The 56918-nt window shown below is 71.3% G+C and carries 49 protein-coding genes (1 of these 49 running past the window's edge); 15 read left to right on the forward strand and 34 right to left on the reverse strand.

Going from position 1 to position 56918, the window contains the following annotated elements; all coding sequences use genetic code 11:
- Positions 1–402 precede the first annotated feature (402 nt).
- The 3 genes from ACYVOO_RS10420 to ACYVOO_RS10430 form a co-directional block, all read right to left on the reverse strand.
- The gene (locus ACYVOO_RS10420) at positions 403–1011 is read right to left on the reverse strand and encodes a MarC family protein (RefSeq protein WP_461015361.1); all 609 of its coding nucleotides are present in this window, start codon (positions 1009–1011) and stop codon (positions 403–405) included.
- A 118-nt stretch (positions 1012–1129) separates the two neighbouring features.
- The gene (locus ACYVOO_RS10425; RefSeq protein ID WP_461015362.1) at positions 1130–1975 is read right to left on the reverse strand and encodes a PHP domain-containing protein; all 846 of its coding nucleotides are present in this window, start codon (positions 1973–1975) and stop codon (positions 1130–1132) included.
- 149 nt (positions 1976–2124) lie between these two features.
- Entirely contained in the window at positions 2125–2763 is a 639-nt protein-coding gene (locus ACYVOO_RS10430; RefSeq protein WP_461015363.1) for a DUF6758 family protein, read from the reverse strand.
- 238 nt (positions 2764–3001) lie between these two features.
- Here ACYVOO_RS10430 and ACYVOO_RS10435 point away from each other — a divergent pair, with 238 nt between their 5' ends.
- Positions 3002–4279 carry an MFS transporter gene (locus ACYVOO_RS10435; RefSeq protein ID WP_461015364.1) on the forward strand — a complete coding sequence of 426 codons (1278 nt, stop codon included), beginning with the start codon at positions 3002–3004 and terminating at the stop codon, positions 4277–4279.
- A 15-nt stretch (positions 4280–4294) separates the two neighbouring features.
- Here ACYVOO_RS10435 and ACYVOO_RS10440 read toward each other — a convergent pair whose 3' ends face one another.
- Positions 4295–4882, reverse strand: coding sequence for a suppressor of fused domain protein (locus tag ACYVOO_RS10440; protein WP_461015365.1), 588 nt, complete (start codon positions 4880–4882; stop codon positions 4295–4297).
- Between the two features lie 615 nt (positions 4883–5497).
- On the opposite strand from ACYVOO_RS10440, the gene ACYVOO_RS10445 reads away from it, so the two are divergent.
- Positions 5498–6616, forward strand: a complete 1119-nt coding sequence (locus tag ACYVOO_RS10445; RefSeq protein WP_461015366.1) for a magnesium and cobalt transport protein CorA — start codon at positions 5498–5500, stop codon at positions 6614–6616.
- A gap of 68 nt (positions 6617–6684) precedes the next feature.
- The gene (locus ACYVOO_RS10450; RefSeq protein ID WP_461015367.1) at positions 6685–7221 is read left to right on the forward strand and encodes a hypothetical protein; all 537 of its coding nucleotides are present in this window, start codon (positions 6685–6687) and stop codon (positions 7219–7221) included.
- Between the two features lie 47 nt (positions 7222–7268).
- On the opposite strand, the gene ACYVOO_RS10455 is transcribed toward ACYVOO_RS10450, so the two are convergent.
- Positions 7269–7994, reverse strand: a complete 726-nt coding sequence (locus ACYVOO_RS10455) for a hypothetical protein (protein WP_461015368.1) — start codon at positions 7992–7994, stop codon at positions 7269–7271.
- Positions 7995–8253: 259 nt separating this feature from the next.
- On the opposite strand from ACYVOO_RS10455, the gene ACYVOO_RS10460 reads away from it, so the two are divergent.
- From ACYVOO_RS10460 to ACYVOO_RS10470, 3 genes are read left to right on the forward strand one after another with little or no spacing between them, the layout of a single operon-like run.
- On the forward strand, positions 8254–9567 hold the full coding sequence (locus tag ACYVOO_RS10460) for a magnesium transporter MgtE N-terminal domain-containing protein (RefSeq protein WP_461015369.1): 1314 nt from the start codon (positions 8254–8256) through the stop codon (positions 9565–9567).
- Positions 9560–10174, forward strand: coding sequence for a DUF1003 domain-containing protein (locus tag ACYVOO_RS10465; protein ID WP_461015370.1), 615 nt, complete (start codon positions 9560–9562; stop codon positions 10172–10174). The genes ACYVOO_RS10460 and ACYVOO_RS10465 overlap by 8 nt, the downstream gene beginning before the upstream one ends.
- Before the next feature lie 45 nt (positions 10175–10219).
- On the forward strand, positions 10220–11377 hold the full coding sequence (locus ACYVOO_RS10470; protein ID WP_461015371.1) for an Mrp/NBP35 family ATP-binding protein: 1158 nt from the start codon (positions 10220–10222) through the stop codon (positions 11375–11377).
- Between the two features lie 129 nt (positions 11378–11506).
- On the opposite strand, the gene ACYVOO_RS10475 is transcribed toward ACYVOO_RS10470, so the two are convergent.
- The 5 genes from ACYVOO_RS10475 to sigE all read right to left on the reverse strand — a co-directional run bounded on the left by ACYVOO_RS10475 (position 11507) and on the right by sigE (position 17065).
- Positions 11507–12247, reverse strand: coding sequence for a hypothetical protein (locus ACYVOO_RS10475; RefSeq protein WP_461015372.1), 741 nt, complete (start codon positions 12245–12247; stop codon positions 11507–11509).
- 198 nt (positions 12248–12445) lie between these two features.
- Complete coding sequence (locus ACYVOO_RS10480; protein ID WP_461015373.1) at positions 12446–12961, reverse strand: sec-independent translocase; 516 nt, start codon at positions 12959–12961, stop codon at positions 12446–12448.
- 131 nt (positions 12962–13092) lie between these two features.
- Positions 13093–15129: a S1C family serine protease gene (locus tag ACYVOO_RS10485; protein WP_461015374.1), complete on the reverse strand. Its 2037-nt coding sequence runs from the start codon at positions 15127–15129 to the stop codon at positions 13093–13095.
- Positions 15130–15233: 104 nt separating this feature from the next.
- A complete protein-coding gene (locus tag ACYVOO_RS10490; RefSeq protein WP_461015375.1) occupies positions 15234–16295 on the reverse strand; it encodes an anti-sigma factor family protein in 1062 nt (353 codons plus the stop codon).
- Complete coding sequence (gene sigE, locus ACYVOO_RS10495; protein WP_453350254.1) at positions 16292–17065, reverse strand: RNA polymerase sigma factor SigE; 774 nt, start codon at positions 17063–17065, stop codon at positions 16292–16294. Before sigE ends, ACYVOO_RS10490 begins: the two co-directional genes overlap by 4 nt.
- Before the next feature lie 173 nt (positions 17066–17238).
- Between sigE and ACYVOO_RS10500 the strand changes: the two genes are divergently transcribed.
- Positions 17239–17925, forward strand: a complete 687-nt coding sequence (locus ACYVOO_RS10500) for an O-methyltransferase (protein ID WP_461015376.1) — start codon at positions 17239–17241, stop codon at positions 17923–17925.
- Between the two features lie 148 nt (positions 17926–18073).
- Here ACYVOO_RS10500 and ACYVOO_RS10505 read toward each other — a convergent pair whose 3' ends face one another.
- Positions 18074–18241: a DUF3117 domain-containing protein gene (locus ACYVOO_RS10505; RefSeq protein WP_016469583.1), complete on the reverse strand. Its 168-nt coding sequence runs from the start codon at positions 18239–18241 to the stop codon at positions 18074–18076.
- A 296-nt stretch (positions 18242–18537) separates the two neighbouring features.
- Between ACYVOO_RS10505 and chcB the strand changes: the two genes are divergently transcribed.
- Positions 18538–19326 carry a 2-cyclohexenylcarbonyl CoA isomerase gene (gene chcB / locus ACYVOO_RS10510; protein ID WP_461015377.1) on the forward strand — a complete coding sequence of 263 codons (789 nt, stop codon included), beginning with the start codon at positions 18538–18540 and terminating at the stop codon, positions 19324–19326.
- 45 nt (positions 19327–19371) lie between these two features.
- Here chcB and ACYVOO_RS10515 read toward each other — a convergent pair whose 3' ends face one another.
- Both ACYVOO_RS10515 and ACYVOO_RS10520 read right to left on the reverse strand, forming a co-directional pair.
- Positions 19372–19983, reverse strand: a complete 612-nt coding sequence (locus ACYVOO_RS10515) for a DNA-3-methyladenine glycosylase I (protein ID WP_461015378.1) — start codon at positions 19981–19983, stop codon at positions 19372–19374.
- Positions 19973–20422 (reverse strand): cell division protein DivIVA, encoded by a 450-nt coding sequence (locus tag ACYVOO_RS10520; RefSeq protein ID WP_461015379.1) that lies wholly within the window; start codon positions 20420–20422, stop codon positions 19973–19975. The genes ACYVOO_RS10515 and ACYVOO_RS10520 overlap by 11 nt, the downstream gene beginning before the upstream one ends.
- An 88-nt stretch (positions 20423–20510) precedes the next feature.
- On the opposite strand from ACYVOO_RS10520, the gene folP reads away from it, so the two are divergent.
- Complete coding sequence (gene folP / locus ACYVOO_RS10525; protein ID WP_461015380.1) at positions 20511–21380, forward strand: dihydropteroate synthase; 870 nt, start codon at positions 20511–20513, stop codon at positions 21378–21380.
- A gap of 84 nt (positions 21381–21464) precedes the next feature.
- Here the strand turns inward: folP and ACYVOO_RS10530 are convergent, their stop codons facing one another.
- Together ACYVOO_RS10530 and dapE are read right to left on the reverse strand one after the other, a co-directional pair.
- Positions 21465–22214: an LOG family protein gene (locus tag ACYVOO_RS10530; RefSeq protein WP_461015381.1), complete on the reverse strand. Its 750-nt coding sequence runs from the start codon at positions 22212–22214 to the stop codon at positions 21465–21467.
- A gap of 180 nt (positions 22215–22394) precedes the next feature.
- The gene (gene dapE, locus ACYVOO_RS10535; RefSeq protein WP_461015382.1) at positions 22395–23474 is read right to left on the reverse strand and encodes a succinyl-diaminopimelate desuccinylase; all 1080 of its coding nucleotides are present in this window, start codon (positions 23472–23474) and stop codon (positions 22395–22397) included.
- A gap of 112 nt (positions 23475–23586) precedes the next feature.
- Between dapE and ACYVOO_RS10540 the strand changes: the two genes are divergently transcribed.
- Positions 23587–24534 carry a hypothetical protein gene (locus tag ACYVOO_RS10540; RefSeq protein WP_461015383.1) on the forward strand — a complete coding sequence of 316 codons (948 nt, stop codon included), beginning with the start codon at positions 23587–23589 and terminating at the stop codon, positions 24532–24534.
- 371 nt (positions 24535–24905) lie between these two features.
- Entirely contained in the window at positions 24906–25373 is a 468-nt protein-coding gene (locus tag ACYVOO_RS10545; RefSeq protein ID WP_461015384.1) for an ATP-binding protein, read from the forward strand.
- Positions 25374–25607: 234 nt separating this feature from the next.
- Here the strand turns inward: ACYVOO_RS10545 and dapC are convergent, their stop codons facing one another.
- Together dapC and fdxA are read right to left on the reverse strand one after the other, a co-directional pair.
- Positions 25608–26711: a succinyldiaminopimelate transaminase gene (dapC, locus tag ACYVOO_RS10550; protein WP_461015385.1), complete on the reverse strand. Its 1104-nt coding sequence runs from the start codon at positions 26709–26711 to the stop codon at positions 25608–25610.
- 221 nt (positions 26712–26932) lie between these two features.
- The gene (fdxA, locus tag ACYVOO_RS10555) at positions 26933–27259 is read right to left on the reverse strand and encodes a ferredoxin (protein WP_169441715.1); all 327 of its coding nucleotides are present in this window, start codon (positions 27257–27259) and stop codon (positions 26933–26935) included.
- Between the two features lie 139 nt (positions 27260–27398).
- On the opposite strand from fdxA, the gene ACYVOO_RS10560 reads away from it, so the two are divergent.
- Both ACYVOO_RS10560 and ACYVOO_RS10565 read left to right on the forward strand, forming a co-directional pair.
- Positions 27399–28421, forward strand: coding sequence for a GNAT family N-acetyltransferase (locus tag ACYVOO_RS10560; protein ID WP_461015386.1), 1023 nt, complete (start codon positions 27399–27401; stop codon positions 28419–28421).
- A 3-nt stretch (positions 28422–28424) separates the two neighbouring features.
- The gene (locus ACYVOO_RS10565) at positions 28425–29351 is read left to right on the forward strand and encodes a transglutaminase-like domain-containing protein (protein WP_461015387.1); all 927 of its coding nucleotides are present in this window, start codon (positions 28425–28427) and stop codon (positions 29349–29351) included.
- 92 nt (positions 29352–29443) lie between these two features.
- Here the strand turns inward: ACYVOO_RS10565 and ACYVOO_RS10570 are convergent, their stop codons facing one another.
- From ACYVOO_RS10570 to ACYVOO_RS10585, 4 genes are all read right to left on the reverse strand, one after another.
- Complete coding sequence (locus ACYVOO_RS10570; protein WP_461015388.1) at positions 29444–31933, reverse strand: peptidoglycan binding domain-containing protein; 2490 nt, start codon at positions 31931–31933, stop codon at positions 29444–29446.
- 129 nt (positions 31934–32062) lie between these two features.
- Complete coding sequence (locus ACYVOO_RS10575) at positions 32063–32461, reverse strand: DUF6113 family protein (RefSeq protein WP_461015438.1); 399 nt, start codon at positions 32459–32461, stop codon at positions 32063–32065.
- 41 nt (positions 32462–32502) lie between these two features.
- The gene (mshB, locus tag ACYVOO_RS10580; RefSeq protein ID WP_461015389.1) at positions 32503–33444 is read right to left on the reverse strand and encodes an N-acetyl-1-D-myo-inositol-2-amino-2-deoxy-alpha-D-glucopyranoside deacetylase; all 942 of its coding nucleotides are present in this window, start codon (positions 33442–33444) and stop codon (positions 32503–32505) included.
- 36 nt (positions 33445–33480) lie between these two features.
- Positions 33481–33675, reverse strand: a complete 195-nt coding sequence (locus ACYVOO_RS10585; RefSeq protein WP_453350269.1) for a hypothetical protein — start codon at positions 33673–33675, stop codon at positions 33481–33483.
- A gap of 217 nt (positions 33676–33892) precedes the next feature.
- Here ACYVOO_RS10585 and ACYVOO_RS10590 point away from each other — a divergent pair, with 217 nt between their 5' ends.
- Positions 33893–36106 (forward strand): S9 family peptidase, encoded by a 2214-nt coding sequence (locus ACYVOO_RS10590; protein WP_461015390.1) that lies wholly within the window; start codon positions 33893–33895, stop codon positions 36104–36106.
- 1149 nt (positions 36107–37255) lie between these two features.
- Here the strand turns inward: ACYVOO_RS10590 and ACYVOO_RS10595 are convergent.
- The 5 genes from ACYVOO_RS10595 to ACYVOO_RS10615 all read right to left on the reverse strand — a co-directional run bounded on the left by ACYVOO_RS10595 (position 37256) and on the right by ACYVOO_RS10615 (position 43500).
- Complete coding sequence (locus ACYVOO_RS10595) at positions 37256–38383, reverse strand: ABC transporter ATP-binding protein (protein ID WP_461015391.1); 1128 nt, start codon at positions 38381–38383, stop codon at positions 37256–37258.
- Between the two features lie 15 nt (positions 38384–38398).
- Positions 38399–39472, reverse strand: coding sequence for an ABC transporter ATP-binding protein (locus ACYVOO_RS10600; RefSeq protein ID WP_461015392.1), 1074 nt, complete (start codon positions 39470–39472; stop codon positions 38399–38401).
- Positions 39473–39482: 10 nt separating this feature from the next.
- Positions 39483–40460 carry an ABC transporter permease gene (locus ACYVOO_RS10605; RefSeq protein WP_461015393.1) on the reverse strand — a complete coding sequence of 326 codons (978 nt, stop codon included), beginning with the start codon at positions 40458–40460 and terminating at the stop codon, positions 39483–39485.
- Between the two features lie 114 nt (positions 40461–40574).
- Entirely contained in the window at positions 40575–42368 is a 1794-nt protein-coding gene (locus ACYVOO_RS10610; RefSeq protein WP_461015394.1) for an ABC transporter substrate-binding protein, read from the reverse strand.
- 88 nt (positions 42369–42456) lie between these two features.
- Positions 42457–43500: an ABC transporter permease gene (locus tag ACYVOO_RS10615; protein WP_461015395.1), complete on the reverse strand. Its 1044-nt coding sequence runs from the start codon at positions 43498–43500 to the stop codon at positions 42457–42459.
- A 493-nt stretch (positions 43501–43993) separates the two neighbouring features.
- Between ACYVOO_RS10615 and ACYVOO_RS10620 the strand changes: the two genes are divergently transcribed.
- Positions 43994–45028 carry a hypothetical protein gene (locus ACYVOO_RS10620; protein ID WP_461015396.1) on the forward strand — a complete coding sequence of 345 codons (1035 nt, stop codon included), beginning with the start codon at positions 43994–43996 and terminating at the stop codon, positions 45026–45028.
- Positions 45029–46176: 1148 nt separating this feature from the next.
- Here the strand turns inward: ACYVOO_RS10620 and ACYVOO_RS10625 are convergent.
- The 8 genes from ACYVOO_RS10625 to ACYVOO_RS10660 all read right to left on the reverse strand — a co-directional run.
- The gene (locus tag ACYVOO_RS10625) at positions 46177–47295 is read right to left on the reverse strand and encodes an ABC transporter ATP-binding protein (RefSeq protein WP_461015397.1); all 1119 of its coding nucleotides are present in this window, start codon (positions 47293–47295) and stop codon (positions 46177–46179) included.
- Positions 47285–48265 carry an ABC transporter ATP-binding protein gene (locus ACYVOO_RS10630; RefSeq protein WP_461015398.1) on the reverse strand — a complete coding sequence of 327 codons (981 nt, stop codon included), beginning with the start codon at positions 48263–48265 and terminating at the stop codon, positions 47285–47287. The genes ACYVOO_RS10625 and ACYVOO_RS10630 overlap by 11 nt, the downstream gene beginning before the upstream one ends.
- Positions 48266–48276: 11 nt before the next feature.
- The gene (locus ACYVOO_RS10635; RefSeq protein WP_461015399.1) at positions 48277–49281 is read right to left on the reverse strand and encodes an ABC transporter permease; all 1005 of its coding nucleotides are present in this window, start codon (positions 49279–49281) and stop codon (positions 48277–48279) included.
- 47 nt (positions 49282–49328) lie between these two features.
- A complete protein-coding gene (locus ACYVOO_RS10640; RefSeq protein ID WP_461015400.1) occupies positions 49329–50252 on the reverse strand; it encodes an ABC transporter permease in 924 nt (307 codons plus the stop codon).
- 6 nt (positions 50253–50258) lie between these two features.
- On the reverse strand, positions 50259–51890 hold the full coding sequence (locus ACYVOO_RS10645; RefSeq protein WP_461015401.1) for a peptide ABC transporter substrate-binding protein: 1632 nt from the start codon (positions 51888–51890) through the stop codon (positions 50259–50261).
- 197 nt (positions 51891–52087) lie between these two features.
- Positions 52088–53959, reverse strand: coding sequence for a translational GTPase TypA (gene typA / locus ACYVOO_RS10650; RefSeq protein ID WP_461015402.1), 1872 nt, complete (start codon positions 53957–53959; stop codon positions 52088–52090).
- Between the two features lie 165 nt (positions 53960–54124).
- On the reverse strand, positions 54125–56677 hold the full coding sequence (locus ACYVOO_RS10655) for an ABC transporter family substrate-binding protein (RefSeq protein WP_461015403.1): 2553 nt from the start codon (positions 56675–56677) through the stop codon (positions 54125–54127).
- A 193-nt stretch (positions 56678–56870) separates the two neighbouring features.
- Positions 56871–56918, reverse strand: partial view of an ATP-binding protein gene (locus ACYVOO_RS10660; protein WP_461015404.1) — the 3' portion only. It continues 522 nt past the right edge of the window; 48 of the gene's 570 nt are visible here — the last part of the coding sequence; its start codon lies off the right edge, out of view; the stop codon is at positions 56871–56873.

Genomic DNA, 56918 nt, shown 5'->3' on the forward strand with positions numbered 1-56918 from the left:
CGCACTTGTCGCCGCCCGAGGAGACACCCCGGCACGGCACCGACCCCCACCACACACCAACCCCACACGGCCACCGGCACAAACCAAGAACCACGCGGCGCCAGCCGCGTACTACGGGTCCACACGCCGCGCCGAAGCCACCGGCCAGGCAGCCGAACACGGCGCCAAGCCACACGACGGCACCCCACCGGGCGACGGCGCCAAAACTGTTGTGGGCAAGCGTCCCGCTCGGCGGGACGGGTGGGCACAACCCGTGCCACCGGCCCGCAGCCGCGAACGAGAGCCCAAGGGGCACCCACACCAGGCGCACCCCCACAAGAAACAGGCACCCCGTGTGACCATCACCCCGCACCCCGCGAAGGGGCACACCACGGTGAAGGGGCAACCCCCCGTTTCCACCCCCTACCCGTGGCCGTCGAGGAAGCGGGTGATGCCGTTGGCGATTTGTTGGACCGCGATGGCCGACAGGAGCATGCCCGAGAGGCGGGTGACGAGGACGACGCCGCCGTCCTTGATGACCCGGATGATCAGCAACGAATACCGCATCGCCAGCCACAGCACCACGTGAATGGCCACGATCGCGGCCCACACGGAGAGCTGCCCGCCGAACCCGTGCGCGTGCTGGACGGCCAGGATGACGGAGACGATCGCGCCGGGCCCCGCCAGCAGCGGCATGCCCAGGGGGACGAGCGCGGCGTTGACGTCCTTCGTCTGGGTGGGCTCGTCGGTCTTGCCGGTCAGCAGGTCGAGCGCGACGAGCAGGAGCAGCAGTCCGCCAGCGACCATCAGCGCGGGGACGGAGACGTGCAGGTAGTCGAGGATCTGCTGGCCGCAGATGCCGAAGACGGTGATGACGCCGAAGGCCACGGCCGTCGCCTGCAACGCCATCTTGCGCTGCACTTTCGCGGGCCGGCCCGAGGTGAGGGCCAGGAAGATCGGCGTGATGCCGGGCGGGTCCATGATCACGAAAAGGGTGACGAAGACGGACCCGAAAAGGGCGAACTCGAACACGGTGCGGTGCCTCGCTGAACGGTGCTGAACGGTCCGGCGCCGGTGGTGACCGGGGCAACGCCGGAGAAACGGTGCGGGTGAAGGGGGACGGGGCCGAGCGACGGACGTCCCCGTCGCGTCAGCCCGTGACGGGCGAGGCGCCTGACCCGCGCGCCGCGATCTCGGCATAGACGTCCGGGTCCGTGGTGTGCTCGCCGAGCACACAGGTCTTCCGGCTGCCGTGGTAATCGCTGGACCCCGTGGCGAGGATCCCGAGGTCGGCCGCGAGGCCGTGCAGCCGCTGCCGGGTCTCCGGGTCGTGGTCCATGTGGTCGGCCTCGACGCCGTCGAGCCCGGCGGCGGCCATGTCGGCTATCGCGCGCTCGGGCACGATCTGGCCGCGCTTGGCCGCGAGGGGGTGTGCGAAGACGGCGACGCCGCCCGCGCCCTTGATCAGACGCAGCGCGTCGAAGGGGTCCAGTTCGTGCTTGTCCACGTAGGCGCGTCCGTCATTGGCGATCCACTCCTCCGTGAAGGCGTCGGAGACCGTCGCGATGACGCCCGCCTCGACCATGGCGGTCGCGATGTGCGGCCGTCCGACCGCGCCGTCGCCCGCGATCTCGGCCACCCGCTCCCAGGTCACCGGGACGCCCAGCCCGCGCAGCTTCTCGACCATGCCCTGCGCGCGGGGCACCCGGTCGTCGCGGACCAGTTCCCGTTCGCGGGCCAGCTCGGGTTCCTCTGGGTCGAAGAGGTAGGCGAGCATGTGGAGGCTGATGCCGTCGAGGCGGCAGGAGAGTTCGGCGCCGGTGACCAGCGTCAGCCCGGTGGGCAGTGCCGCCTTGGCCTCGGCGTGTCCGGCCACCGTGTCGTGGTCGGTCAGCGCGACGACGTCGAGCCCGGCGGCCCTGGCGTTGCGGACCAGTTCGGCGGGTGAGTCGGTGCCGTCCGACGCGGTGGAGTGGGTGTGCAGGTCGATGCGCACGGGGCGGGACTCCAACTTACGGGCGGAAGCGGCGGGCGGACCCCAGGATAGCCGCAGCTCGCCGTGCCCCTGTCAGCCGCACCGCCGCCCACCTGGGCCCACGGGCGCAACCCCCTCAGCGCCGACGCTCGACGCCGGGCAGGACGCGCTCAGGACATGATGCGCGGCGAGAGCGCCCCGCAGGGCAGCAGATCGACCTCGGCACCGGCGTCGCGCAGGTCGGTGAGGACGAGTTCGTCGTACATCAGCAGCCCGGACTGCTCCGGCCAGACGATCGCCCACAGCCACAGCCCCCGCGCCTCGCCCGCGAAGACGGCGCGGTCGTCGGCCGCTCCGGAGACGTTCCAGAGGGGGGTGGGGCGTCCGGCGGCCAGTACCTTCACGTCAGGGGCCTGGTCGACGCTCATCCAGGGGCCGGGGTCGGGGCCGTCTATCCCGGCGTAGCGCGCGCCGAGGCCGACGCCCAGTTCCTCGGCGATGAGCAGGAGTTCACCGGGGCCGCCGAGCGGGCTGGGCCCGGAGCAGGCGACCGCCGTCGCGCGTCCGCCGCTTCTGTCGTCGCCCGCGCAGGCGACGCCCGTGAACAGCCAGCCGACGGGCAGCGGCCAGGGCATCCAGACAGGGACCTTCGTACGGCCGACGACGACCGCGAGCGCTTCGACGCTGGGCGGGATGACCGGCTGGAGCGGATGCACGATGCCGTGCACGTCGCACTGCCAGGTGTCGGCGAAGAGACCGGGCGCCCGGACCCGGCCACCGCACTTCGGGCAACTGGGTTCGCCCCTCATGGAGCACAACGGTCCTACCCGGTCGCCGCCCCGTCAAGGACGATCACCGGCCCGGTCACCGGCGGAGCGCACCGGCACCCGGTCGCCGCACGGGCTGGGCCCGCCACCAGGATATTTACATGTACCTTGCATTAGTTAGCGTAGCTAACTTAAAATGTTGTACGTGCCAACGGCACGGCGACCCCACGGGAAGCCACCAGCAACCACCACCAATACGCAGCGAAGGAGCACAGCGGCCATGAGTGGTGATCCGTTCGACGAAGGCGGAGGCAGCATCCTCCGGCAGCCCATGGCGGTATGGGCCACGGCGGGCGCGGCAGTCGTCGCCTTCATGGGCATCGGGCTCGTCGACCCGATCCTGCCCTCCATCGCCAAGGGCCTGGACGCCTCCCCCAGCCAGGTCTCCCTCCTGTTCACCTCGTACTTCCTCATCACCGCCGTCGCGATGCTGGTGACCGGCTTCGTCTCCAGCCGCATCGGCGGGCGCAAGACCCTGCTCGCCGGGCTCGCGCTGGTGATCGTCTTCGCGGCGCTCTCCGGCATGTCGGGGTCCGTCGGCGAGCTGGTCGGGTTCCGCGCGGGCTGGGGACTGGGCAACGCGCTCTTCGTCTCCACCTCGCTCGCCGTGATCGTCGGAGCGGCCGCGGGCGGCAGCGCGGCGGCGATCCTGCTCTACGAGTCGGCCCTCGGCCTCGGCATGGCCTGCGGCCCACTGGTGGGCGCCGTGCTCGGCGACATGAAGTGGCGCTACCCGTTCTTCGGGACCGCGGCGCTGATGGCCGTCGGCTTCGTCGCCATCACCGTCTTCCTGAAGGAGCAGCCGAAGCCGGCCCGCAAGACCTCACTGCTCGACCCCATCAAGGCGCTCGGCCACGGCGGGCTCGCCTCGGCTGCGGCGTCGGCGTTCTTCTACAACTACGCCTTCTTCACCGTCCTGGCCTTCACGCCCTTCGTGCTGAACATGTCCCCGTACCGCTCCGGCGGCGTCTTCTTCGCCTGGGGCGTGCTGCTCGCGGTCTTCTCCGTACTGGTGGCACCGCGGCTACAGGAGCGGTTCGGGTCGCTGAAGGTGCTGGGCGGCTCGCTGGTCCTGATGGCGGCCGACCTGCTGGTGCTCGGCTACGGGAACCACACGACGGCGATCGTCGCGACGATCCTGTCCGGCGCCTTCATCGGCATCAACAACACCGTCTTCACCGAGCTGGCCCTCGGCGTCTCGGACGCGCCCCGGCCCGTGGCGAGCGCGGGCTACAACTTCGTGCGCTGGTTCGCCGCCGCCGCGGCGCCGTTCCTCGCGCCGAAGATCGAGGAGTGGACCGACGTCCACATCCCGTTCGTCGTCGCCGCCGTGGCCGCAGCGGTGGGCGCGGCCGTCGTCGGCGTCCGCAGGAAGTCGCTGACGCACGACGCCGAGGAGCTGCTGCCCGCGCACGAGCGCGAGGACGCGAACACGGGCGCGGGCGCTGACGCGGAGGAAGCCGCTCCCTCCCACGCGCAGGCGGCAGGCGCCCGCTGACGGGAGCGCCCGGACTCAGTCCGTCAGGTCCACCGAGCCACGGTGCGGATCGCGCAGATCCGTGCCGTGGCTCAGCCATCGCTCCTCCAGGGCCGAAGCGCCGTGCACCCGCTTCCAGGCCGCCTCGTTCGGCGTCATGGGCAGCAGCGGCAGAAAGCGCACCGGTTCCAGGGGCGCGTCCAGCTCCAGATCCTCGACGAGGCCACCGGGCTCGGCCACCAGCACCGAGGTGAACGGCGCACCGGGCCACAGCGGTTCGCCGACGTCCAGGGAGGCGCCGGGCGCCACGACGACGCCCTCGACCTGGGGCGAGGCGGCGAGCACGGCGAGAGGCCGCAGCACCTTGTCGGTCTCGGCCCCCGCGAGCCGTACCGACAGCACCAGCTCGGCGCGCGGCCCGCGGTCCGGGTCGGCGAGGGCCCCCGTGGGGTCGGCCATCGGCGCGACCGACATCCCGAGCGTGGCGTACCGCGCGATGTCGCCGTCCACAAAGCGCAGCACCTCGATGCGCTCGGTGCCGAGGAAGGTCACGGCGGCCCGCGCGTCGGGCTCGCCCAGCGCCGTCAGATAGCGGGCCTCGACCAGTTTCGATACGTCAGCCATGTCCGCGAGCATAGATCGCGGGCCGCACGCGTCCGCGGAACGGGCACCACACGGGCGTCGCACCACCACCGCACGGGGCCGACGGTGCGGCATGGGGACGGGATGGGCGGGTACACGCGCGTACGCGGGGATGTGCGGTGAAGCGTGGGGGTACGCGTGAGGCCGAACGTAAGGACGAGGCAAAGAGCGCTACGGCACGGCCCAAACCGACAGTTGGACAGTGCGCGCGGTGTTACCGTTGACTGCTGGTCAAGGCAGGTGTAGATCGTCCCCCACGGGGGACCGGCCGGAGGAGGTGGGACCTGACATGGATCCGAGTCGACCGTGCAGTACCAACCGCTCTTCTGTCCGGAAGCCGCGTCCCCGCTCCTAGGGCCCTTACTCCCCCACCGCCTCACGGTGAAACCTCCAAGAGGGCCTTTATTTTTGCCGGGTTCGCGCGACGGAAGAGCGCGTGAGGTTCGCTCCATCCCGTCCCGCAAGCGAACGCCGTCACCGCTGCCACGCGTGGTGCCCGCTTTGCAGACCTCCGGCAGGCTCCCCCCACCGTAGGTCCACATTCCGGGCAGCGCTGCGCCCCGCACCGACGGCACGGCACCGCACAAGGAGCCCAGCATGTCGATGATCCGAGACCTGCGCGAAGCCGTCAGGCCCGCACTGCGCAAGGGCGAGCGCGCGACGTACTCGTCGTACGACCTCACCCGTGGCCACAGCGGCGGCAGCGCCGTCGTGGACTGCGCCGTCTACCGCGAAGGACGGCGCTGCACCGATCAGTTGAGCCCTGCCGAGGCACTGCGCGAGGTGCGCTCGGGCAGTGGCGACGACTTCGTGTGGATCGGGCTGCACGAGCCCACGGAACAGGAGTTCTCCGGGATCGCCACGGACTACGGCCTGCACCCGCTCGCCGTCGAGGACGCGGTCCACGCGCACCAGCGGCCCAAGCTGGAGCGCTACGACGACAGCGTCTTCACCGTCTTCAAGACCATCCACTACGTGGAGCACGCCGAACTCACCGACTCCAGCGAGGTCGTGGAGACCGGCGAGGTGATGTGCTTCACCGGCCGGGACTACATCATCACCGTGCGGCACGGCGGCCAGGGCTCGCTGCGCGCGCTGCGGCACCGCCTGGAGGACGACCCCGAACTGCTGGCCAAGGGGCCCTCGGCGGTGCTCCACGCCATCGCCGACCAGACCGTGGACGGCTATCTGGCGGTGGCGGACGCGGTCCAGGACGACATCGACGCCGTCGAGATCGAGGTCTTCTCCGAGAGCGCGGGCAAGGGGAAGCGCGGCGGCGACGCGGGACGGATCTACCAACTCAAGCGCGAGGTGCTGGAGTTCAAGCGCGCCGTCTCCCCGCTGCTGCGGCCCATGCAGACGATGAGCGAGCGCCCGATGCGGGTGATCGACACGGACATCCAGAAGTACTTCCGCGACGTGGCCGACCACCTGGCCCGCGTCAACGAGCAGGTGCTCGGCTTCGACGACCTGCTGAACTCCATCCTCCAGGCCAACCTCGCGCAGGCGACCGTCGCGCAGAACGAGGACATGCGCAAGATCACCTCGTGGGCGGCCATCTTCGCCGTGCCGACGATGATCGCGGGGATCTACGGCATGAACTTCGACTACATGCCGGAACTGGAGTGGCGGTACGGCTATCCCGCCGTGCTCGTCGTCACCGTCGGCATCTGCTTCGCCATCCACCGCGGCTTCAAGCGCAACGGCTGGCTCTAGCCGAAGTGGCGCGCGACCCGCTGCGGCGGGGGCGGGGCCGACGAGGAGGCGCGCGGTAGCCTGCCCGTATGACCGCTCCCGGCACCGAGCTGCTCGACCAGGCCCTCGTCGAAGAGGCCACCAAGAAGTCCGGCCTCGTCTGGGTACGCGGCCCCGAAGGCCCCTCCCGGGCACTGTGGCACGTATGGCACGACGGCGCCGTCTGCCTCGTCGGCGACGGGCCCCTGGAGCAGCCCCTTGAGGGGCTCGGGCTCGTGGACGGTGGCACGGCGACCGTCACCGTACGCAGCAAGGACAAGGGCGGACGGCTGGTGGCCTGGAGCGCGCGGGTGGCCGAGCCCGAGGTCGGCGGCGAGGCGTGGCAGGCGGCCGTCGACGAGCTGAAGGGGAAGCGGCTGAACGCGCCCGACGCGGACACGGTCACGGAGCGGTGGGCGCGCGAGTGCCGCGTACTGCGCCTGGTGCCCGAGGGGGAACCCGCGCAGAAGCCCGGCGCCATGCCGGACGGCTCCCAGGCCGCCGCGCCCCTGTCCACCGACGCGACGACGCGGCTGCCGCAGCCGGCCGGGCTGCCGAAGCTGCTGTTCCGCAGGCGCCGGAAGTAAGCCGGGAGCGCCCAGGGAGCTGCGTTCGGCCTGTGCTCAGCCCGTGCTCAGCCCTTGGCCGCCGAGATGCTCTTGCCGTAGTCCACGACCTTGTCCTTGGCGGGGGCGCTGAGCGAGAAGTCCTTGTTCCAGTCCTTCAGTTCCAGCGTCCCGGCCCCGCCGCCCCGCTCGACCCGCAGCGGGTACGGGGTGCCGCTGAGCGAGACGTCCAGGACGCCGCCGCTGCCCTTGCCCGCGCGCACGCGGACCGTCCTGGTGCCGCCCACCTCGCCGCGGTCGCCGGTCTCGCGCGCGCCCTCCAGGCTCAGCAGCCCGTCCAGCAGCACCCGCATCTCGGTGAAGCCGCTGAGCTGCTCGTACGCGGGGTCGCCGTCGGGCACCTTCACGTACTTGCCCTCCAGCTTGCCCGCCGCCTGGACGTCCGACTTGGTGGGCTCCTGGTCGCCCTTGCCCTGCCTGGCCCAGAAGTCGGCGTCGGCCTTGAGGTAGAGGGCCTTGTCCACCCGCAGCAGTTCGAAGGTGTGCCCGCCCTTGGCCGACACCTCGCCCACGCCGCCAGTCTGCTTGAGGCGCATGTCCAGCTCGTAGGTGCGGCCCTTGCTGACGACGTTGCCGGTGAGCTTGACCGCGTCGGCGCCGCGTGCCGCGCTCAAGGCCTTCTTCTCGATCTTGGCTGCGGAGAGCTTGCCGACCCCGTTCGTGCCCTTGTCCGGGTCCTCGCTGCCGCAGGCCCCGAGGACCGCCGTCAGCCCCACGCAGACGGCCCCTGCCAACGCTGCACTCCGTCGCTTGCGGGCGCGTCCAGTCACGTCGGCTTCCTCCTGGAGGTCGGGGCTGGACCGCACCCTACCCGTGCCGGTACCCGGTGATGGAAGCCAGCCGTCCGGACCATGCCACGGGGCCACGGCGGGCCGGGGCACGCTAGCCTGAAACAGGCAAAGCGCGCATAAGCGACCCTCGTACACCTCCGTACACAGGCTGCGGGGCTCGTGTAGTGCGCACCCCGCTCCTACGGACGAGGAGGGCCTGAGCATGGCCGCGGGCGCCTCCCGGGTCTTCGTCTCGCACCTCTCCGGCATCGCCGTCTTCGACCCGGGCGGCGATCAGGTCGGACGGGTCCGCGACGTCGTCGTCATGCTCCGCGTGGGCGGCAAGCCGCCCGGCGTGCTCGGCCTGGTCGTCGAGGTGGTGAACAGGCGCCGCGTCTTCGTGCCCATGACCCGGGTCACCGGCGTCGAGTCGGGCCAGGTCATCACGACGGGCGTCGTCAACATGCGCCGCTTCGAGCAGCGCCCCGCCGAGACCCTCGCGCTCGGCGAGCTGCTGGACCGCCGCGTGACGCTGGTGGAGACGGGCGAGCAGGTCACGGTGCTGGACGTGAGCATGCGGCAGTTGCCCGCGCGCCGTGAGTGGGAGCTGGACAAGGTCTTCGTGCGCAAGGGCAAGGGCGGGACGCTCAGACGGCGCGGGGAGACCCTGACCGTCGAGTGGTCGGCGGTGACCGGCTTCGCACTGGAGGAGCGCGGCCAGGGCGCGGCCACCCTGCTGGCCACCTTCGAGACCCTGCGCCCCGCCGACCTCGCGAACGTGCTGCACCACCTCTCCGCGAAGCGGCGCGCCGAGGTGGCGGCGGCGCTCGACGACGACCGGCTGGCCGACGTGCTGGAGGAGCTGCCCGAGGACGACCAGGTCGAGATCCTCGGCAAGCTCAAGGACGACCGCGCCGCCGACGTCCTGGAGGCCATGGACCCCGACGACGCGGCCGACCTCCTCTCCGAGCTGCCCGAGCAGGACAAGGAGCGGCTGCTGGAGCTGATGCGGCCCCAGGACGCCGACCCGGTGCGGCGGCTGCTCTCGTACGAGGAGGGCACGGCGGGCAACATCATGACCACCGAGCCCATCGTGCTGCGTCCCGACGCCACGGTGGCGGAGGCGCTGGCGCGGGTGCGCGACGAGGACCTGCACGCCCCGCTGGCGGCCCAGGTCTACGTCTGCCGCCCGCCGGACGAGACGCCCACCGGGCGCTATCTCGGCGTCATCCACTTCCAGCGGCTGCTGCGGGAGCCGCCCTTCACGCTGGTCGGCTCGGTCCTCGACTCCGGGCTGCTGCCACTGCCGCCCGACACGACGCTGCCCGCGCTGACGGGCTACCTGGCGACGTACAACATCGTCGCGGCGCCCGTCGTGGACGAGGCCGGGCACCTGCTGGGCGCGGTCACCGTGGACGACGTCCTCGACCATCTGCTCCCCGACGACTGGCGCGAGGCGGCGGCACACGGGCTGGAGCGCGTGGAGGGCCTGGGCGCGGAAGGGTTGGGCACGGAGGGGGTGACGGGGCGTGGCTGAGCGGGACGGGAACAGGGAGCGGGACCGGGACGGCGCGGAACGTGAACGGGACCGGGAACGCGACCGTGACAGGGAAAGGGAGCGGACGGGGCGGGCGCGGCTCGATCAGCCACGTGCCGCGCGCCGCAGGCTGCTCCCCGAGTACGACCCGGACGCCTTCGGGCGGCTCTCGGAGGAGATCGCGCGCTTCCTGGGGACCGGCAGGTTCATCGTCTGGATGACGGTCGTCATCATCGTCTGGCTCGGCTGGAACGTGCTCATGCCGGGGCCACTGCGCTTCGACGAGTACCCCTTCATCTTCCTGACCCTCATGCTGTCCCTCCAGGCCAGCTACGCGGCCCCGCTCATCCTCCTCGCGCAGAACCGCCAGGACGACCGCGACCGCGTCAACCTGGAGCAGGACCGCAAGCGCAACGAGCGCAGCATCGCGGACACCGAGTTCCTGACCCGTGAGATCGCCTCGCTGCGCATGGGGCTCGGCGAGGTCGCCACCCGGGACTGGATCAGGTCCGAGCTCCAGGACGTGCTCAAGGAACTGGAGCAGCACGGAACGGCATCCGGCCCGGCCCCGGGAACGCCCCCTGGACCGAGTGACCAAGACCGCTGACCCCGTCCCTTCGGAGAGGCGGCACGGGCGCCGTACCATTTGGCCATGGCTACCGACACTCCCGCATCCACCCCCACCGAAGACGCGGTCCGCGCCGCGCTCGCGACGGTGAACGACCCGGAGATCCACCGGCCGATCACCGACCTGGGGATGGTCAAATCCATCGACATCGCGCCCGACGGCGCCGTCGACGTCGGGGTCTATCTGACGGTGTCCGGCTGTCCGCTGCGCGAGACCATCACGTCGAACGTGACGGACGCCGTCTCGCGCGTCGAGGGCGTCACCCGCGTCGCCGTCGAGCTGGACGTGATGAGCGACGAGCAGCGGCGCGAGCTGGCCTCCACGCTGCGCGGCGGCAAGGCCGAGCGCGAGGTGCCCTTCGCGCAGCCCGGTTCGCTGACGCGGGTCTACTGCGTCGCCTCCGGCAAGGGCGGTGTCGGCAAGTCCTCGGTGACGGTGAACCTCGCGGCGTCCCTCGCGGCCGACGGGCTGAAGGTCGGTGTCGTCGACGCCGACATCTACGGCCACTCGGTCCCCAGGATGCTGGGCGCCGACGGCACCCCCACCCAGGTCGAGGACATGATCATGCCGCCGTCGGCGAACGGCGTGAAGGTCATTTCGATCGGGATGTTCACCCCGGGCAACACCCCGGTGGTCTGGCGCGGCCCGATGCTCCACAGGGCGCTCCAGCAGTTCCTGGCCGACGTCTTCTGGGGCGATCTCGACGTGCTCCTGCTCGACCTCCCGCCCGGCACCGGTGACATCGCCATCTCGGTCGCGCAGCTCGTCCCCAACGCCGAGATCCTCGTCGTCACCACCCCGCAGCAGGCGGCGGCCGAGGTCGCCGAGCGCGCGGGCTCCATCGCCGTGCAGACGCACCAGAAGATCGTGGGCGTCATCGAGAACATGTCGGGCATGCCCTGCCCGCACTGCGACGAGATGATCGACGTGTTCGGCACGGGCGGCGGCCGGCGCGTCGCCGAGGGCCTCACGAAGACGACGGGCGCCGAGGTGCCCGTCCTGGGCGGCATCCCGATCGACCTCCGGCTGCGCGAGGGCGGCGACGAGGGCAAGCCCGTCGTCCTGACCGACCCCGACTCCCCCGCGGGCTCCGCGATCCGCTCCATCGCGAGCAAGCTGGGCGGGCGTCAGCGCGGCCTGTCGGGCATGTCGCTGGGGCTGACGCCGAGCAACAAGTTCTGAGCGACGAGTTCCGGGCCACCACCCGAACGGCCGGTAGCCGCTCTGCCGTACGCGGTACGGCCCCTGGGTACAGGTAAGGGGCGTCCTCCCTTGGAGGGCGCCCCTTACGCGTACAAGGTGGGAGGCGGCTCAGTCCTCCACGGGCTCGACGGACGACTCCGCTGGCTCGGCGGTCACGGGCTCGACGCTGCCCACGGACCGGTCGCCGCTCAGCGTCCGGTGCTCGTAGGCGGTGATGTCCTTGACCACGGAGAACCCCAGCCCGTAGGCGCTCATCCCGCGCCCGTAGGCACCGATGTGCACGCCCTCCTGGGCCGCGCCCGCCAGCACCCAGCCGTACTCGGACTCGCGGTAGTGGAAGTCGGTCGGCACGCCGTCCACCGGCAGCGAGAGCGCCGACCAGCCAGGACCGTCCAGGGCGTCGGCCAGCTCCCAGGCCACCCCGGTCTGCTGGTCGAGCCAGTCCTGCCGCAGCCCGCGCTCCATCTCCAGCGGCCATGTGCACGACAGCAGCCCGGAACCGGCCAGCCAGGCGGCCGTCGAGACCGAGGTCGCCTCCAGGACGCCCGTACCGTCGGCGCTGCGCCGCACGGGGCGGCTCGCGACCGTCACCACGACGGCGAAGCGCTGCTCCTCCGGGCTGGTCTCGTTCCTGAGCGAGGGCTCCTCGCCATGGCCGGTCGAGCCGTGTTCGACGGTGCCGTCGGCGGCGGCTCCCACCTGGAGGAGCCAGCGCGGACCTGTGAACGCCTCGTCGAGGCCGTACCACGGAAATGCAGCCATCAGAAAGCCGTCCACCGCCCGCCGTTCATCCGGGAGTCCCGGTGTGGCGGGCCCGGATTCACCGGCCACCCGACTCGTCGTCTCCATCTTCGCGACGCCTCCTCATTGCCCTGTGCCACGGGCAGCCTGCCCCCCTCGGACGGCGGCCCCGGACACAGGGAGGATAGCTACCCGGGTCCGCCGTGTCGGGCATGACAGGAGATCGGGTGGCGTCGGGGACGTGAGATGAGCCTCATCAGGCCGCCGCGCTGCGGGCACGGGCGGCCAGGGAACGGCGGGCCAGGCTCAGGTGGCGTCGGCGTCGAAGGGGGGCGGGTCGCTCTTCGAGAGCGGGTCGCGCTTGGCCGACGGGCCCGCCTCGCCCGCCTCCGGCGCTTCGTCCTTGCGCAGGCTCAGGCGACCGCCCGCGGCGCCCGCCGCACCCGCAGCGCCCGCCGCGGCCGAGGCTCCGGCGCCGCCCGCGGACGAGCCGCCCCCTGTGCCGTTCACGGCGTCCGTGACCTCGGCCAGGTCCTTGCGCAGGTCGAAGCCGTTGCGGATCTCCTTGATACCGAGATCGTCGTTGTCCAGAAGGTGCTTGCGGGCGAAGTTCTTGGGGTTCAGATCCTCGAAATCGAAGTCCTTGAACTCCGGACCGAGTTCGGACCGGATATCTTCCTTCGCGTTGTCCGAGAACTGCCGCACCTTGCGGATGAACGAGGCGACGTCCTGGATCACCTTGGGCAGCTTGTCAGGACCGAAAATGAGTACGGCGAGGACGATGAGCGCCAACAGCTCTAGGGGTCCTATATCGAAGAACACCTTGCAGCTCCCTCATGCCTCGTACATTCACGGCCGATAAGGCCCGCTGTCACGGTACCCGGAGTCGGGCCCGGGGTGGGAGCCCGCCTCCTCATCTCCTCACCGGTATCTCCTCATCCGTATCATCCGTATCACCCGTCGGCCGACGAGCCGAGCCTCAGCCGCACGGTGCGTTCCTCGCCGTCGCGCTCCAGGGTGAGGGAGAGCCGGTCGCCCGGGCGGTGGCTGCGGATCTTGACGATCAGCTCCTCTCCGCTGTGCACCCTGTCGCCCTCCACCTCGGTGATCACGTCGCCCCGCTTGATCCCCGCCTCGTCCGCCGGACTGCCGGAGATGACCGGATCGCCCCCGCCGCCCTGGCTGCCGACCCGGGCGCCGTCGCCGTCGAACTCCGTGTCGAGGGTGACGCCGATGACGGGGTGGGTGGCCCGGCCGTCGTTGATCAGCTCCTCGGCGACGCGCTTGCCCTGGTTCACGGGGATGGCGAAGCCCAGCCCTATGCTGCCGCCCTCGTCGCCGCCGGGGATGCCGGAGCTGTCGTCGGCGGCCTTGATCGCGCTGTTGATCCCGACGACCCGGCCCTGGCTGTCCACGAGGGGCCCGCCCGAGTTGCCGGGGTTGATGGGCGCGTCGGTCTGGAGCGCGTCGACGTAGCTCGTCTCGCTGCCCTGCTCGCCGCCCGCCGTGATCGGGCGCTCCTTGGCGCTGATGATGCCGCTGGTGACGGTCTCCTCCAGATCGAAGGGCGCGCCGATGGCGACGACGGGATCGCCGACGCGGACCGAGTCCGAGTTGCCGAGGGGCAGCGGCTTCAGGCCCGATACGCCGGTGACCTTGACGACGGCGAGGTCGTAGCCGCCGTCCGTGCCGATGACCTCGCCCTTGGCCGTCCGGCCGCCGTGGAAGGTGACCTCTACGGAGTCGCTGCCGTCCTGCGCCGGTTCGATGACGTGGTTGTTGGTGAGGATGTGGCCGCGCTCGTCCAGCACGAAGCCCGTGCCCGTCGCCTCGCCGCCGCCCCCGCTCACATGGAGCGTCACCACTCCGGGCAGGGCCCGTTCGGCGATGCCCGCGATGCTGCCGGGGGCCCTGGCGTTCTTGCCCTCCTTCTCGGCGGGCGCCTGGGGCAGCGTCACGTCGCCGACCTCGCCGTGCCGCTCGGCGTACGCGCCGACCGCTCCCCCGATGCCGCCCGCGACCAGCGCCAGCACGATCGCGCCCACGACGGTGCGGCCCCGGCGCCGTCCGCGCTCGTGGCCCCCGCCCCCGTGGGGAACCGGGGCGGGAGCGGGCGCGTGCGGGGGCGCCCACGGGTCGTACCGCAGCCACACGGACTCCGGGTCGCCCGGTGTCTGGGGCTCCGACGGCTGGGCGTGCGGCTGGGGGTGCGGTGTGTGGGGCTGCGCTTGCGGGAGGGGCTGGTGGGGCGCTTGAGCCTGTGGGAGTGGCTGATGGGCCTGCTGAACCTGGTGGGCCTGCTGGGGCACGGGAGGCTGCGGGAACGCCTCGTACGCGCCTGCCCCGGCTCCCGCCGCCCCTCCCGCCCCCTGCTCGTGCGTCCCCGGCTCCTGCGCCGGTACGGGGGCGCTGTGCTGCGGGGGTACGGGGGTGCCCTGCGCTGGGGTGCCGCTCGGGGCCGGGGGCGCATGGGGTGCCTGGGGCTCCGGGACCGCCGTGCCCGAGCGCGGCATCGGCACGCCCTGCGGGGGCGTGGCGCCGGACGGGGGCTGGACGAGCGGGGCCGGGGCCCACGGTCCGGGGCCGCCGTAGGGAGGCGTGGCGTAGGGGTCCTCGGGGTGCAGCGGTTCCGGCGCTGGCGCGGGAGTCGCGGGAGTCGCGGCACCCTCCGACGCCTCGCCCCCACCGGCCACAGCACCGCTGTCCAGCGCACCGTCCGAGGCGCCGGGGACCCCGGGGCCGTCGGGGGCACAGGAAACGCCAGGGGCACCCGTATCCGTCGGGTCGGCGGCGGGCTGCGGGGGCGTGTCCATGGGCGCCGAGGCGCCCGCACCGGCATCAGCACCCTCTCCGGTGGTGCCGTCGCCCGCACCGTGCGGGTGCTCCGCCGCAGGCGGAACAGGCACGGCGGGCGGCGGCTGATGACCCGAGGTCCTGCGCGGGCGGCTCCACCACTTCGGCTTCGGCCCCGCGGCCTTCCCCTCGTCCATGCTCTCCCCACTGTCCCCACGGTTCGCCCCGGCAGGGCGGCAACTGGCGGCCCTAGGAGGGATTCAACCAGGTCCGGGGAGGCTCGCGCAGCGACCCTGGTGCGTCAGCGCTGCGGTGGGGCGGCCGTGGCGACCGGGGTGGGATCCGTGCCGCCGCGCACCGGCGTCCGGCCCGGCACGGCGCTGACCGTCGTGCCCGCGTACACATCCGTGCCGGAGGCCGAGGAGGACATCGCGGCCATGACCGAGGGCGAGGAGAACGTGGACAGCGAGGAGCGCACCAGGGGCGGGGAGAACACCGCGTCCCTGAGCAGCGGATAGACGTTCCCCGGTTGAAGGGGGGAGCTGGGGGGTGCCGACGGGGTGGCCGACGGAGAGCGCTGCTGGAGCGGCGCACCGCGCTCCGCCTTCACCGAGGCGCCGGAAGTGGCGGAATCGCTCAGGCTGCCGGTCCGCTCGCTCTTCTCGCCGCCCGCGCCGCGACGCCTGGCGTCGCGATCTGCGGCGGACCCCGAGGAGGCCGAACGGACCGGCCCCGCCGAGGTGTTGTCCCCCGCGGCGACCGGAGCACTGCCCGCACCGCCGGAGCCCAGCGCTCCGCCGATGGCCAGGGCCGCCAGCGAGAAGGCACCAGCGGCGGCGAAGGCGAAGCGGCGCGAACGCGAGGGGGCGGATGCGGAAGCGGACGTCGGGGAGGAGGGCGGGGCGACGCGCTCCATCTCATGTATCCGGAAGCCGCGCGCGGGGGACAGCGTGCTGCGTCCGCCCCTGCCGCCCGGCAGATAGTCGAAGGCCCACGGGGAGGAGGCCGCGGCGGCGGGAGTGACCCCGCCGCCCGGACCGCCTCGCCCGTCCGGACCTCTTCCGCCGTCGCCGTCACCGGGATCGCCGGGGTCCCCCGCGGGGAGCCCCTGCAACCGTGCCAGCAGACCGTCGGAGGGCGGTGGCGGCGCGGCGTCCGCGAAGACGTTCTTCAACCGGCGCTGAGCGTCCGCCTCGGCCTTGCAGCTCCAGCACGTCGCGAGATGTGCCAGGACGCGTTCGCGTGCGTCATGGCCCAACTCTCCGTCGACCAGGGCCGCCAGGCGGTCCCCCAGATGCTGCTCGGCGGGCGTGGGCACCTCGCCCGCTCCCGGTAGCTGGCGTCCCCTGCCTGTGCCGCTCACTCGACTCCGACCTCCCCACTCCGGGCGGACGGGATCGCCGCGCTCAGCGCGCGCTGCTGCTCCGCACGCGCCTCAGGGGAGCGGTGCTGGAGCGCCTTGCGCAGATGCGAACGTCCCCGGTGGATACGGCTGCGCACGGTGCCGAGCTTCACGCCAAGGGTGGCCGCGATCTCCTCGTACGACAGCCCTTCGATGTCACAGAGCACGACGGCCGCGCGGAACTCCGGCGCGAGGGTGTCCAGCGCCTGCTGGACGTCCGCGTCGAAGTGCGTGTCGTTGAAGTGCTGCTGCGGGGTGGGCTCACGGCTCGGCAGGCGCTCGGCCGCGTCGTCGGCGAGCGCGTCGAAACGGATGCGCTGCTTGCGCCGGACCGTGTCCAGGAACAGGTTCGTGGTGATGCGGTGGAGCCAGCCCTCGAAGGTGCCCGGGGTGTACGTGGACAGCGAACGGAAGACCCGGACGAAGACCTCCTGGGTGAGGTCCTCCGCATCGTGCTGGTTTCCCGTCAGGCGGTAGGCGAGGCGATAGACCCGCGCGCTGTGCGTGCTGACGATCTCCTCCCAGGAAGGAGGGGTCCACGCCTGGGTGTCCGCATCGGTGTCGAAAGTCGCCGTGGTCGCGGATTCGGCGGTGTGGACCTGGTCAGCGGTGTTGCTCACGGATTTCGGCTCGCCCGATGTCCTGCGGAAACGCCTCAGCATTCCGCGGTCACGGGCCGCAGCCGCACCTCCCCTGTCGGCTCTGGTGGTGTCCAGTGGAGCCCCTACCATAGCCACCTCGCCCGTTAGCTCCGGATAAGCATTTTTGACCTGCTTTTGGTCTTGCCGTTCAGACCACCGCATCGACCGCTGTCCTGACGCCATCAGATTTCCCCGACACCTTCCACCCCTCTCCAACGCCCGGTCCCATCTGCGGGTTCCCAAGCCAACGGATACAGTCCTGGTTGCGTAGACGACGGGGACAGGAGAGGGCCATTACCGGCAACCGGCAGACGAGCTGGGCTTTCGCCGACGCATACGGCGCCGAGCTTGTCGAGAACGCCGAGACTGCGGCACTGCGCTGGGCCCGCGAGCGGGCACAGGAGGCAGGGCTCCGCTCGGTGTCCCCCGGAACCGGTGCCGCGCTGCGGCTGCTGGCCGCGACCGTGGACGCCAAGGCGGTGGCCGAGATCGGGACCGGCACCGGGGTCTCGGGCATCCACCTGCTGGACGGGATGCGCCCCGACGGGGTGCTGACCACCGTCGACATCGAGCCCGAGCGCCAGCAGTTCGCCCGGCAGGCGTTCCGCGCCGCCGGCTTCGCGGGGAACAGGGCGCGCTTCATCCCGGGCCACGCCCTGGAGGTGCTGCCGCGCCTGGCCGACGGCGGTTACGACCTCGTCTTCTGCGACGGCGACCGCGTCGAGTGCCTGGACTACCTCGGCGAATCGTTGCGCCTGCTGCGTACCGGCGGCCTCGTCTGCTTCGAGGGCGTCTTCGCCGACGGCCGCACCGTCGACTCCTCCGCGCAGCCCGCCGAGGTACTCAAGCTGCGGGAGCTGCTGCGCGCCGTGCGGGAGAGCACGATTCTGGTGCCCTCGCTGCTGCCGGTGGGCGACGGACTGCTGTGCGCGGTGAAGCGGGGACAGTGACCACTGTCACTCCCCGCCGTGCCGTGACGCTCGGCGCCCGTGCGCCCACCGCACGTCACTCCCCCCTGTCATGCTGCTGTCATGCCGCTGCCCCGGAGCGCGGTGCGCGCTCCGGGGCAGCGTGAGATCGACGGGGAAGGGACACTGCTCAGCCGCAGACCTTCTTCAGCTCCTCGCCCAGCGCGGTCGCCTCGTCCGGGGTCAGCTCGACGACGAGTCGCCCACCGCCTTCGAGCGGAACGCGCATGACGATGCCCCGCCCCTCCTTGGTCACCTCGAGCGGGCCGTCGCCCGTCCGCGGCTTCATGGCCGCCATGCTCGTTCCCCTTCCTGAAACCAGCCGATCGCAGCCGACAACCCGTGTCACCGGCATCGAACACATTGCTTCCCAGCCATTATCCCGCATGGCAGGACCCGATGACCAACAACAGGTCGTATCTCTTCGGCCACGGCCTCGCACAAAACCGCCCATTCCGGCGTTCGTGCTGCGATACTTCTCCCTCTTGCCCCGCGCCCGGCGCGCTCCGCGTTTGACGCAGCTCACACCGCGGACGCCCGCGGAGCCGGGCACGGCATCTGTCGGCGCCCGATGATCTAGGTCATGCTGGCCCCATGTCCGACACCGTGCTCTATGACGTGACCGACGGCCTCGCGACGGTCACCCTCAACCGCCCCGACGCCATGAACTCCCTCAACGACGAGACGAAGGTGGCGTTGCGGGACACGCTCCGCCGGGCCGCCGACGACGAGGGCGTACGGGCCGTGCTGCTGACCGGCACCGGAAAGGCGTTCTGCGTGGGGCAGGACCTCAAGGAGCACATCGGCTCGCTCCAGCAGCAGGGCGGAAGCGCGCTGAACACGGTCGAGGAGCACTACAACCCCATCACGCTGGCCATCGCGGGAATGCCCAAGCCGGTCGTCGCGGGCGTCAACGGCGTCGCGGCGGGCGCGGGCGCGGGCTTCGCCTTCGCGGCCGACTACCGCGTCGTCGCCGACACCGCCTCCTTCAACACCTCCTTCGCCGGGGTCGCGCTCACCGCCGACTCGGGCGTCTCCTGGACGCTGCCGCGCCTGGTGGGCCCCGGACGCGCCTCGGACCTGCTGCTCTTCCCGCGCGGCGTCAAGGCGCAGGAGGCGCTGGAGCTGGGCCTCGCGAACCGCGTCGTGCCCGCAGCCGAGCTGGCGGCCGAGGCCGCCGCGGTGGCCCGCCAGCTCGCGCAGGGCCCCACCTTCGCCTACGCGGCGCTCAAGGAATCGCTCGCCTACGGCTCCGCGCACTCCCTCGCCGAGACCCTGGACAAGGAGGCCGAACTCCAGCTCCGTGCCGGCGCTTCGGCCGACCACAAGATCGCGGTGGAAGCCTTCGTGAAGAAGGAGAAGCCCCACTTCACCGGCCGGTAGGGAAACCGGGCGCCCGGACCCGCCTCCGAGCGGCGCCCCTCCCCGCTACGCCGTCGTCCCGTAAGGCCGCGCCCAGCAGTCGGCCAGGTGATCGTTGACGAGGCCGCACGCCTGCATCAGCGCGTACGCCGTCGTCGGGCCGACGAAGCGGAAGCCGCGCTTCTTGAGGTCCTTGGACAGCGCGGTGGACTCCGGGGTGATCGGCGGCACGTCGCCCAGGACACGGGGTACTGGACGGGTGGCCGGTTCCGGCGCGTAGGACCAGATCAGCTTCTCCAGCTCGCCCTCGGGCCACTCGGCGGCCACCCGCGCGTTGGCGATGGTCGCCTGGATCTTGGCGCGGTTGCGGATGATGCCCGCGTCGGCCAGGAGCCGTGCCTCGTCGGCCTCCGTGAAGGCCGCCACCTCCTTGATCCGGAACCCGCTGAACGCGGCGCGGAAGCCCTCGCGGCGGCGCAGGATCGTCAGCCAGGAGAGCCCGGACTGGAACGCCTCCAGGCACATCCGCTCGTAGAGCGCGTCGTCGCCGTGGACGGGGCGGCCCCACTCGTCGTCGTGATACGCCGCATAGTCCTCGGCCGACAGGCCCCACGGGCAGCGCAGCCGCCCGTCGGCGCCCGGCAGCGCGGCCCCCTCGGGGCGGTCCTCAGCGGCCATCGGAGCCCTCCTGGGTCTGCTCGAAGAAATCGGCCCGCCCCATCGCCGCGGCCTGGGCGCCCGCCAGCGCGGACTCCAGTTCGGCGATGCGGGCGTCCCGCTCGGCCAGTTCGGCGCCGAGGCGGTCCAGGACGTCGTCGACCTGCCGCATGCGGTAGCCCCGCACGCCGACGGCCAGCCGCAGCCCGTCCACGTCCGCGCGGCCCACGGGGCGGTCCGGGGGCAGGGGCTCGTCCAGCACATCGGGTGGTGCGTCGCCGAGGCCGCCGCCCGCCGTGTGCTGCGAGCCGTCACCGCTGCCCACGACGGCCAGCGTGACCGCCGCGACAACCACGACGAGCGAGATCAGCAGGAACCAGAACACGGCCATCTCCCCGAGGTACGTCCGTTCAACTCCGGCCGCGTGACCACGGCCGCACATCGTCCCCGATCGTGCCATGGCCCGCTGACAGTTAAGGTCGGCGGCGGGGCCGGTGTGGTGACCACGTACAGATTCGGCCCCCTGAGCACAGCGGAGAGGATGGCGGATGCTGCGCCTGGGGACACGCGAGTTCGGCGAGAACGAGCCCGTGATCATGGCGATCGTGAACCGGACGCCGGACTCCTTCTACGACCGGGGCGCCACCTTCCTCGACGAGCCCGCGCTGGACCGCGTCGAGCAGGCGGTGTCCGAGGGCGCCGCCATCATCGACATCGGCGGCGTCAAGGCGGGCCCGGGCGACGAGGTGACGGCCGAGGAGGAGGCACGGCGCACCGTGGGCTTCGTCGCGGAGGTGCGGCGGCGCTACCCGGACGTGGTGATCAGCGTGGACACCTGGCGGCACGAGGTCGGCGAGGCCGTGTGCGAGGCGGGCGCCGATCTGCTGAACGACGCGTGGGGCGGGGTGGACCCGCGGCTCGCCGAGGTCGCCGCGCGGTACGGCGCCGGGCTGGTCTGCACGCACGCGGGCGAGGTGGAGCCGCGCACGCGCCCGCACCGCACGGCCTACGCGGGCGAGGGCGGCGTCATGGGCGACATCCTGCGCGTCACGCTCGGGCTGGCCGACCGCGCCGTGGCCCTCGGGGTGCGGCGCGACGGCATCCTGATCGACCCGGGGCACGACTTCGGGAAGAGCACCCGGCACTCGCTGGAGGCCACCAGGAAGCTGGGCGAGATGACGGAGACGGGCTGGCCTGTGCTGGTGTCGCTGTCCAACAAGGACTTCGTCGGCGAGACGCTCGACAAGCCGGTCAAGGAGCGGCTGACGGGCACCCTGGCCACGACGGCGGTCTCGGCCTGGCTCGGCGCGCGGGTGTACCGCGTGCACGAGGTGGCCGAGACCCGGCAGGTCCTGGACATGGTGGCGTCCCTCGCGGGCCACCGCCCGCCCGCCGTGGCCCGCCGCGGGCTGGCCTAGCGACGCGGGCCGGCCTAGCGGCACGGCGCACGGCGACAGGCCGGGGCGGGTCCGCGGGACCGCCCCGGCCCGCCCGTCAGCCCGTCAGCCCGAGGTCTCCTTGGTGACCAGGGCCACCGCCTCGTCGATGTCGTCCGTGACGTGGAAGAGGTCCACATCGCGCGAGGAGGCCTTGCCCTGCGCGACGACGGTGCCCTTCACCCACTCGACCAGGCCCTGCCAGTAGTCGGTGCCGAAGAGGACGATCGGGAAGCGGGTGACCTTCTTCGTCTGGACGAGGGTGAGGGCCTCGAACAGCTCGTCCAGCGTCCCGAGCCCGCCCGGCAGCACCACGAAACCCTGGGCGTACTTGACGAACATCGTCTTGCGGACGAAGAAGTAGCGGAAGTTCACCCCGATGTCGACGTACGGGTTCATGCCCTGCTCGAAGGGCAGCTCGATGCCCAGCCCGACCGAGGTGCCGCCCGCCTCCAGCGCGCCCTTGTTGGCCGCCTCCATGGCGCCGGGCCCGCCCCCGGTGATCACCGCGAACCCGGCGTCCACCAGGGCCCGCCCGATCCGCACCCCCGCCTCGTACTCCGGGGAGTCCGCGGGCGTACGGGCCGAGCCGAAGACGCTGACGGCGGGGCCCAGCTCGGCCAGGGCACCGAAGCCCTCGACGAACTCGGCCTGGATGCGCATGACCCGCCACGGATCCTGGTGCACCCAGTCGGAGGGACCGGTGGTGTCCAGCAGCCGTTGATCGGTCGTACCCGGCTGCACCTGGCCACGGCGGCGTACCACCGGTCCCAGGTGCTGCTCCTGCGGCTCCCGCTGCTGCTCGGGGCTGCTCATGTCGTGCTCCCTCCGACTGCGATCTTTCCGCCTCAGCGTACGCAGACAGAGGTGACGTACAGCGAAATCCAGGCAGTCACACGCCAGACCGGCGAGGTCAGCGCGCTGCGACGCCGTTGGTCAGTTGGCCAGTCAGTCAGTCGGGCGCACGGACAGGCGGGCAGGCGGACGGACAGGCGGTCAGTCCGTCAGCCAGGCCCGCAGGCGCTCGTCGCAGTGGAGGATCCGGGCCACCTCGACGTGCTCGTCCCGCTTGTGCGCGAGGTTGGGATCGCCGGGCCCGTAGTTCACGGCGGGGACGCCGAGCGCGCTGAACCTGGCCACGTCCGTCCATCCGAACTTCGGCATCGGCTCGCCCCCGACCGCCTCGGTGAACGCCTTGGCCGCCGGGTGCGAGAGGCCGGGGAGGGCGCCGGGCGAGCTGTCGTCCACGGTCAGCTCGGCGACGCCGCAGCCGTCGAAGACCTCGCGCACGTGCGCGAGCGCCTGCTCCTCGTCGAGGTCGGGCGCGTAGCGGTAGTTGACGGTGACGACGCACTCGTCGGGGATCACGTTGCCCGCGACGCCGCCCTCGACCCGGACGGCGTTCAGGCCCTCGCGGTACTCCAGCCCGTCGATCACCTTACGCCGCGGCTCGTACGCCGCGAGCCGGGCGAGGACCGGGCTCGCGGCGTGGATGGCGTTCACGCCCTTCCAGGCGCGCGCCGAGTGCGAGCGCTGTCCGGCGGTGCGCAGCTTGACGCGCAGGGTGCCCTGGCAGCCGCCCTCGACCTGCCCGCTGGAGGGCTCCAGCAGGACGGCGAAGTCCCCCGCCAGCCACTCGGGGTGCGCCTCGGCGACATGGCCGAGGCCGTTGAGGTGCGCGGCGACCTCTTCGTTGTCGTAGAAGACGAAGGTCAGGTCGCGGTTGGGCTCGGGGACCGTCGCGGCGATGCGCAACTGGACGGCTACCCCGGCCTTCATGTCGCTCGTCCCGCAGCCCCACAGCACCCCGTCCTCGTCCAGCCGGGAGGGCACGTTGTCCGCGATCGGCACGGTGTCGATGTGCCCCGCGAGGATGACGCGCTCGGCGCGGCCGAGGTCCGTGCGGGCGACGATGTTGTTGCCGTGCCGGTCGACGGTGAGGTGGGGCAGCGCGCGCAGGGCCGACTCGATGGCGTCGGCGAGCGCCTCCTCGTTCCCGCTCTCGGAGGGGAAGTCCACGAGGGCCGCCGTGAGCCGGGCGGCGTCCTGCTGCAAGTCGAGTCCCGTGCGCGTCATGCGCCCCACCCTACGGCGGGCCAGGGCCCGTCCGGGGCGCCGTCAGCGCCCCCTGGCGGGGGCTTCCCGTCCGGTGAGAGAGGTCTCACATGAACCGGTTACCTTTATGCCCGTGTCCCGCTCCGATACCGATCGCAAGAAGCGCCGCGGCAAGGCCCTGAGAATCTCGGCGGCGTTCGCCGTGCTGCTCGGGCTCGCCGGTTACGCCGTCACGCACTACGTGACCGGCGGCGTCGGCCCGGCCCGATGCATCGTCCGCTCGCCCGGAGAGGGCGCGGTGGACTACGAGATAGAGCCCGATCAGGCCGCCAACGCGGCGACGATCGCCGCGATCGCGTCGCAACGCGACCTGCCCAAGGAGGCCGTGACCATAGCCCTGGCCACGGCCATGCAGGAGTCGGGGCTGCGCAACCTCGACCACGGCGATCGCGATTCCGTCGGCCTCTTCCAGCAGCGCCCCTCGCAGGGCTGGGGGAACGAGGAGGAGGCGATGGACCCGGTGATAGCGGCCGGGAAGTTCTACGACCACCTGGAGCAGATCGAGGGCTACACGCAGATCCCCCTCACCGACGCGGCACAGCGCGTCCAGCTCAGCGCCCATCCCGAGGCGTACGCGAAGCACGAGGCCAACGCGAAGCTCCTCGCCAACGCGCTCACCGGGGGCCGCGCCGCCGCCTTCCACTGCACGGCGGGCTACAAGGGGCCGAGCACCAAGGCGGGGAGCCCGGAGAAGTTGCGGGAGCAACTGGTGCGGGAGTTCGGCCGCGACGTGCTGCCCGCCGAAGCGCGGCGCGCCTCCGCGACGACGGGCGCCGGGAGCGGGCGGAGCGCCGAGCGGCAGAGGGAGATCGTCATTCCGGCCGGCGCCGACGAGCGCGGCTGGGAGCTGGCCTACTGGGCCGTGGCGCACTCGGCCGGCCTGCGGATCGCGGAGGTGTCCTTCCAGGGCCACGTGTGGGACGCGGTCACTTCCGAGGAGGGCTGGCACGAGAGCGGCGACGGCGCGCCCGTGCCGGACGACGACGCGGCGGTGACCATCAGACTGACCACTGGTCAGTAGTACGGGAGTTGACTCGTACGGGGGACGGGATGCCAGGTTTCACGGCTCCGTCCCCTGAGTAGGGGAGAGCTTCTCCGAAAGCGCCACGGCCCTTGAGTCCGGGGCGATTTGACGTTTCTGCGGCGGCCGACGAATAGCGCCGAACGGCCCGTTTTGTCGCGGCACGATTATGCGACGCATTGCGAATCCTTTACCTGAAGGAGCCGCAACCTTCTCCCCGTCGACGGCGATAGGCACTGCGCCAACCGGGTGACACCCCGGTGGGCGGCCGTCCGGTCACGGGCCCGGTCACCGGGTCCGACGGGCGGCGGGCACACCCCCGTTCAACACCCCAGTCCAGAAGAAGCCTTCTTCTCCGTCAAAGGAGCATCATGTCCCTCACGCGCCGGATCGCCAAGACCGCGCTGCTGACGGCAGCGGGCGCCGCCTCCGTCGTCGGTGCAGCCGCCGGTTCCGCCAGCGCCGCCGACCTGTCTTCGACCCCCGACGTGGGCGGGCTGAGCAACCTCGACGGCAAGGGTCTCGGCGACTCCGTCGACGGCGCCTCCCGCGGCGTCAGCGACACGACAGCCGACACCGGCAGCAAGGCGGTCAAGAGCGCCGTACCGGCCGCCGGGAAGACCGTCGGCTCCGCGGGCAGGACCGTGGCCCCCGCGGCGCAGCAGCTCGTGGGCGGTACCGTCGGCAACGCGGGCGAGATCCTCGGCGACGCCGCCTCCGCCACCGGGAACGGGCTGCCGACCAGCGGTCTGCCCGCTGGTCTGTCGGCCGGTGAGCTGCCCACCGACGGGCTGCCCAGCGCGAGCGAACTGCCGGTCAAGAACCTGCCGATCGGCTGAGCCCGGCGGGCCGGGACCGGCAGGCGGTCCGCGCGCCGCGCCCGCTTCCGCCCGTGGCCCCTACGGGATGAACCGGCCGCGCGGCTCGGCGCACGGACCGCGCAGGTGAGCACAGAGCAGCAGGCAGCAAGGCAGGCGGCAAGCAGCCCGAAGGGCCCCGGAGAGCGAGATCTCCGGGGCCCTTCGGGCTGTCAGTGCGTCACGGCACGCCGCGACGTACGCGACGTGCGGCCGTCAGGCGGACAGGCGCCGTACCGCCGCGTCGATCCGCTCGTCGGTCGCCGTCAGCGCGACGCGTACGAAGCGCTCGCCCGCCACGCCGTAGAAGTCGCCGGGCGCCACCAGGATGCCGCGCTTGGACAGGTCGCCGACCGTGTCCCAGCAGGGCTCGTCACGGGTCGCCCACAGGTACAGGGACGCCTCGCTGTGCTCGATGCGGAAGCCCTGTGCCGCCAGCGCACCGCGCAGCGCCGTGCGCCGTGCCGCGTACCGCTCGCGCTGCTCGGTCACGTGCGTGTCGTCGCCGAGCGCCGCGATGGTGGCCGCCTGCACGGGCGCCGGGGTCATCATGCCGCCGTGCTTGCGGATCTGGAGCAGTTCGCCCAGCACAGCGGCGTCGCCCACCATGAAGGCGGCGCGGTAACCCGCGAGGTTGGAGCGCTTGGAGAGGGAGTGGAGGGCGAGGACGCCCTCGTACGAGCCGCCGCAGACGTCCGGGTGGAGCACCGAGACCGGGTCGGCCTCCCAGCCCAGCTCCAGGTAGCACTCGTCGCTGGCCAGCAGCACCCCGTGCTCGCGCGCCCAGGCGACCGTGCGCGCCAGTTCGTCCTGGCCGAGCACCCGGCCCGTCGGGTTGGACGGCGAGTTGAGCCACAGCAGCCGCAGCCCGTCCGGGTCCAGCTCCGTCGGCGAGTCGTAGACGACAGGATCGGCGCCGGCCAGGCGCGCACCCACCTCGTACGTCGGGTAGGCGAGCCGCGGATACGCCACGCGGTCGCCCGGGCCCAGACCGAGCTGGGTGGGCAGCCAGGCCACCAGTTCCTTGGAGCCGACGACGGGGAGCACGTTGGTGTGCTCCAGGCCGCGGGCGCCCAGTCGGCGTTCGCACCAGCCGGTGATCGCGTCGCGCAGTGCCGCGGTCCCCCACACCGTGGGGTACCCCGGGCTGTCGCTGGCCTGCGCGAGCGCGCGCTGGATCAGCTCGGGCACCGGGTCGACGGGGGTGCCGACGGACAGGTCCACGATGCCGTCGGCGTGCGCCGCCGCGGCTGTCTTGTACGGCTCCAGCCGGTCCCACGGGAAGACGGGAAGCCGGTCGGAGACGGGTGCGGGTGGCACGGGTTGGCTCGCTTTCTCGTGACAAACGCCGTGGTCCCGCACGCCGACCGGGGCCGGGCATACACCGGTCCCCTTCGCCGTACGGGACCACGGAGACGCGGATCCACGCAGCTCGCGCTGCTCGTGCTGCTCGCGTTGCTCACGCAGTCCACGTGGCTCTCATGGCTCACGCGGCCCGCCGCTCGCGCGGCGGCGCGCGGACTCCGCTCAGATCCTCAAGGTCACTCGTCGTGCTCTTGCGGGGGAAGCGCGGCGATGAACGGGTGGTCCCGCTCGATCAGGCCGAGCTTGCTGGCACCACCGGGCGAACCGAGCTCGTCGAAGAACTCGACGTTCGCCTTGTAGTAGTCCTTCCACTCTTCGGGAGTGTCGTCCTCGTAGAAGATCGCCTCGACCGGGCAGACCGGTTCGCAGGCCCCGCAGTCGACGCATTCGTCCGGGTGGATGTACAAGGACCGCTGGCCCTCGTAGATGCAGTCGACGGGGCACTCCTCGATGCAGGCCTTGTCCTTAAGGTCGACACAAGGCTCCGCGATGACGTAGGTCACGCTGTCGTTCCTCCTCGTTAGGGCTGGCGGACCGGTGTCCGGCTCCGCCGCTGGGCGCGCGGGAGCGCGGCGTCGTCGATGCCCGCACCTAGTATCTCCGTTCCCGGGCAGGAGACGAACAGGAGGGGCGGGTAGAGCTGTGGAATTCACCACGGGCGGACGTCTTGAGGTCCGAATCACCGCGTCTGACGTGGGTAAACGCGTATCGGTGAGGTCTTTGACCGAGACTGGTGAACCAGGTGCGAGGTTCACTGACACGGTGGGTGTTCTCACATCGTGGACGGACGGCGTGCTGAGCGTCACGCGGCGCGGTGGAGAGAGTGTGCGGATCGCGGAGGTTTCGCTGGTGGCGGGCAAGGTCGTGCCCGACGCACCGGCCAGGCGGCGCGGTATCCCCTCGGCCGGTGTGCGCGAACTCCAGGAGACCGCCGCGCGCGGCTGGCCCGCGACCGAGACGGAACGGCTCGGGGAGTGGACGCTGCGCGCCGCGGACGGCTTCACCTCGCGCGCCAACTCGGTGCTGCCCCTGGGCAGCCCCGGAGTGCCGCTGGACGAAGCGGTCGACGTGGCCGTGCGCTGGTACGGGGCCCGCGGGCTGCCCCCGCGCGTGCAGGTCACCACGGGGGCGGCCGACGCCGACGAGCTGCTCGCGGCCGAGCTGGAGGAGCGCGGCTGGAGCGCCGAGCGGCACGCCGTGTTCCGCGTAGGCGCCCTCGCCCCTCTCGCCGACAGGGAACCCGACACCCGGATACGCCTCACGCGGGAGCCCGGCGCCGGGTGGCTCTCCGCCTACCGGCGTACGGGCGGGCTGGAGGGGAGCGCGCTGAAGGTCCTCACGGGCGGGCCCTCCGTGTGGTTCGCGACGGCCGGGGGCGAGGACGGGAGCGAGGCCGAGGAGGGTGCGCCGCCCGCGGCGATCGGCCGGTGCGTGGTGGACGGCCGGTGGGCCGGTTTCGCCGCCCTGGAGGTGCGCCCGGAGCGGCGCCGCGAGGGGCTGGCCACGGGCATGATGGCCGAGCTGGCGCGCAGGGCACTGGAGGAGGGCGCCTCGGCGGCTTACCTCCAGGTGGAGGCCGCCAACACGGCGGCGCGCACGCTGTACGACGGGCTCGGCTTCGCCGATCATCACGCCTACCACTACCGCCGGGCACCCGGGGAGTGACGCATGGGCCGCATGGACAACAGGGACCGCTTCGCCGAAGCCGCCCGCGACGAGCGCCCCGACCTCGCGCTGCTGTGCCTCCTCATCGGCGTCGAGGCGGCGTACCCGGGCGACGGGCCGTCCGCTGACGAGGCCGCGTCCACCGACGAGGCGGGGTCCCAGGGCGAGGCGGGGACCCAGGGCGCCTGCGCGCCGCGCTCCCCCGAGGCCACCGTCGACAGCGCGCAGATCGAGCTGGACCGGCTCGCCGGACTGCTCCCGTACGCGCGGGGGCGCAGCCCCGAGGAGTGGGCCCGCGCCCTGGAACGGCTGCTGGGCGAGGAGCACGACTTCCGGGGCACGAACGCCGACTACAGGCGGCTGGACTCCTCGCTGCTCCAGGCCGTGCTGGGGCGGCGGCGCGGGCTGCCGATCCTGCTGTCCGTGGTGTGGATGGAGGTGGCGCGGCGCGCGGGGGCCCCGGTGTACGGGGTCGCGCTGCCGGGGCACTTCGTGGTCGGCTTCGGCGACCCGTCGGGCGAGCACGTGCTCGCGGACCCGTTCGGCGGCGGGCGGCTGCTCGGCTCCGGCGATCTGGAGGTGCTGATCGCGGGCGCGACGGGCAGGCGTACGGGCGTCTCCCACGCGCTGCTCCAGCCCGCGGACCCGCTGGAGATAGTGCTGCGCGTCCTCAACAACATCCGCGCCTGGGCCGCTGCCCGCCCCGAGCAGTCGGGCGTACGGCTGTGGGCCCTGGACCTGTCGCTGCGCCTCCCCCACCATCCGGCGAGGCTGCGCTACGAGCGCGCGCAACTGCTCGTGGAGCGCGGGGACTTCATAGGCGGCGCCGTCGAGATGGAGGCGTACGCGGAGGTCATCGCGGCGATGGAGCCCTCGGCCGCCGACACCGTACGCAGAGCGGCACGGGCGGCGCGGGCGCGGCTCAACTAGGGCGGGCCCGTCGCACAAGGCAGGACGGGCCCGTCACATGGAGCGGGGACGGACCGGCGCACGCGGCGCCGGTCCGTCCCCTCAGCCAGCCGTCACTGCGGGTTCAGCGGGATCTCCCCCACGCGCTTGGACGGGTCGGTCTCCTTGAGCGCCATGCGGAGCGCGCCGACGACGTCCTGCGGCGTGACGGGCGTCTTGCTGCCGTCGCCACGGGTGACCTGGACCCCGGCGAACGTCGTGCCGTAGAGCTGCTTGAGCACGGGCAGGTCGTAGCTGTCGACGAGGCGGCCGTTGACCGGCTTCATCGACAGGAACTTCGGCAGCGACTTCTCCGGGCTGAACTGGATCGAGGCGCTGCCCGCCTTGACCGTCACGAGGCCGGACATCGCGGGCTTGCCGAACTCCTTGATGGCGCGGTTGATCTCCTGCTCGCCGACCTCCGGCTGCTGCATGGAGACGGGCAGCTTCACGGCGGTGTTCTGGCCCGTGACCGCGCGCTTGCGGTACGCCTCCTCCAGGACCGAGCTGCCCTTGTCCACGTCGACGCCCTTGTGGGGCTCGCCGGGGACGCCGACGGCCTTGCCGCGCACGAACTTGACCATGCCGTCGGTCGGCGCGCCGCCGTCACCTGCCGTCTCGGAGACGTGCTGGAGGGCCGACTTCATCTTCTCCTTGTCGACCTTTATGGCGGGCTCGGCCTCGCGGGTCCCGCCGAAGAGGGAGCCGATGACGGAGACGGGGTTGTAGTCGCGGCCCGCGGCACCGCGCACGGTGGCCTCGGTGTCGAGCGTCAGCCCGGCCACGCTCGGCTTGAGCTTGGCCTCCTTGTCGCCCGCGAGCACGGTGAACGGCTCCGTCGTGCTGTCGCCGAGGGCAGCGTCCAGCTTGTTGACGGCCTCGTGCTTGGTCGTGTTGCCGATGTCGACGCCGAGGACGGTAGTGCCCGTGGGCACGTCGGCGTGGTCCAGCAGGAGGCCCGCGCCGTACGCGATGCCGAGGACGCCGACGATGCCGACGCCGGCGAGGACCAGCTTGGACCGGCCGCCACGGCCGGAGGAGGCCGACGCCGGAGCGCCGCTCTTGGGCGCCGGGCCGCCGGGAGCCGGTTCCTGGGCCTTCGGGCCCGGCGGCGGCGTGGCGGGGCCGTCGGAAGCGGGGACCCTGGGGATGCCGCTGGTGAGGGTGTCGCCCGCGACCCGCTCATCGCCGGAACCAGAACCAGAACCGGAACCGGGACCAGCCCCCGAACCGGAACCGGAACCCGGACCGGCCTCGGGGCCGCCCTGCCCCTGGCCGTCGCCGGGCGCGACCGTGCCGCCAGGCCCGAAGGGCGCGGGGCCCGTGCCGAGACCGAGGGTGGAACTGACGGGCGGCTCGTCGTCACCGTTGCCGAACGCGCCGGGGATGCCGCGTGAGCCGGGCGGCGGGGGCAGGGGCATGTCGCCGGAGGCCGGGCCCGTCGTCTCGCCGGAGGGGCCGCCGACCGGGGGCACACTGTCGAACGGGGCTCCGGCGCCGGTGCCGTCGCCGCTTCCCGCGCCGTTTCCGGTGCCGTCCAGCAGGCCGTGTATCGCGCTGCGCGGCGGCCCGCCGTCGCCCGGCCCGTCCTGGCCGATCCCGCCGCCCAGCGACGGGAAGCCGTCGGCCGGGGTGTCGAAGGGGCCGCCCAGGGGCGTCGCGCCGGTGTCGTACGGGTCCGGCCTGGGCGTCGCGCCCGTGTCGTACGGGTCGATACGGGGGGTCGTGCCCGTGTCGTACGGGTCGGCAGCGCCGTACGGATCAGCCGTGTCGTAACCGTCCGACGGGCCGGAACCGGAGGCGGGGTCCGAGAAGTACGGGAGGTCAGCGCGGCCCGTGCCAGGGGCGCCGCCCTGGGTGCTGGAGAGGCCCGCGAGCCCGGAGAGCGAGGAGTCGCCGGAGGTGCCGGAACCGCCGGAGATTCCGGAGTCGCCGGAGCCCTTGGCCGTGCTCCCCGAGGGCGAACCCTTCGACGCGGCGCCCTTGCGCGGCGCGAACCAGTCGCTGGTCTCCTGTGTGAACTCCCCGCTGTCCGGGTCGTCGGGGCCCGGTCCGCGCCCTGCGGGCGCGCCGCCGCCGGAGGCCAGGGGCTCAGGGGCGCCGACGCCGTTCACCGGCACGCCCCCGCCCAGCGTTCCGGTGCCCTCGCCGCGCACGGGCGGCGCCGACGGCGTGCCCGCACCCGGAGCGCCCGGAACACCCGAAGCACTCGGTGCGCCCGGTGCACTCGAAATGCCCGAAGTACCCGGTGCGCCGGGCCCGCTCGCCCCGTCGCGCTTGCGCGCGCCGGAGGCGCCCGCCTCGTCGACATCGCTGACGGGCGTGCGCATGACGACCGGTGGAATGGGCCGGGATCCGGGGATGTTGATCCGGATGCGGGTGGTCAGCGTCGTCTCGGTCCTGGGCTCGTCGGGCGCCTTCGCGCCCGCTTCGCCAGGGGAATCCGCCGGATCGGCGGAGTCACCGGCGCCGCCGACCGGGCCGTACGGCTCGGTCCCCGGCGGGTACGCCGAACCGCCACGGCCCCTGGGCCCGGAGGACGAACTGTCAGTTTCACGGCTCAAAGCAGGTACTCCCGGTTGGATTCGCCGCCCATCTTGCTTGTTCACAGGCGGCTCGCCGGCGCGCACCACCATACTTCGGGGCGCTGCCGCGGATCCCACGACCACGGAAAAGGGCCGACAGGCCCCTCATCAGCGGGACTTGTTCCCTGGCACCGGCGGCACGGGCAGCGCGATCGTGGCACACATCACAGCCACGAGCATGCCGCCGATGAGGAAGACATAGGAGCCCACCCCGACGCCGAAGAGGAAATCGCCCTCCGGACGCGACGACGTCAGAAACAGCACCGCCACCGCCCAGCCCGCCGCCGGGGCTATCGCCCCCGCCTTCGTCCGGCACAGCTTCGCGCCGCCCCAGAAGATCCCGGCCGAGGCGGCGAGGGAGAGCAGCAGCCCGAACGGGAACCAGCCGGCCTGGACGAGGGTGCCGGCGACACCGACCAGTACGCCGAGCACGGCGAGGACCGCATAGACACCCGCGCGCGTGCGCGGGGTGCCGAGCGGGCGCGCCTCGCGCTCCGCCTCGCTCATGGGGGCGCCCGCACCCTTCGCGGTTCCGCTCACGGTGCGGCTCACTGCTTCGCTCCCGCCATCGTCTCCGACGCCGCTTCCGGCGTCACTTCCGCGAAGAGGTCATCGAGGGGCGCGGCCTGCGCGGCGACGGCCGCCGCCTCCGTGCCGCCCGCGATGCGGTAGCACTCCGTGCCGAAGAGCGGCTGCCCCAGGTCGTTGGAGAGGGCGAAGAAGGGGCCGTCGACGGCGATCTGGGTCACGTGAGCGCGCATGGCCGCGGCCTTCGCTTCCGCGTACGTCTTGCCGCCGACGATCGCCGCAGCGACCTCTTCGTCGGCCACGACCCCCGGCACGTCGTCCACCGAGGCGATGCCGGGGAAGGGGTTGTCCCCGCCCAGCTCGCGCAGCCGCTCGAAGCCCGCCTCGACGGCGGAGCGCGGCACGCAGTTCCAGAAGACACGCGCTACGGCGTGCGCGGGGCCCAGGTCCTGGCGGTAGTCGTCCTCGGCCGCCAGCTCGGCCGCGCGCATGGCGACGCGGTGGGCCTGGATGTGATCGGGGTGGCCATAGCCGCCCTGTGGGTCGTAGGTGACCAGCACCTGGGGGCGTACCTCGCGTATCACCTCTACGAGGGATGTCGCCGCGTCGTCCACACGGGCCTGCCAGAAGGATCCCGGGCGGTCGTTCTGCGGCAGCCCCATCATTCCCGAATCGCGGTACCGGCCGGGACCACCGAGAAAACGGTGGTCTGTGACACCCAGCTCGCGCATCGCCGCCGACAGTTCGCCTATGCGGTGCGGCCCCAGAGCGTCTTCACGGTCCGGGGCCAGATGCGCCAGCTCGGGTGGGATGACCTCGCCTTCCTCGCCGAGAGTGCAGGTCACCAGGGTGACGTGCGCGCCCTCGGCCGCGTACTTGGCCATGGTCGCGCCATTGTTGATCGATTCGTCATCCGGGTGGGCGTGCACCAACAGCAGACGGCGGTCAGGGGCTGTGCTCATGCCCCCGACCTTACGACGCCGCTCCGACAGCCGTCCTCAGAACTTGATGTCGCCGATCATTCCAGCGACGTTCGTGGTCAGCTCACTGATCGTGGGAGCGATGGAGGAGCTGGCCAGATAGAAGCCCAGCAGCACGCAGACCAACGCGTGTGCGGCCTTCAGTCCTGATTTCTTGACCAGCAGGAAGACGACGATCGCCAGCAGCACCACCGCCGAAATCGAGAGTGCCACGGCGGTTCACCTCCAAGTACGTGCGGTCGGTACGGGACAGGACACTCGGCCCACGACACAGTCGGCCAGGGGCTACATACCCCGCTCCCACCATGCGCAACGGATCATAACTATCCGTGAGTCGGCACGGGTCGGTGCACGGGAGCAGAGGAGGGGCGCATATTCGATTCCAGCCACGAACGGATCATGATTGACCTGAACCTCTACCCTCTGGCGCATGGCTACGACGTTCCCGCGGCAGTACGCCCGCACCCACCGGTTCACGCTCGGCGCCCCCCGGGCCTTCACCGTCGCGCCCGACGGCTCACGGATCGCCTTCCTGCGCTCCCGCGGCGGCACTGACCGGGCGAATGTCCTGTGGGTGCGCGAGCTGGCCGCGGACGAGGGCGCTGCCCCGCGCGAGTACGCCGCCGCCGACCCGGCGGAGCTGCTCGGCGGCGCGGCCGAACAGCTCTCGCCCGAGGAGCGTGCCCGGCGCGAACGCAGCCGCGAGGGCGCCGCGGGGATCGTCGGATATGCCACCGACACTGCCGTGGAGGTCGCCGCCTTCGCCCTCTCCGGGCGCCTCTTCGCCGCGGAACTGCGCACCGGCGCGGCCCGCGAACTCCCCGCGCCCGGCCCCGTCGTCGATCCCCGTCCGTCGCCCGACGGGCGCCGCGTCGCCTACGTCTGCGGGGGCGCGCTGCGGGTGGCCGAGCTGGGCGCGGAGGGGGCCGACGGCGACCGCGCGCTGGCCACGCCGGAGGCGGAGACCGTCACCTACGGATTGGCCGAATTCATCGCGGCCGAGGAGATGTCCCGCAGCCGCGGCTACTGGTGGTCGCCCGACAGCGACCGCCTCCTCGTCGCACGCGCCGACGACGCGCCCGTCCAGCGCTGGTGGATCGCCGACCCCGCCAACCCCGACAAGGAGCCGGCGCGGGTCGCCTATCCCGCCGCGGGCACGGCCGACGCCGAGGTGACGCTGCACCTGGTCGACGCAGAGGACGGCGCCCGTACGGAGGTCGTGTGGGACCGCGCCAGGTACCCGTACCTCGCCCGCGTCCACTGGTCAGCGGCCGGTCCTCCCCTGCTGCTCGTCCAGAGCAGGGACCAGCGCGACCAGTTCGTCCTGACCGTCGACACGGCCACCGGAGCCACCGCGCCGCTGCACGCCGAGGACGATCCGGTCTGGCTTGAACTTTTCGCCGGAGTACCCGCCTGGACGCCCGACGGGCGCCTCGTGCGCATCGAGGACAGGGGCGGCGTGCGCGCCCTCGTCGTCGGCGACCGCGCGCTGACCACAGGGGCGCTGCACGTGCGCGCCGTCCTCGACATCGGCGAGGACGACGTGCTCTTCTCCGCCTCGGCGGGCAGCGAGGCGTTCACCGGCGCGCTGGACGCCTCAGGAGAGCCCGCGCCCGGCGACGTCGGCGTCTACCGCGCCACGTTGCGCGGCAGCGGCGACAAGGGCGGCTGGGAGCGGATCGCGGTCGACGACGGCCCCCACGTGGCCTCCGCCGTACGCGGCGGGAACGTCCTCGTCCTCTCCACCTCCACCCTCGGGCGCGGCGGCTCCCGCGTCACCGTGGTGCGGCTCACCGAGGACGGCGGCACGGAGACGGGCCCGGTGATCCCCTCGTACGCGGACACGCCCGTGCTCACCGCCGCGCCCAGGCTGCTGCACACGGGCGCGCGACGCATCCCCGCCGCCGTCCTGCTGCCCTCCGGCTACCGCGACGGGGACGGGCCACTGCCCGTCCTCATGGACCCCTACGGCGGCCCGCACGGCCAGCGCGTCGTCGCCGCGCACCACGCGTACCTGTCCTCGCAGTGGTTCGCAGACCAGGGCTTCGCCGTGATCGTCGCGGACGGCCGGGGCACGCCGGGCCGCTCCCCCGCCTGGGAGAAGGCGATCTCGCGCGACCTCGCGAAGGTCACGCTCGACGACCAGATCGAGGCGCTGCGCTCCCTGGCCGGGGACCATCCGCTGGACCTCACGCGGGTCGGCATCCGAGGCTGGTCGTACGGGGGCTATCTGGCCGCGCTCGCCGTGCTGCGGCGGCCCGACGTCTTCCACGCGGCGGTCGCGGGGGCGCCCGTCACGGACTGGCGGCTGTACGACACGCACTACACCGAGCGGTATTGCGGCATGCCGCAAAGCGATCCCGAGGCGTACGCGGAGGCTTCGCTGCTCACCGACGAAGGGCTGTCCGGGGTGGACGCGGACGCGCCGCACCGGCCGCTGATGCTGATCCACGGGCTGGCGGACGACAACGTCGTGGCCGCGCACACGTTGCGGCTGTCGTCCGCGCTGCTGGCCGCCGGGCGGCAGCACGAGGTCCTGCCCCTGTCCGGGGTCACCCACATGACGCCGCAAGAGCGCGTCGCGGAAAACCTCCTCCTGCTCCAGGTCGCCTTCTTGAAGCGGGCCCTGCGGGGGGTGGTCTGAAACGGGGGGTTGCCCCTACACGCTGGTGTGCCGCTTCACGGGGTGCGACGTTGACCGCCTCACGGGGTGCGTGTTTCTGGTGGGGGTGCGCCTGGGGTGGGTGCCCCTTTGGGGGTTCGTTCGCGTGTGGCGGGCCGGTGGCACGGGTTGTGCCCACCCGTCCCGCCGAGCGGGACGCTTGCCCACAACAGTTTTGGCGTCGTCGCCTGGCGGGGGCGTCGCTGGGTGCGCCTTGGGGTTTCGTTGCCGGGTGCGGGCCGGTGGCTTCGGCGCGGCCTATGGACCGGTGCGTCGCGGCTTGCGCCGCGTGATTCTTGGCTCGGGCCGGTGGCCGTGTGGGGTTGCTGTGGTGGGGGTCGGCGCCGCGCCGGGGTGTCTCCTCGGCGTGAAGGTCTCGTTTACGGCTTCCCGCCGGTGACTCGCTCGACCTGCGGGGACACCCCACCACGTCCCCTCCCACCCGGTGGCCAACTATCGGCCGGTGCCCCTTCCGCTTGTTCCCACACGGTGCACCGGTGCCACCCTTGTTGTGGGCAGGCGTTCCGCATGGCGGAACGGGTGGGCACAACCCCACCACCGGCCCGCAGCCGCGAACGAAACCCCGAGGGGCACCTCGGGGCTGCGCACCCCGTCAGGGGGTGTTGCGCGGGACGGTCGGTCGGTGTGGTGGGGACCGCAGGTCCCGCGCTGGATTTCGTGCCGCCGCACGGCAAGGAGGCGCACCCCACGAAGGGGGGTGGACATTGGCGCACCCCGGGCGGAAGCGGGCCACCGGCGGGACGGGGACGCGGTGGGGTGTCCCCGCAGGTCGAGACGAACGACGGCGGAAAGCCGAACACGAAAGCTTCACGCCGAGGAGACACCCCGGCGCGGCACCGGACACCCCCCACCCACGCACCCCACACGGCCACCGTCGGACACCACGAATCACGCGGCGCCAGCCGCGTACTACCGGTCCACACGCCGCGCCGTAGCCACCGGCCCGCACCCGAACACGGCGCCAAGCCACACGCGCAGCGCCCCCGTGACGCGGCGCAAAAATCAGCGCGGGACCCTACAGTGCGCACCGCACAGGGCAACCCGTCCCGCGCAACACCCCCGGCGAACCGGCAACCCCCCGTTCCCTTACGCACCCCGCGAAGGGAGCCGCTACGACTCCTTGGACTCCATCGCCTGGAGGGCCGCGTCCAGGACGACGTCCTCGTCGCGGGCCGTGGTCGAGCCCTCCTCGGGGAAGTGGCATGCCGTGAGGTGGCCCGACTCGTTGCCGGTGATCTGGATGAGCGGCGGCTCTTCCTGGGCGCACTTGTCCTGCGCCTTCCAGCACCGGGTGCGGAACCGGCACCCCGAGGGCGGGTTGATCGGCGAGGGCACGTCGCCCGCCAGCCGGATGCGCTCGCGTGCGTCCTCCGCGCCCTCGGTCAGTACCGCCTCCGGCACGGCCGAGAGCAGCGCGTGCGTGTAGGGGTGCCGGGGACGCGTGTAGATCTGGTCGCGGTCGCCGACCTCGACGATCTTGCCGAGGTACATCACCGCGAGCCGCTGCGAGAAGTGCCGGACGATCGCGAGGTCGTGGGCGATGAAGACGAACGCGATGCCCATCTCGCGCTGGACCTCCTGGAGGAGGTTGACGACCTGCGCCTGGATGGAGACGTCGAGCGCTGACACGGGCTCGTCGGCCACGATCAGCTTGGGTTCCAGTGCCAGTGCCCTGGCGACCCCGATGCGCTGGCGCTGGCCGCCGGAGAACTCGTGCGGGAAGCGGTTGTAGTGCTCGGGGTTGAGGCCGACGGTCTCCAGGAGTTCGCGGATGCGCTTCTCCCGGCCGCCGGGCGGGTTGATGCCGTTGACCTCCATCGGCCCGCCGATGATGCTGCCGACCGTCTGCCGCGGGTTCAGCGACGAGTACGGGTCCTGGAAGATCATCTGGATCTCGGACCGTACGGGCGCCATCTGCTTGCGCGTCGCGTGGCTGATGTCCTGGCCGCGGTACGAGATCGTGCCGCCGGTCGGCTCCAGCAGCCGGGTCAGCAGGCGCCCGGTGGTGGACTTGCCGCAGCCCGACTCGCCGACGAGGCCGAAGCTCTCGCCCTGGTGCACGGTGATGTCGATGCCGTCCACGGCCTGGACGGCGCCGACCTTCCGTTTGAAGGGGAAGCCGCCCATGATCGGGAAGTGCTTGGTGAGCCCCTTGGCCTCCAGGAGGGGTTCGCCCGGGGTTCCCTTGGGCGTGGCGTCCTCGGGCTCGGGCTTGGTCAGGGTGAGTTCGTCGCTCATCGTCTCTCGTACTCCCTAGCCCAGCCGGGGCTTGATCTGCTCGATGAAGAAGGTCTTCTTCTGCTCGGCCGTCAGGTGGCAGGCGGCCCCGCGTCCAGCGGGGAGCAGCGGCCTGTCGGCGGTGCAGGACGTGCCGCCGGGGACCTCGTCCACGTATCCGCAGCGCGGGTTGAACGGGCAGCCCGGGGGCGGGGACAGGAGGCTCGGCGGGGTGCCCGGGATGGGGACCAGTTCCTCGTTCACGTCGCTGCTCAGCCTCGGCATGGAGGTGAGCAGGCCCCAGGTGTACGGGTGCTGCGGCGCGCGCAGCACCTCGCCGACGGTGCCGCGCTCCACGGCGCGGCCCCCGTACATAACGAGGATGTCGTCGGCGACGTTGGCGATGACGCCCAGGTCGTGGGTGATGAAGATGATCGCCGAGCCGAACTCCTGCTGGAGGTCCTTGAGGAGGTCGAGGATCTGCGCCTGGACGGTGACGTCCAGTGCCGTCGTCGGCTCGTCGGCGATCAGGAGGTCGGGGTTGCACACCAGCGCCATGGCGATCATGGCGCGCTGGCGCATGCCGCCGCTGAACTGGTGCGGGTAGTCGTTGACGCGGAGCTTGGCGTTCGGGATGCCGACCTTGTCGAGCATCTCGACGGCGCGCAGATGGGCCTCGCGCTTGGAGACGCCCATGTGCTTGCGGTACGGCTCGGCGATCTGGCGGCCGACGGTGTAGTACGGCGAGAGCGCGGTCAGCGGATCCTGGAAGATCATCGCCATCTTGTTGCCGCGCAGCGACTCCAGGGTCTTCTCGCGCGCTCCGGTCAGCTCCTGCCCGTCGAGGAGGATCTCGCCGGAGACGTCGGTCGAGCGCGGGTTGTGCAGGCCGAGGATCGACAGGTTCGTCACCGACTTGCCCGATCCGGACTCGCCGACGATGCCGAGGGTCTTGCCCCGTGCGAGGTCGAAGGAGAGGCCGTCGACGGCCTTGACGGTGCCGTCCTCGGTGCTGAAGTGCACGTACAGGTCGCGTACGGAGAGGAACGCCTCGTCGGAGCCCGCGTCGCGCGGCGCCGGAACGTCCGCTTGCTTGGTCACGGTGGTCACTGCGGTTCTCCTAGGCCAGACGCACGCGAGGATCGATGAACGCGTAGGCGGCGTCCACGATGACGTTGAAGAGGATGATGAAGGTGGCGGAGAAGAGCATCACGCCCATCACCATCGGAAGGTCGGTGTTCTGGACGGATTCGACGGCCAGCCTGCCGATGCCGGGCAGCGAGAACGTCCACTCCGTGATCATCGCGCCGCCCAGCAGGGACCCGAGGTCCACGCCGAAGATGGTGACGATGGGGATCAGGGAGCCGCGCCAGGCGTAGCGGAAGAACACCGTCCGGGACGACATGCCCTTGGCCTTGGCCGTACGGACGTGGTCCTCCTGGAGCTGCTCGATCATCGAGGACCGCGACAGACGGGTGTAGTTCGCGGTGAAGATGATCTGGATGACCAGCCACGGGATGAGCAGGCCCATGAACCAGCCGCCGGGGTCCTCGCTCAGGGGGACGTACTTCGGCTGGTCGAGGATCCCCATGTTGTAGACGAGGAGCGCGAGGACCAGGGGGCCGATGAAGTAGATCTGCAACGAGCTGAGCACGAGAGAGCCGGTGCTGAAGATCTTGTCGATGATCGTGCCGCGCTTCCAGGCGGCGACCATGCCGGCGCCCAGACCGATGAACAGGAAGACGACCGCGCCGCCCGCCGTGAGCGAGACCGTGGTCGGGAAGCGGTCGAGGATGGTCGACCAGACCGGGTCCTGGCTCGCGAACGAGTAGCCGAAGCAGGGCGCGGGGCAGGGGCCCTGCGCGAAGTCGCGGCCGGACACGATGCCCGACATGAACTCCCAGTACTGCACGGGGATGGGCTTGTCGATGCCCATGTTCTTCCGGATGACCTCCAGCGCGTCAGGCGTGCAGTTCTTGCCGCAGGCCAGCATCGCGGGGTCGCGCGGTACGGCGTAGAAGAGGAAGAACGTGACCGCGCTGATGATCAACAAGATCACGATCGCGCCGGACATCCGGCGGGTGAGGAAACGAAGCATGACGGAACGCAGCTCTCGTGGGCAGCGGAATCGAGGCAGTGAACGGGCCGGTGGTGCCCGCCCGGTCAGGGCGGGCACCACATCGGCCGCGTGTAACCCCGCTGGGTGCGGTGGTTACTTCTTGATGTAGAGCTGGGTCGGGTCGATGGCGCTGATGACGTTGTTCATCACGGCACCGCCGACCTTCGAGCCGTGGAGCTGGATCTGCTTGTAGTACATCAGCGGAACCTCGGGCAGGTCCTCCTTGAGGATCTTGTCCGAGAGCTTCGCCCACTCCTTGGCGGCCTTGTCCTTGTCGGTCATCTCGGAGATGCGGTCCATCTCCTTGTTCATGGCCTCGTTGTTGTAGTGCGAGTAGTTCGCGGCGCCGTCCTGGATCTGACGGCCGTCCAGCGTCGGCGGGATCACGGTGCTGGCGCTCGGCCAGTCGGCGCCCCAGGACGCGTGGTACATGTCGTAGTTGTTCTTGATCTTGCCGATCTGGTCGTACCAGGTGTCGGCGACGATGTCCTTGAGCTGGACGTCGAACCCGGCCTTCTTGAGGTTGTCCTCGGCGGCCACGGAGAACTTCTGCCACTCGGGCGCGTTCTGGTAGGCGAAGGTCAGCTTCATGCCGGTCTTGCCGGCTTCCTTGAGGAGCTTCTTGGCCTTCTTGACGTCACCCTGCGGGTTCTTGATCTTCCCGTAGGGGTCGGAGTCCGTGTGGCCCGCGACGGTGGGGCTCAGGTAGTTGCCCGCCGCCTCGCCGCCGCCGGAGCCGCCGAACGCCTGCACCAGGGACTGCGAGGGCAGCGCGTAGGCGATGGCCTCGCGGACCTTCTTGTCCTTGAGCCGGTCCATGTTGAAGGCGACCTTGCCGACGTACGGCTGGTAGCCGGAGAGCGAGCGCTTCTTGACGTCGGCGTCGCTGCGCACCGTCTGCATGCTGGAGGCGTCCACCTGGTTGGTGAAGCTCACCGCGGTCTTGTTCTCCTCGCTGTCCGAGGCGAGCCGCTTGGTGGAGTCCTCGAAGGAGACGCCGAACTGGATGTTGAACGAGTCGACGTACTGGTGGCGCACCGGGTCCGTCTTCGCGTCCCACTCCTCGTTCCGCACGAGCTTCATGCTCTTGCCGGACTTGAAGGACTCGATCTTGTACGGACCGGAGGTCACCGGCGCCTTGTCGTACTTCTCCTTCGTGTCGCCCTTCTCCTGGACGATGGAGTATCCGGCCATGCCGAGCGCGTAGGGCATGTCGGGCTGCGGGGTCTTGAAGTGGAAGACGATGGTCTTGTCGTCCGGCGTCTCCAGGACGCTGTCCGGCAGGTGGTCGCCCTTGTAGGGGCCGTCCTTGAGCAGCTTGCGGTAGTCCGTGCCCTTGGTGTCGGCCAGCCACTGCTGGATGAACGTCGGGCCCTCGGAGATGAAGGGCGCGAACTGGCGCTCAAAGGTGTGGCGGACGTCCTTGGAGGTGATCTCCGAGCCGTCCTCCCACTTCACGCCGTCCTTCAGCTCGTACGTCCAGGTCTTGCCGCCGTCCGACGACTTGCCGCTGTCCTTGGCGAGGTCGCCGACCACGGTGTAGTTGCCGTCGGCGTCGCGCTGGTAGCTCGTCAGCCGCCGGTGGATCAGCGTCGACATGGCGCCTTCGTCGCTGACGTAGATCTGGGCGGGGTCGAGGTGCGCGAAGCTGTCGCGCTGGTAGACGGTGAGCGCGCCGCCCTTCTGGGCGCCCTTGACGGCCGGGGCGGGGCCCGTCGAGTCCTTCGCGTCGCCGAACTCGTACGACACCTGCTGGTTCTTGGCGTCGTCCTTGCCGACGCCCTCGTCGCCGCCCCCGCCGCCGCTGCTGCACGCCGTGAGGAGCAGCGCCCCCGACGTGAGCGCCACTATCGAGGCGCGCGCTCTGCGCATGCTGAATCCGCTCATGGTGTTCTCTGCACCTGCCTGTCGGTTGTCCGTTGCTGCTGCCTGACTGATGCGAGCCGGGGTGGCAGCACCCCCCTCCGCTCGGTCGTCACCGACCCGACTTCGGGTCGAAGGCGTCCCTGACCGAGTCCCCAAGCAGGTTGAACGCAACGATGAAGATGACCATCGCGCCGCCCGGGAAGAACATGTAGGTGATGTCGCTCTGGTAGACATCGGCGCCCGTGGCGAACATCCGGCCCCAGTCGGGAGTGGGCTCCAGCATGCCGACGCCGAGGAACGACAGCCCCGCGATGGCGGTGACGAAGTTCGGCAGCATGTACGTCGACTGCACCAGGATGGGTGTCACCACGTTCGGCAGCAGCTCCTTGCGGATGATCCGCCAGGGAGGGGTGCCCGCGACCTTCGCCGCCTCGACGAACTCGCGCTCGCGCAGCGAGAGGACCTGCCCGCGCAGCAGCCGGGCGAGGGTCATCCAGCCCAGCAGCCACATCACGAAGATGAGGACTGACGCGCGTAGCCACGTCGGCATGCGGTCCTGCGGATCGACCATCAGGGCCGCGATGACGGGCGTGAAGGCGACGAAGAAGAGCTGGTTGGGGAACGACATCATCAGGTCGGTGAGCCGGCCCAGGAAGTAGTCCGTCCGGCCGCCGAAGTAGCCCCCCGCCACACCGATGACGATCGCGGTGGCCACGGACAGGAGCGTGATCACGATGACCAGCGTCAGCGAGGTCCGCATGCCGTAGACGAGCTGCATGAAGACGTCGCGGCCCAGCCCCGGTTCGAGGCCGAACCAGAACTCGCCGTCGATGCCGCCGTTCGGCTTGATCGGGAAGCCGTTCTCGTTGAGGAGGCCGGGGCGCTCCTGCCCGTAGCGGGTGTACGGATCCTTGCCGTACAGCCACGAGATCACGGGGGCGAGCGCTGCGATCGCAAAGAAGGCGATGACGATGCACGCGGAGATCACGCCCGTACGGTCGCGCTTGAAGCGCATCCACATCAGTTGGCCGGGAGACCGGCCTACGAGCGGGCCGTTCTTGCCGTTCTTGCCGACCTGCTCCGTGCTCAGGCCGACGTCACCGGGGCCTGGGGTGTCGGCCCCGGCCATCGCGGCCTGGGAAGGACTCGTCATCTGTTTTGCGCCCCCGCGCTCAATTCTCGCCGGAGCCCGTTTCGTTGGCATCTGTAGGGTGCCGCGGGCATGAGTGGGTTGAGCGGACTTTTGCAAGCGAATAAGTGCCCAGTCAAGAGGTCTTGGACGCAGTCTGTGCGCTTGGAGCGCATCTTGAGCGAAGGTTTTGCAGATTGAGGTCCGAGCGTGCTTGACGGCGTCCGGGCTGAACGGACATATCTGAATAAAGCATCAACAAACGCGTTAACGCTCCCGCAACTCAGCCGTCGCAGTACCGATATACGGACCTTGCACTCTGAACTCCGTACGGCCGTGCGGGTGCCGTAGACCGGCCGGGTCGGGCCATGCCGCCCCGGCCGGTCACCCGGACAGGGACGAAGCACCCTCGCCTGTGCCGCTCCTGTGTTCCTCGTTCCGCTGTGGAAAGCTAGTCGTCGCGGCCGTCCATGGGTAGGTCCCGGACACCGCTATCCGCATCCACGGGGAGCCGGGCATGGGCCAGGACAAGACACTCGCGCGCGGCGCACGCATATCGGGCGCCGTCGCGCTCGCCGTGCTCGCCCTCCTCAGCCTCGGCTGGATCATCCGCGACTTCGTCGCCGCCACCGAGGTCGCCGACGTGTGGTGGATGTGGTCGGGCCTCCCGGCGCGCGCTGCCGACGGGCTCTGGGCGACCTCGGCCGTGGAGCCGACGCTCCTCGTCCTGTACGTGGTCTGCGCCGTCACCGCCGTCCGCTCCTCCGCCTCGGCGGGCATCCTCGCCGCGACGGGCGTCCTGACCGTCCTGCTGCGCGTCCCCAGCCTCTGGAACCTCAACGCCGACTGGATGCAGGGCGTCGACGACGCCCTCCGCGACACGGCCCTCTACAGCGTGATCGCCATGCTCGTGCTCGGCGTGGTGCTCGTCGTCATCGCGGCGGCGGGGCGGCGGCCCGTGACGGTCGGCTACGGGCAGGGGTACGGAAACGGGTACGGGACCGGATACGGGTACGGGGCCGGCGACCCGGGGTCCGGCGCGGAGGGGCCCGCGCGGCCCACCCGGGGCGGGGGCGTCGTCGCGTTCCTGCTGCTGGGCGGCGCTGCGGGGGTGCTCGCGGCCTGGGAGATCCACTGGTGGCTCGACCAGGGCTGGGGCCTCTACCACCGCGCCCTCACCGGCGAACGCGCCCTCGTCACGCTGCTCGCGGTGCCCAGCAGCTGGAACAGCTGGGCGCTGGCCGTGCTCGCGCTGGCCGCGGCGGTGGCGGCTGTGGCGCACGCGACGTACGCGCGTCCGCTGGGGATGACCGTGGGGGCGGGGGTGCTGGGTGCGGGGGTCTTCTATGTGTCGTACGCGGTGAAGATGAACCTCTTCGACGGGTTCGGGGAGCTGAGCGTCCAGGAACGGTTGCGGGTCGGCACCGCGGTGTTCGAGGTGGTGGCGGGGCTTCTCGTGCTGGGCGCTCTCGCCGCGCGGGCGGCACGCGACGAGGAGGCCCCACTCCGCGACTACGGCCCCAACACGGGGTTCCCTTCGCGGGGTGCGTAACCCCTTCGCGGGGTGCGGAAGGAAACGAGGGGTTCCCGCTTCACGGGGTGGTTGCGCGGGACGGTTCGCCGGTGTGGTGCGCACTGTAGGGTCCCGCGCTGATTTTTGTGCCGCAGCACGGGGGCGCGGTCGTGTGGCGGGGCGCCGTGTTCGGGTGCCTGGCCGGTGGCTTCGGCGCGGCGTGTGGACCGGTTGTTCGCGGCTTGCGCCGCGTGATTCTTGGCTCGGGCCGGTGATCGCGGGGTGCCTGTGTGGTGGGGGTCGGTGCCGCGCCGGGGTGTCTCCTCGGGCGGCGACAAGTGCGGGTCGGCTTTTCGGCTGCCTGCACAGCGTCCCCTCCCACCCGGTGGCCAACTCTCGGCCGGTGCCCCCTCCGCTTGTTCCCATGCTGTGGACCGGTGCCGTACCGGAGGGGCTCCGCCCCTGTTGGGGGAACTGTCGACGACGGCTCCACCACCGTGGTGCGCCCGCCTCCGGCACCGTGCCGGAAGGGCCCACCCCTGCCGCCGGAAGCCGACGACGGCGGCCCACCCCACCTTTGTGGGCAAGCGTCCCGCTCGGCGAGGGGGCACCTCCCAGCGGTAGCTGGGGGAGGGTGGGCACAACCCGTGCCACCGGCCCGCAGCACGCGAACGAAACCCCAGGGGGCAACCGGATAGGCGCACCCCCGACAAGGGGAGTTGCGCGGGACGGTCGGCCCGTGAAGCGGGAACCGTAGGGTCCCGCGCTGGTTTTCGTGCCGCCGCATGGCAAGGAGTCGCACCCCGCGAAGGGGGGTGGGCGTCAGCCGACCCGGAGCAGGTGGTGGGCCACCGGCGGGACGGGGACGTGGTGGGGTGTCCCCGCAGGTCGAGACGAACGACGGCGGAAAGCTGACGACGAAAGCTTCACGCCGAGGAGACACCCCGGCGCGGCACCGGACACCCCGCACCCACGCGCCCACAACCACGGTCGCCACCATGAATCACGCGGCGCAAGCCGCGTCGTACCGGTCCATAGGCCGCGCCGAAGCCACACAGCCGCACCCGGAAGCGGCGCCCAGCCCAGCGCCCCGCGCCCCGTGCTGCGGCACAAAAATCAGCGCGGGACCCTACGGTGCCCACCTGAGAGGGGACCCGTCCCGCGCAACACCCCCGTGAAGCGGGGCCTCACATCGCGCGGTCCTCCGGGAAGTGGCAGGCCGAGGGGTGGTGGGCCGGAGCAGAGGCGGAGGTGGAGGCGAACTCGGGTGGGACCGTGAGTGGGGGTTCGAGGTCCACGCAGCGCTGTTGGGCCTTCCAGCACCGGGTGCGGAAGCGGCACCCGGAGGGCGGGTCGGCCGGAGAGGGGACGTCCCCTTCCAGGACGATCCGCTCCCGTCGGGCCTCCGCCGCGGGATCGGGAACGGGCACGGCCGAGAGCAGCGCCTGCGTGTAGGGATGCGTCGGATGCTCGTAGATCGCGCTGTCGGACCCGATCTCGACGATCCTCCCGAGGTACATCACCCCGACCCGGTCGGAGATGTGCCGCACGACGGACAGGTCGTGCGCGATGAACATGTACGAGAGGTCGAACTCGTCCTGGAGCCGGTCCATGAGGTTGACGACCTGGGCCTGGACGGAGACGTCGAGGGCCGAGACCGGCTCGTCGGCGACGATGATCTCGGGGCGCAGCGCGAGGCCACGGGCGATCCCGATGCGCTGGCGCTGCCCGCCGCTGAACTGGTGCGGGTACCGGTTGATGTACTCGGGGTTCAGCCCGACCACGTCGAGCAGCTCCTGGACCTTGCGCCGCCGGTCCCCCTTGGGCGCGACCTCGGGGTGGATCTCGAAGGGCTCGCCGATGATGTCGCCGACCGTCATCCTCGGGTTCAGCGAGGTGTACGGGTCCTGGAAGACCATCTGGATGTTGCGCCGCACGGCCTTGAGCGCCTTGCCGGACAGCCGCGTGATGTCCTCGCCCTTGAAGCGGATCTCGCCGGCCGTCGGCGCCTCCAAGCTGGTGACCAGCTTGGCGACGGTGGACTTGCCGCACCCCGACTCCCCGACGATGCCGAGGGTCTCGCCGCGCCGCAGGTCGAAGGAGACGCCGTCCACGGCCTTGACGGCGCCGACCTGGCGTTTGAGGACGACGCCCTGGGTGAGCGGGAAGTGTTTGACCAGGTCGCGTACCTCAAGGATCGGCTCGCCCGCCGCGTAGGCCGTCTCGGCGCGGGACCTCGCGAGCAGCTTCCGCGCCGTCTCGCCCTCCTCGCGGGCCTCTTTCCGGCCGGAGCTGTCACGGTGCATCGAGCATCTCCTTCCAGAAGTGGCAGGCGCTGGCGCGGTCCTCGGTCACCTCGTACAGGGGCGGCTCATCCGTGCGGCAGACGGGGCGCGCCATGGGGCAGCGGGGGTTGTAGGCGCAGCCGGGCGGGATGCTGAGGAGGCTGGGCGGCAGGCCCTTGACCGCGTTCAGTTCCCGGCCCTTCTGGTCGACGCGCGGGATGGAGTCGAGCAGGCCCCTGGTGTACGGGTGGGCCGGTGCGGCGTACAGCTCCCGTACGGGCGCGCGTTCCACGATGCGGCCCGCGTACATGACGGCGATGCGGTCGGCGACGTCGGCGACGACGCCGAGGTCGTGGGTGATCAGGATCAGGCCCATGCGGTACTCGCGCTGTAGCTCCGCGAGCAGGTCCATGACCTGGGCCTGGACGGTGACGTCGAGCGCCGTCGTCGGCTCGTCGGCGATGATCAGTTCGGGTTCGAGCGCCAGCGCCATCGCGATCATGATGCGCTGGCGCATGCCGCCGCTGAACTGGTGCGGGTAGTCGTTGACGCGCTCCCGCGCGGCGGGGATGCGGACCCGGTCCATCAGCTCGACGGCCCTGGCCCTGGCCTCCTTGCGCGAGGTGCCCTGGTGGACGCGGTACATCTCGCCGAGCTGGTAGCCGACGCTCAGCACCGGGTTCAGGGAGGAGAGCGCGTCCTGGAAGATCATGGCCATCCGGGCGCCCCGTACCTTGCGGCGCTCCTCCTCGGGGAGTTTCAGCAGGTCCTGGCCCTGGAAGAGGATCTCGCCGCCCGTGATGCGCCCCGGTGGGACGTCGAGGATGCCCATGACGGCCTGCGCGGTGACCGACTTGCCCGAGCCCGACTCGCCGAGGACGGCGAGGGTCTCGCCCGCCGCGACCTCGTAGCTGACGCCGTTGACGGCCTTGGCGATCCCGTCGCGGGTGTGGAACTCGACGTGCAGATCGCGTACTTCGAGCAGTGTCACGTACGCCTCCCTCAGCGCAGCTTGGGATCGAGGGCGTCGCGCACCGCGTCGCCGAGCATGATGAAGGCCAGCACGGTGAGGCTCAGCGCGGCGGCGGGGTAGAGCAGGATGTGCGGCGCGTTGCGGAACTGCATCCCCTGGGAGGCGGCGGAGATGTCCGCGCCCCAGGAGACGGTGGGCGGCTGGAGGCCGACGCCGAGGTAGCTGAGGGTGGCTTCGAGCGCGATGTACGTGCCCAGCGCGATGGTGGCGGTCACGATGACGGGCGCGACGGCGTTGGGCAGGATGTGCCGCACGAGCATGCGGGTGTTGCCCGCGCCGAGGGCGCGGGCCGCCTGGACGTAGTCGTTCTGCTTGGCCGTGATGACGGAGCCGCGCGCGATGCGGGCGATCTGCGGCCAGCCCAGCAGGACGATGAAGGTGACGACGATCCACACGGAGCGGCTGCCGGTCATGGAGAGGAAGACCAGCCCGCCGAGCACGATGGGGATGCCGAAGAAGATGTCGGTGATCCGGGAGAGGATCGCGTCCCACCAGCCCCCGAAGAATCCGGCGAGCCCGCCCAGCACGCTGCCCAGCACGGCGACGCCGAGGGTGGCGCAGACGCCGACGGTGACGGAGGTGCGGGCGCCGTAGACGACGCGGGTGTAGACGTCGCAGCCCTGGGTGTCGTAGCCGAACCAGTGGCCCGATGACGCCTCGTTCAGTGACTTGCCCAGTTGGCAGGAGAGCGGGTCGCGGCTGGCGATGAGCCCTGGCCACAGGGAGATGAGGACGAGGAAGAGGATCAGCAGCCCGGCGATGAGGAAGACGGGGTTGCGGCGCAGGTCGTACCAGGCGTCGGACCACAGGCTCCGCGCCCGCTCGCGGCCTCCGGAGCCGCCGGTTCCGTCGGGGCGCGGGCCCCCGCGCAGTTCGCCCGCCTCCTCCGTGGCCAGGTCCAGCGCGCCTCCGGCGCCGCCGATGGCGGGCGGGCCACCCGGCGCGGCGGGGTCCCCCGGCAGCCGCTCAGCCATGTGCCACCTCCCGCTCGACGGGCGGGTACGGGTGCGGGGAGGCGGGTTCAGACATAGCGGATCCTCGGGTCGAGCACGGCGTAGAGGAGGTCGACGAGCAGGTTCGCGAGGAGGAAGACGATGACGAGGATCGTCACGAAGCCCACGACGGTCGGCGAGTTCTGCCGCACGATGCCCTGCCAGAGCTGGAAGCCGACGCCCTGGATGTTGAAGATCCGCTCGGTGACGAGGGCCCCTGCCATGAGGTTGCCGACGTCGGTACCGAGGAAGGTGACGACGGGGATCAGCGAGTTGCGCAGCAGGTGCCGCACGGTGACGCGGCTGCGCGGGAGGCCCTTGGCGACGGCCGTACGGACGTAGTCGGCCCGCGCGTTCTCCGCGATGGAGGTGCGGGTGAGCCGGGTGACGTAGGCGAGGGAGACGAGGGCGAGGACGAGCCCGGGGAGCAGCAGTTCGCCCGCGGGCGCCGCGGGCGAGACGGCGGGCCGGATCCAGCCCCACTTCACGCCGAACACGAACTGGGCGAGGGTGCCGGTCACGAACGTCGGCACGGAGATGACGACGAGGGTGAGCATCAGCACCGTGGTGTCGACGGGACGGCCGCGGCGCAGCCCCGTGACCACGCCGAGGACGATGCCGATGACGATCTCGAAGGCGATGGCGATGAGGGTGAGCCGGAGCGTGATGGGAAAGGCGGTGGACATGAGTTCCGTGACGGGCTGGCCGTTGAAGGCGTTGCCGAAGTCACCGGTGAAGATCTTTCCCATGTAGAGCAGGTACTGCTGCCATACGGGCTTGTCGAGGTTGAACTCGGCGCGCAACTGGGCCGCGGTCGACGGGTCGGGCGCGCGGTCCCCGAACATGGCGTTGACGGGGTCGCCGACCGCGTAGACCATCACGAAGATGAGAAAGGTGGTCCCGATGAACACCGGGATCATCTGGAGCAGTCGTCTGATGACGTAGCGCCCCACGGAGCCTCACTTGACCTTGATGTCGGTGAACACCGGCACGGAGAAGGGGTTGAGCCGCACGCCGCTCACCCGGTCCGAATAGCCCGCGTTGCCGTTCTGGTACCAGAGGGGAATGGCGGGAAGGTCGCGGAGCACCTGCTTCTCGGCCTCCTGGAACTTGGCGATCGCCGCCGATTCCTGGGCCGCGTTCGCCTCGTCCATCAGCTTGTCGACGGTGGAGCTGGAGTAGCCGGAGTCGTTGGAGGAGGCGTCGGTGTAGTAGAGCGGCTGGAGGAAGTTCTGGATGAGCGGATAGTCCATCTGCCAGCCGGTGCGGAAGAGGCCCTTCATCTTCTTGCCCGCGATGTTCTTGCGGAATTCGCCGAAGGTCGGGACGGGGTTGACGCTGCACGCGCTGCTCTTGCCGAGGGTGTCGTTGATGCTGTTGCAGACGGCTTCCATCCACTGCTGGTGGGAGCCGGTGTCCACGTTCGAGGTGAGGGTGATCTTCCCGCCGGGGAGGCCGCCGCCCTGCTTGATGAGCTGCCGCGCCTTCTTCGGGTTGTACGTGCAGGTCTCGCCGCACAGGCCCGCCTTGTAGCCGCCCGCGGCCTTGAGGACGGGCGAGGTGAGGTCCGTGGCGGGCTTGCGGGTGCCGTGGTAGATCTTCTCGGTGACCTCTTCGCGGTTGATGGCCATCGACAGACCGCGCCGCACGAGCAGCGCTTTCTCGCCCTTCCACTGCTTCTTGTAGAGGGGCAGCGAGACGGTCTGGAGAATTCCCGCGGGCTGGTTGATGTAGCGCCCGTCGAGGTCCTTCTTCGCGTTCTTGAGCTGCGCTGCGGGCAGTTCGTCGACGACGTCGAGATTGCCCGCTTGGAGGTCGGTGTATCCGGTGTTCTGGTCGGTGTAGACCTTCAGCTCGACGCCCTTGTTCTTCGGCTTGTCCGGGCCCGCGTACTTCCCGTTCCTGGACAGCTTCATGGACTGTCCCTTGGTGTACGAGTCGACCTTGTACGGGCCGTTCCCGACCGGCTTCTCCAGCCAGCCGTCGTGGTCCTCGAAGAACTTCTCCGGCAGCGGCGCGTAGGCGGCGTAGCCGAGCGTTTCGGGCCACAGGGAGAACTTCTGGTTGAGCTTCACCGTGAAGGTGTGCTTGTCCTCGGCCTTGAGCCCGGACAGCTTCTTCGCCTTCGGCTTGCCCTTTTCGGGGTGAACGTCCTCGTACCCCTCGATGTATTCAAAGAAGTACGAGTTCACCTGCTTGTTGGTGACCAGTGCCCCGTAATTCCACGCGTCCACGAAGGACTTGGCCGTCACGGGTGTGCCGTCGGAGAACTTCCAGCCCTTCTCCAGTTTCACCGTGAAGTTCCGCTGGTCGCTGGTCTCGATGGACTCGGCGACGGCGTTCTCGGCCTTGCCGGTGTCCGGGTCGTAGCGCTTGAGACCGCGGAAGGTCATGTCCAGGACCTTGCCGCCCTGCACCTCGTTGGTGTTGGCGGGCTCGATGGGGTTCTGCGGGTCCGTCCAGAAGGCCCGTACGACCCCGTCCTGGGTCCCCGTGTCCCCGCCCCCACCGCCGCCTCCGCCGCATCCCGCGGCTGCCAGCACGATGGCCGCACATCCGACGGCCCCTGTGACTCGCGTGGCTCCGCGCATGAGGTGCCTCCCGTGGTGCTGAAAGTCATGACTCAGAACCACATAACACTCTTTTCGCCCCAGAACCCGGGTCACCGGGCCGCCAGGGGAGGGACGGGACGCGCAGAAACCCCCGTATGCCGTACCGCACCACGCAAAAGGGCGGCCCCCGCGCGATGCGGGAGCCGCCCTCAGGCGTGCGTACTACGGGCCGACGGTCAGCGCTTGGCGCGGGCAGCCGCGCGGGCGCGCTCCTTGTGGTCCAGGTTCACCTTGCGGATGCGGATCGTCTCCGGGGTGACCTCGATGCACTCGTCCTCGCGGCAGAACTCCAGCGCCTGCTCCAGCGAGAGCTTGCGCGGCGGCACCAGGTTCTCCGTGGTGTCGGCCGAGGCCGCGCGCATGTTGGTCATCTTCTTTTCCTTGGTGATGTTGACGTCCATGTCGTCGGAACGCGAGTTCTCGCCGACGAGCATGCCCTCATACACCTCGGTACCGGGCTCGATGAAGATCGTGCCGCGCTCCTGGAGGTTCATCATCGCGAACGGCGTCGCCTTGCCCGCGCGGTCCGCGACCAGCGAGCCGCTGTGCCGGGTGCGCAGCTCGCCGAACCACGGCTCGTGCCCCTCGAAGAGGGAGTGCGCGATGCCGGTGCCGCGGGTCTCCGTCAGGAACTCGGTGCGGAAGCCGATCAGGCCGCGGGCCGGGACGATCCACTCCATGCGGATCCAGCCGGACCCGTGGTTGGTCATGGTCTCCATGCGGCCCTTGCGCGTCGCCATGAGCTGGGTGATGGAGCCCATGTGCTCCTCGGGCGCGTCGATGGTCATCCGCTCGACGGGCTCGTGCAGCTTGCCGTCGATCTCGCGGGTGACGACCTCGGGCTTGCCGACGGTCAGCTCGAAGCCCTCGCGGCGCATCGTCTCCACCAGGATGGCCAGCGCCAGCTCGCCGCGGCCCTGGACCTCCCAGGTGTCGGGGCGCTCGGTGGGCAGGACGCGCAGCGAGACGTTGCCGACCAGCTCGCGGTCCAGGCGGTCCTTGACCAGGCGCGCGGTGACCTTGTGGCCCTTGCCGCCCTTGCCGACCAGCGGCGAGTTGTTCGTACCGATGGTCATGGAGATCGCGGGCTCGTCCACCGTGATCAGCGGCAGCGCGACCGGGTTCTCCGGGTCGGCCAGCGTCTCGCCGATCATGATGTCCGGGATGCCGGCGACGGCGCAGATGTCGCCGGGCCCTGCCTCCTCGGCGGGCTTGCGGGTGAGCGCGTCCGTCATCAGCAGCTCGGTGATGCGTACGTTCTGGACGGTCTTGTCCCGCTTCATCCAGGCCACGGTCTGGCCCTTCTTCAGCTTGCCGTTCTTGACGCGCAGCAGCGCGATACGGCCGAGGAAGTTGTCCGCGTCCAGGTTGGTGACGTGCGCCTGGAGGGGCGCGTCCTCCTCGTACGTCGGCGCCGGGACGGTCTCCAGCAGCGTGCTGAAGAACGGCTCCAGGTTCTCGCTGTCAGCCGGGACGGTGCCGTCCTCGGGCTGCGTCAGCGAGGCGATGCCGTCGCGCGCGCAGGCGTAGACGATCGGGAACTCGATCTGCTCCTCGTCCGCGTCCAGGTCGAGGAAGAGGTCGTAGGTGTCGTCGACGACAGCGGAGATACGCGAGTCCGAGCGGTCCGTCTTGTTGATGCACAGGATGACGGGGAGGCGGGCCTCCAGCGCCTTGCGGAGCACGAAGCGGGTCTGCGGCAGCGGACCCTCGGAGGCGTCCACGAGCAGCACGACCGCGTCCACCATCGACAGGCCGCGCTCGACCTCGCCACCGAAGTCGGCGTGACCCGGGGTGTCGATGATGTTGATGACGATGGGGCCCCCGCCGTCCTTGGGGTGGTACTTGACGGCGGTGTTCTTGGCGAGAATGGTGATGCCCTTCTCGCGCTCCAGGTCATTGGAGTCCATCATGCGGTCGTCGACGGACTCGAGCTGGTGCGCGGCGAAGGCGCCCGCCTGCTTGAGCATGGCGTCGACCAGGGTGGTCTTGCCGTGGTCGACGTGAGCGACGATGGCGACATTGCGGATGTCATTGCGCGTGGGCATGCTGCGGCGCTTCTCCCGGAGTTGTGGGTGGGGCGCGGTGCTTTTGGGTTCTTTTTCGCGCGCCCTGCCGGGCTGATCCGCCGCGGCCTCGTCAACCATGGTACGGGCCCGGGGCGGCAACGCCTCCCCGGGCCCTCATGCTGACCGCGTAGCGCGATCGGGTGACTACTTCTCGTATCCGATGTCCTGGTAACGGGGCGTCTGGAAACCGAAGGCCCCGGCGTTGACGACCTTGTCCTTCGTGGCGACGAGCTGCGGGCGCTGGTAGAGCGGGACGGACCCTGCCGCCGCCCAGATGCGGGCGTCGGCGCGCCGGATCAGCTCGTCGCGCTCCCCTTCGTCCAGCTCGCCCGACGCCTGCTCGAAGAGCTGGTCGATCTGGTCGGTTCCGACGCGGGTGTAGTTGTGCCCGACGGAGAGCGAGCCATCGGCCGCGGGGCGCGGCTTGGCGAAGATCGGGCGGGCGTCGGTGGCGGGGTAGGCGGAGGCGGGCCAGGAGTAGAGGGCCAGGTCGTACTCGCCAGCGGCGATGTGGTCCTTGAAGTAGCTCTCGTCCGCGACCTTCTTGATCTGCGTACGCACGCCGATGCCGTTCAGCATGTCCGCGATCCGCTCCCCCGTGGCCCGGATCGGCCCGGAGCCAGGCCCTGCCGGGAGGACGAAGCGCAGCGCGAGGGGCTTGCCGTCCTTGGTGCGGACGGCCATGGCCCGGCCGCCGGAGAGCAGCCGCAGCTCGTCGGCTGTGGCCCGCTGGTCCCGCGCGGCGCGGAGCGCGGCGCGGGCGACGCGCTTCTTGCGGGGGCTGCCCTCCCAGACGGCGTGGCGCAGCTCGGCGCGGGCCGCCTGGACGAGGAGCGCGGCGCGCTGGCCTGCGGCGAGTGCTGCCGGGCTGAGCGGCTTGCCCTCGACGCGTGCGGCGTCCTCGGCGCTGACGCTGACCGCGGCGGCCTCCGCCTCGGTCCTGTGCTGCGGGCGGGGCTGGGCAGGGCGGGGGGCTACGCGCTCGGGGCCCGTGCCGCTCTTGGGGTGGGCACCGGTGGAGCCGTCGGGGGCGTCGTGGCGTGCGGCGGGCTTGCCGTCGTCCTGTGCGGCGGCTGCGCGGGGCTTGTCGTCCGTACCGGCGTACTGGTCGCCCGCCTCGCCCGCCCCGGCGTCACCGTGGCCCGTCCCGGCCTGCTTGCCGTCGCCGTCGCCGTTGCCGTCGGCGCCCGCGGGGGGCTGGGCCGGGCCGCCCTTCCAGCCCGCCTCGCCGAGGAGGCTCTGCGCCGACTCGACGTCCCTCTTGCCGATCGCGGCGCTGTTGTCGCTGTATCCGTGCTGGTCGACCATGCGCAGGTGGCTGCCCAGCGGCTTCGCGGGGAGCCCGCTGTCGCTGAGCGCCTGCTCGGCCAGGGCCTCGCGGTCGATGGCGCGGGCGACGGCGCGCCGTACGCGCTCGTCGGCCAGCGGGCCCTCGGCGCCGTTCAGCGCGAGCTGGGTGTAGGCCGGGTCGAGGGCCTTGCGCAGGGTGTAGCCGCGCAACTGGCGCTGCTGGGCCGCCAGCGCCTTGGCCTTCGCGCGCTGTTTCGCGGCCTTCTCGCGCTCGGCGCGCTCCGCCTTGCGGGCCTCCTCGCGCGCCTCCTTGCGGGCCTTCTCCGACAGGTGCGCGTCGGCCCAGGCGTGCAGCGAGTCGGCCGCGCGCTGCCCGCTGACGAAGCGGGGCTCCTGGCCCGGCTCCCTGGGCGTGATGTTCTCGCCACCCTCGCCGCCCTCGCCGCCCCGTGCCGCGTGACCCGCCTCACCGGGGGCTGAGGGGGCGCCGCGCTGGGGAAGCTGCTTGTCGGCCTGGTCGCCGTTCTTCGACGAGGCATTGGCGGCGGAGACGAGCTGCGCGACGCCGCCGTCGACCTCGGCGAGGTCCAGCTTGTGCCCCTCCAGGGCCGCCGCGCGCTTGGCACGGGGCACCGCCTTCAGCCTGATCCTGTCCAGCTTGGCCCGCTCGCCCCACCACGCGGGGTCGCGCACGAGGCTCACGGACCGGCTCGCCTTGCTCACCCGGCTCAGCTTGAAGGGCCCGGCGGAGACGGGGAGCTTCTTGCGGGAGCCCTGGTTGAAGGCGTGGGGCCCGCGCATCGCGGACTTCGGGTAGAGCGGCGCGAAGAGTGACTGCCAGTCCGCGTACGGCTTCCCGAACACGACCTTGACCTGGTGCGCGCCGGGACCCTTGCCGATCTTCGCGATGCGGTTGTACCCGGCGTTGCGGGCCGACCAGTACGCGCCGTGCCTGCCGTTCAGCGCCTTCCACTGCGCGACGAAGTCCTTGGCGCCCAGCGAGCGCCCGTCGTTCCACTTCGCCTTCGGGTTCAGCTTGTAGACGACGGTCTGACGGGGCTTGCTCGCCGTGACCTTGGCCGAGACGAGGTAGTCCTTGTTGGCCTGCGGCCTGGCCTTCTCGTCCAGGGTGAACAGCGAGGGCAGGGTGGCGCCCGCGACGCGGTCCGTCGTGGCGTCGGCATCGGGCTGGTACGTGTTGAACGTCTGCGGCACGCTGTCCACCGCCCACCGCAGCGTCCCGCCCTCGGCGACCTGCGCGCGCGAGGCGGTGGGCACGTCACGGGCGGCGCCCGTCGCGCCCCCGGCGGAGTCCTCCGTGGTGGAGCTGCACCCGGCGAGAGGGAGCAGCGCACCGGCCGCGAGAACGGCGACGTAGCGCCGAGCGACGGTATCGATGGCTGGCACGGCTGGCATGGCAGTAACCTCCCGGGCTGGCCGCTCACCCATGCTTGTCCACATTTGGCGGCTTTAGCGGCTCATCACATCTTTTGCCCCACTGAATGCGAGCCCTTCCCCTTCATCGCGGAGGCACGCGTGAAACGGCCCCGACGCCACCCGTGCGGAGCACGCGGGGCGGCTCCGCCGCCGAAACGGCCGATCACCCGCCCGGCCCTGCCGCCTCTCCCAGGACGACCTCGGCCCAGAC

This window comes from Streptomyces daliensis (assembly GCF_054782395.1).

Excerpts from the sequence above, each read along its gene's own strand:
- typA (WP_461015402.1), bottom strand. The coding sequence starts at position 53,959 with ATGCCCACGCGCAATGACATCCGCAATGTCGCCATCGTCGCTCACGTC.
- ACYVOO_RS10635 (WP_461015399.1), bottom strand. The coding sequence starts at position 49,281 with ATGGCTGAGCGGCTGCCGGGGGACCCCGCCGCGCCGGGTGGCCCGCCC.
- mshB (WP_461015389.1), bottom strand. The coding sequence starts at position 33,444 with ATGAGCACAGCCCCTGACCGCCGTCTGCTGTTGGTGCACGCCCACCCG.
- ACYVOO_RS10530 (WP_461015381.1), bottom strand. The coding sequence starts at position 22,214 with ATGAGCAGCCCCGAGCAGCAGCGGGAGCCGCAGGAGCAGCACCTGGGA.
- ACYVOO_RS10615 (WP_461015395.1), bottom strand. The coding sequence starts at position 43,500 with ATGACGAGTCCTTCCCAGGCCGCGATGGCCGGGGCCGACACCCCAGGC.
- ACYVOO_RS10430 (WP_461015363.1), bottom strand. The coding sequence starts at position 2,763 with ATGAGGGGCGAACCCAGTTGCCCGAAGTGCGGTGGCCGGGTCCGGGCG.
- ACYVOO_RS10485 (WP_461015374.1), bottom strand. The coding sequence starts at position 15,129 with ATGGACGAGGGGAAGGCCGCGGGGCCGAAGCCGAAGTGGTGGAGCCGC.
- ACYVOO_RS10625 (WP_461015397.1), bottom strand. The coding sequence starts at position 47,295 with ATGCACCGTGACAGCTCCGGCCGGAAAGAGGCCCGCGAGGAGGGCGAG.
- ACYVOO_RS10460 (WP_461015369.1), top strand. The coding sequence starts at position 8,254 with ATGGCCGCGGGCGCCTCCCGGGTCTTCGTCTCGCACCTCTCCGGCATC.
- ACYVOO_RS10565 (WP_461015387.1), top strand. The coding sequence starts at position 28,425 with ATGGGCCGCATGGACAACAGGGACCGCTTCGCCGAAGCCGCCCGCGAC.
- ACYVOO_RS10605 (WP_461015393.1), bottom strand. The coding sequence starts at position 40,460 with ATGCTTCGTTTCCTCACCCGCCGGATGTCCGGCGCGATCGTGATCTTG.
- ACYVOO_RS10435 (WP_461015364.1), top strand. The coding sequence starts at position 3,002 with ATGAGTGGTGATCCGTTCGACGAAGGCGGAGGCAGCATCCTCCGGCAG.
- ACYVOO_RS10520 (WP_461015379.1), bottom strand. The coding sequence starts at position 20,422 with ATGGCACGATCGGGGACGATGTGCGGCCGTGGTCACGCGGCCGGAGTT.
- ACYVOO_RS10595 (WP_461015391.1), bottom strand. The coding sequence starts at position 38,383 with ATGAGCGACGAACTCACCCTGACCAAGCCCGAGCCCGAGGACGCCACG.
- dapE (WP_461015382.1), bottom strand. The coding sequence starts at position 23,474 with ATGACGCGCACGGGACTCGACTTGCAGCAGGACGCCGCCCGGCTCACG.
- ACYVOO_RS10505 (WP_016469583.1), bottom strand. The coding sequence starts at position 18,241 with ATGGCGGCCATGAAGCCGCGGACGGGCGACGGCCCGCTCGAGGTGACC.
- ACYVOO_RS10515 (WP_461015378.1), bottom strand. The coding sequence starts at position 19,983 with ATGGCCGCTGAGGACCGCCCCGAGGGGGCCGCGCTGCCGGGCGCCGAC.
- ACYVOO_RS10610 (WP_461015394.1), bottom strand. The coding sequence starts at position 42,368 with ATGAGCGGATTCAGCATGCGCAGAGCGCGCGCCTCGATAGTGGCGCTC.
- sigE (WP_453350254.1), bottom strand. The coding sequence starts at position 17,065 with ATGGTAGGGGCTCCACTGGACACCACCAGAGCCGACAGGGGAGGTGCG.
- ACYVOO_RS10445 (WP_461015366.1), top strand. The coding sequence starts at position 5,498 with ATGTCGATGATCCGAGACCTGCGCGAAGCCGTCAGGCCCGCACTGCGC.
- ACYVOO_RS10575 (WP_461015438.1), bottom strand. The coding sequence starts at position 32,461 with ATGAGCGAGGCGGAGCGCGAGGCGCGCCCGCTCGGCACCCCGCGCACG.
- folP (WP_461015380.1), top strand. The coding sequence starts at position 20,511 with ATGCTGCGCCTGGGGACACGCGAGTTCGGCGAGAACGAGCCCGTGATC.
- ACYVOO_RS10645 (WP_461015401.1), bottom strand. The coding sequence starts at position 51,890 with ATGCGCGGAGCCACGCGAGTCACAGGGGCCGTCGGATGTGCGGCCATC.
- ACYVOO_RS10590 (WP_461015390.1), top strand. The coding sequence starts at position 33,893 with ATGGCTACGACGTTCCCGCGGCAGTACGCCCGCACCCACCGGTTCACG.
- ACYVOO_RS10450 (WP_461015367.1), top strand. The coding sequence starts at position 6,685 with ATGACCGCTCCCGGCACCGAGCTGCTCGACCAGGCCCTCGTCGAAGAG.
- ACYVOO_RS10470 (WP_461015371.1), top strand. The coding sequence starts at position 10,220 with ATGGCTACCGACACTCCCGCATCCACCCCCACCGAAGACGCGGTCCGC.
- chcB (WP_461015377.1), top strand. The coding sequence starts at position 18,538 with ATGTCCGACACCGTGCTCTATGACGTGACCGACGGCCTCGCGACGGTC.
- ACYVOO_RS10545 (WP_461015384.1), top strand. The coding sequence starts at position 24,906 with ATGTCCCTCACGCGCCGGATCGCCAAGACCGCGCTGCTGACGGCAGCG.
- ACYVOO_RS10620 (WP_461015396.1), top strand. The coding sequence starts at position 43,994 with ATGGGCCAGGACAAGACACTCGCGCGCGGCGCACGCATATCGGGCGCC.
- ACYVOO_RS10475 (WP_461015372.1), bottom strand. The coding sequence starts at position 12,247 with ATGGAGACGACGAGTCGGGTGGCCGGTGAATCCGGGCCCGCCACACCG.
- ACYVOO_RS10440 (WP_461015365.1), bottom strand. The coding sequence starts at position 4,882 with ATGGCTGACGTATCGAAACTGGTCGAGGCCCGCTATCTGACGGCGCTG.